The sequence below is a fragment of the Acidobacteriota bacterium genome (assembly GCA_009691245.1).
Lineage (GTDB): Bacteria > Acidobacteriota > Terriglobia > 2-12-FULL-54-10 > 2-12-FULL-54-10 > SHUM01.
In genome coordinates this window covers 1-57,671 of the sequence record SHUM01000003.1, presented here as the reverse complement: position 1 = coordinate 57,671, position 57,671 = coordinate 1, and the positions used below count along the sequence as shown (strand labels likewise).

The 57,671-nt window shown below is 59.9% G+C and carries 46 protein-coding genes and 2 pseudogenes (1 of these 48 running past the window's edge); 28 read left to right on the top strand and 20 right to left on the bottom strand.

The features are described 5' to 3' along the window. Both EXQ56_01585 and EXQ56_01580 read left to right on the top strand, forming a co-directional pair. A protein-coding gene (locus EXQ56_01585; protein MSO19148.1) for a hypothetical protein crosses the window boundary here: on the top strand, positions 1–1,488 show its 3' portion. The gene continues 945 nt to the left of window position 1, outside the view; 1,488 of the gene's 2,433 nt are visible here — the last part of the coding sequence; its start codon lies beyond the left edge, outside the window; it ends in the stop codon at positions 1,486–1,488. Between the two features lie 300 nt (positions 1,489–1,788). After that, positions 1,789–2,016: a hypothetical protein gene (locus EXQ56_01580; GenBank protein ID MSO19147.1), complete on the top strand. Its 228-nt coding sequence runs from the start codon at positions 1,789–1,791 to the stop codon at positions 2,014–2,016. Between the two features lie 240 nt (positions 2,017–2,256). Here the strand turns inward: EXQ56_01580 and EXQ56_01575 are convergent, their stop codons facing one another. Further along, positions 2,257–3,000 carry a 1-acyl-sn-glycerol-3-phosphate acyltransferase gene (locus EXQ56_01575; protein ID MSO19146.1) on the bottom strand — a complete coding sequence of 248 codons (744 nt, stop codon included), beginning with the start codon at positions 2,998–3,000 and terminating at the stop codon, positions 2,257–2,259. Positions 3,001–3,161: 161 nt separating this feature from the next. On the opposite strand from EXQ56_01575, the gene EXQ56_01570 reads away from it, so the two are divergent. Then, entirely contained in the window at positions 3,162–4,115 is a 954-nt protein-coding gene (locus EXQ56_01570) for a hypothetical protein (GenBank protein ID MSO19145.1), read from the top strand. A gap of 5 nt (positions 4,116–4,120) precedes the next feature. Beyond that, the gene (locus EXQ56_01565) at positions 4,121–5,188 is read left to right on the top strand and encodes an alcohol dehydrogenase (GenBank protein MSO19144.1); all 1,068 of its coding nucleotides are present in this window, start codon (positions 4,121–4,123) and stop codon (positions 5,186–5,188) included. Between the two features lie 104 nt (positions 5,189–5,292). On the opposite strand, the gene EXQ56_01560 is transcribed toward EXQ56_01565, so the two are convergent. From EXQ56_01560 to EXQ56_01550, 3 genes are all read right to left on the bottom strand, one after another. Next, on the bottom strand, positions 5,293–6,084 hold the full coding sequence (locus EXQ56_01560) for a class I SAM-dependent methyltransferase (protein MSO19143.1): 792 nt from the start codon (positions 6,082–6,084) through the stop codon (positions 5,293–5,295). Between the two features lie 112 nt (positions 6,085–6,196). Next, positions 6,197–9,478 (bottom strand): TonB-dependent receptor, encoded by a 3,282-nt coding sequence (locus EXQ56_01555; GenBank protein ID MSO19142.1) that lies wholly within the window; start codon positions 9,476–9,478, stop codon positions 6,197–6,199. Between the two features lie 77 nt (positions 9,479–9,555). Beyond that, on the bottom strand, positions 9,556–10,854 hold the full coding sequence (locus EXQ56_01550) for a hypothetical protein (protein ID MSO19141.1): 1,299 nt from the start codon (positions 10,852–10,854) through the stop codon (positions 9,556–9,558). 354 nt (positions 10,855–11,208) lie between these two features. Here EXQ56_01550 and EXQ56_01545 point away from each other — a divergent pair, with 354 nt between their 5' ends. Genes EXQ56_01545 through EXQ56_01535 form a run of 3 tightly spaced genes read left to right on the top strand, consistent with a single transcriptional unit; the run spans position 11,209 to position 13,600 of the window. Next, positions 11,209–12,177, top strand: coding sequence for a ChbG/HpnK family deacetylase (locus tag EXQ56_01545; GenBank protein MSO19140.1), 969 nt, complete (start codon positions 11,209–11,211; stop codon positions 12,175–12,177). A 23-nt stretch (positions 12,178–12,200) separates the two neighbouring features. Beyond that, a complete protein-coding gene (locus EXQ56_01540; GenBank protein MSO19139.1) occupies positions 12,201–13,184 on the top strand; it encodes a glycosyltransferase in 984 nt (327 codons plus the stop codon). A gap of 26 nt (positions 13,185–13,210) precedes the next feature. Continuing rightward, complete coding sequence (locus tag EXQ56_01535) at positions 13,211–13,600, top strand: hypothetical protein (protein MSO19138.1); 390 nt, start codon at positions 13,211–13,213, stop codon at positions 13,598–13,600. A 468-nt stretch (positions 13,601–14,068) separates the two neighbouring features. Here the strand turns inward: EXQ56_01535 and EXQ56_01530 are convergent, their stop codons facing one another. From EXQ56_01530 to EXQ56_01505, 6 genes are all read right to left on the bottom strand, one after another. Beyond that, the gene (locus tag EXQ56_01530; protein MSO19137.1) at positions 14,069–14,590 is read right to left on the bottom strand and encodes an adenine phosphoribosyltransferase; all 522 of its coding nucleotides are present in this window, start codon (positions 14,588–14,590) and stop codon (positions 14,069–14,071) included. An 83-nt stretch (positions 14,591–14,673) separates the two neighbouring features. After that, the gene (locus EXQ56_01525; protein ID MSO19136.1) at positions 14,674–14,952 is read right to left on the bottom strand and encodes an acylphosphatase; all 279 of its coding nucleotides are present in this window, start codon (positions 14,950–14,952) and stop codon (positions 14,674–14,676) included. A gap of 108 nt (positions 14,953–15,060) precedes the next feature. Beyond that, positions 15,061–16,455, bottom strand: coding sequence for a phosphoglucosamine mutase (gene glmM / locus EXQ56_01520; GenBank protein ID MSO19135.1), 1,395 nt, complete (start codon positions 16,453–16,455; stop codon positions 15,061–15,063). 135 nt (positions 16,456–16,590) lie between these two features. Next, complete coding sequence (locus tag EXQ56_01515) at positions 16,591–17,001, bottom strand: hypothetical protein (protein MSO19134.1); 411 nt, start codon at positions 16,999–17,001, stop codon at positions 16,591–16,593. A gap of 38 nt (positions 17,002–17,039) precedes the next feature. Beyond that, the gene (locus tag EXQ56_01510; protein MSO19133.1) at positions 17,040–17,936 is read right to left on the bottom strand and encodes a TIGR00159 family protein; all 897 of its coding nucleotides are present in this window, start codon (positions 17,934–17,936) and stop codon (positions 17,040–17,042) included. A 157-nt stretch (positions 17,937–18,093) separates the two neighbouring features. Further along, positions 18,094–18,909 (bottom strand): phosphatidylinositol kinase, encoded by an 816-nt coding sequence (locus tag EXQ56_01505; protein ID MSO19132.1) that lies wholly within the window; start codon positions 18,907–18,909, stop codon positions 18,094–18,096. Between the two features lie 293 nt (positions 18,910–19,202). Between EXQ56_01505 and EXQ56_01500 the strand changes: the two genes are divergently transcribed. From EXQ56_01500 to EXQ56_01485, 4 genes are all read left to right on the top strand, one after another. Continuing rightward, positions 19,203–19,778 carry a hypothetical protein gene (locus EXQ56_01500; protein MSO19131.1) on the top strand — a complete coding sequence of 192 codons (576 nt, stop codon included), beginning with the start codon at positions 19,203–19,205 and terminating at the stop codon, positions 19,776–19,778. Positions 19,779–20,002: 224 nt separating this feature from the next. Beyond that, positions 20,003–20,467, top strand: coding sequence for a hypothetical protein (locus EXQ56_01495; protein ID MSO19130.1), 465 nt, complete (start codon positions 20,003–20,005; stop codon positions 20,465–20,467). A 72-nt stretch (positions 20,468–20,539) separates the two neighbouring features. Further along, complete coding sequence (locus EXQ56_01490) at positions 20,540–20,740, top strand: hypothetical protein (protein MSO19129.1); 201 nt, start codon at positions 20,540–20,542, stop codon at positions 20,738–20,740. Beyond that, on the top strand, positions 20,718–20,930 hold the full coding sequence (locus tag EXQ56_01485) for a hypothetical protein (protein MSO19128.1): 213 nt from the start codon (positions 20,718–20,720) through the stop codon (positions 20,928–20,930). Before EXQ56_01490 ends, EXQ56_01485 begins: the two co-directional genes overlap by 23 nt. Before the next feature lie 104 nt (positions 20,931–21,034). On the opposite strand, the pseudogene EXQ56_01480 reads toward EXQ56_01485, so the two are convergent. The 3 genes and pseudogenes from EXQ56_01480 to gltB all read right to left on the bottom strand — a co-directional run bounded on the left by EXQ56_01480 (position 21,035) and on the right by gltB (position 27,620). Further along, positions 21,035–21,538: pseudogene (locus EXQ56_01480) on the bottom strand (DinB family protein). A gap of 48 nt (positions 21,539–21,586) precedes the next feature. After that, positions 21,587–23,038, bottom strand: coding sequence for a glutamate synthase subunit beta (locus EXQ56_01475; protein MSO19127.1), 1,452 nt, complete (start codon positions 23,036–23,038; stop codon positions 21,587–21,589). Beyond that, entirely contained in the window at positions 23,031–27,620 is a 4,590-nt protein-coding gene (gltB, locus tag EXQ56_01470) for a glutamate synthase large subunit (protein MSO19126.1), read from the bottom strand. Before gltB ends, EXQ56_01475 begins: the two co-directional genes overlap by 8 nt. A 52-nt stretch (positions 27,621–27,672) precedes the next feature. On the opposite strand from gltB, the gene EXQ56_01465 reads away from it, so the two are divergent. Then, positions 27,673–28,689, top strand: coding sequence for a LysR family transcriptional regulator (locus tag EXQ56_01465; GenBank protein ID MSO19125.1), 1,017 nt, complete (start codon positions 27,673–27,675; stop codon positions 28,687–28,689). A 92-nt stretch (positions 28,690–28,781) separates the two neighbouring features. On the opposite strand, the gene EXQ56_01460 is transcribed toward EXQ56_01465, so the two are convergent. After that, positions 28,782–29,834 carry a murein L,D-transpeptidase gene (locus tag EXQ56_01460; protein MSO19124.1) on the bottom strand — a complete coding sequence of 351 codons (1,053 nt, stop codon included), beginning with the start codon at positions 29,832–29,834 and terminating at the stop codon, positions 28,782–28,784. A 305-nt stretch (positions 29,835–30,139) separates the two neighbouring features. On the opposite strand from EXQ56_01460, the pseudogene EXQ56_01455 reads away from it, so the two are divergent. The 3 genes and pseudogenes from EXQ56_01455 to EXQ56_01445 all read left to right on the top strand — a co-directional run bounded on the left by EXQ56_01455 (position 30,140) and on the right by EXQ56_01445 (position 31,660). Then, positions 30,140–30,241: pseudogene (locus EXQ56_01455) on the top strand (methyltransferase/methylase). A 366-nt stretch (positions 30,242–30,607) separates the two neighbouring features. After that, on the top strand, positions 30,608–30,904 hold the full coding sequence (locus tag EXQ56_01450; GenBank protein MSO19123.1) for a hypothetical protein: 297 nt from the start codon (positions 30,608–30,610) through the stop codon (positions 30,902–30,904). Between the two features lie 282 nt (positions 30,905–31,186). After that, entirely contained in the window at positions 31,187–31,660 is a 474-nt protein-coding gene (locus EXQ56_01445; protein MSO19122.1) for a hypothetical protein, read from the top strand. 25 nt (positions 31,661–31,685) lie between these two features. Here EXQ56_01445 and uvrB read toward each other — a convergent pair whose 3' ends face one another. The 4 genes from uvrB to EXQ56_01425 form a co-directional block, all read right to left on the bottom strand. Beyond that, entirely contained in the window at positions 31,686–33,665 is a 1,980-nt protein-coding gene (gene uvrB / locus EXQ56_01440) for an excinuclease ABC subunit UvrB (protein MSO19121.1), read from the bottom strand. Between the two features lie 120 nt (positions 33,666–33,785). Beyond that, positions 33,786–34,526, bottom strand: coding sequence for a hypothetical protein (locus EXQ56_01435; protein ID MSO19120.1), 741 nt, complete (start codon positions 34,524–34,526; stop codon positions 33,786–33,788). A gap of 82 nt (positions 34,527–34,608) precedes the next feature. Beyond that, a complete protein-coding gene (locus EXQ56_01430) occupies positions 34,609–35,094 on the bottom strand; it encodes a hypothetical protein (GenBank protein MSO19119.1) in 486 nt (161 codons plus the stop codon). A gap of 398 nt (positions 35,095–35,492) precedes the next feature. Further along, positions 35,493–36,797, bottom strand: coding sequence for a 6-bladed beta-propeller (locus EXQ56_01425; protein MSO19118.1), 1,305 nt, complete (start codon positions 36,795–36,797; stop codon positions 35,493–35,495). A gap of 93 nt (positions 36,798–36,890) precedes the next feature. Here EXQ56_01425 and EXQ56_01420 point away from each other — a divergent pair, with 93 nt between their 5' ends. The 8 genes from EXQ56_01420 to EXQ56_01385 all read left to right on the top strand — a co-directional run bounded on the left by EXQ56_01420 (position 36,891) and on the right by EXQ56_01385 (position 47,074). Then, positions 36,891–37,340, top strand: a complete 450-nt coding sequence (locus EXQ56_01420) for a hypothetical protein (protein MSO19117.1) — start codon at positions 36,891–36,893, stop codon at positions 37,338–37,340. A 36-nt stretch (positions 37,341–37,376) separates the two neighbouring features. Next, entirely contained in the window at positions 37,377–38,057 is a 681-nt protein-coding gene (locus EXQ56_01415; protein ID MSO19116.1) for a hypothetical protein, read from the top strand. 154 nt (positions 38,058–38,211) lie between these two features. Then, complete coding sequence (locus EXQ56_01410; GenBank protein MSO19115.1) at positions 38,212–41,301, top strand: excinuclease ABC subunit A; 3,090 nt, start codon at positions 38,212–38,214, stop codon at positions 41,299–41,301. Positions 41,302–41,525: 224 nt separating this feature from the next. Next, positions 41,526–42,887, top strand: a complete 1,362-nt coding sequence (locus tag EXQ56_01405) for a tetratricopeptide repeat protein (protein ID MSO19114.1) — start codon at positions 41,526–41,528, stop codon at positions 42,885–42,887. Positions 42,888–43,141: 254 nt separating this feature from the next. Beyond that, positions 43,142–43,582: a hypothetical protein gene (locus EXQ56_01400; protein ID MSO19113.1), complete on the top strand. Its 441-nt coding sequence runs from the start codon at positions 43,142–43,144 to the stop codon at positions 43,580–43,582. Positions 43,583–43,623: 41 nt separating this feature from the next. Continuing rightward, the gene (locus EXQ56_01395; GenBank protein ID MSO19112.1) at positions 43,624–44,295 is read left to right on the top strand and encodes a hypothetical protein; all 672 of its coding nucleotides are present in this window, start codon (positions 43,624–43,626) and stop codon (positions 44,293–44,295) included. Positions 44,296–44,336: 41 nt separating this feature from the next. Further along, on the top strand, positions 44,337–45,023 hold the full coding sequence (locus EXQ56_01390) for a M48 family peptidase (protein ID MSO19111.1): 687 nt from the start codon (positions 44,337–44,339) through the stop codon (positions 45,021–45,023). 152 nt (positions 45,024–45,175) lie between these two features. After that, complete coding sequence (locus tag EXQ56_01385; protein MSO19110.1) at positions 45,176–47,074, top strand: CHASE2 domain-containing protein; 1,899 nt, start codon at positions 45,176–45,178, stop codon at positions 47,072–47,074. A 147-nt stretch (positions 47,075–47,221) separates the two neighbouring features. On the opposite strand, the gene EXQ56_01380 is transcribed toward EXQ56_01385, so the two are convergent. Continuing rightward, a complete protein-coding gene (locus tag EXQ56_01380) occupies positions 47,222–47,761 on the bottom strand; it encodes a CarD family transcriptional regulator (protein ID MSO19109.1) in 540 nt (179 codons plus the stop codon). Positions 47,762–48,034: 273 nt separating this feature from the next. Between EXQ56_01380 and EXQ56_01375 the strand changes: the two genes are divergently transcribed. The 5 genes from EXQ56_01375 (at position 48,035) to purD (ending at position 55,444) form a co-directional block, all read left to right on the top strand. Continuing rightward, the gene (locus EXQ56_01375; protein MSO19108.1) at positions 48,035–49,180 is read left to right on the top strand and encodes a D-alanine--D-alanine ligase; all 1,146 of its coding nucleotides are present in this window, start codon (positions 48,035–48,037) and stop codon (positions 49,178–49,180) included. A gap of 251 nt (positions 49,181–49,431) precedes the next feature. Next, positions 49,432–51,684, top strand: coding sequence for a hypothetical protein (locus EXQ56_01370; protein ID MSO19107.1), 2,253 nt, complete (start codon positions 49,432–49,434; stop codon positions 51,682–51,684). A 193-nt stretch (positions 51,685–51,877) separates the two neighbouring features. Next, complete coding sequence (locus EXQ56_01365) at positions 51,878–52,993, top strand: 6-phosphofructokinase (GenBank protein ID MSO19106.1); 1,116 nt, start codon at positions 51,878–51,880, stop codon at positions 52,991–52,993. 41 nt (positions 52,994–53,034) lie between these two features. Beyond that, positions 53,035–54,093 (top strand): SH3 domain-containing protein, encoded by a 1,059-nt coding sequence (locus tag EXQ56_01360; protein MSO19105.1) that lies wholly within the window; start codon positions 53,035–53,037, stop codon positions 54,091–54,093. Between the two features lie 67 nt (positions 54,094–54,160). Beyond that, on the top strand, positions 54,161–55,444 hold the full coding sequence (gene purD, locus EXQ56_01355) for a phosphoribosylamine--glycine ligase (GenBank protein MSO19104.1): 1,284 nt from the start codon (positions 54,161–54,163) through the stop codon (positions 55,442–55,444). 95 nt (positions 55,445–55,539) lie between these two features. Here the strand turns inward: purD and EXQ56_01350 are convergent, their stop codons facing one another. Next, entirely contained in the window at positions 55,540–56,325 is a 786-nt protein-coding gene (locus tag EXQ56_01350) for a DUF1573 domain-containing protein (protein MSO19103.1), read from the bottom strand. Between the last annotated feature and the right edge of the window lie 1,346 nt (positions 56,326–57,671).

The following is a 57,671-nucleotide window of genomic DNA, read 5'->3' as shown; positions in this document are numbered from 1 at the left end:
GCCTCGCGCGACACCAACGCCTCCGCCGCATCGTGGTTCGATCTTACGCCGCGGGTCCGGCTGTTCACGCGCTTTCTGATCGCCGATGGCTTCTCTTACCTAAACGAGGACCCCTCGCCGCTGGCCAATCTGCCCGAGCTGCCCGCCGGCACGCTGGTGCGCGAGGCGCGGGAATTTCCAGACCCGCAGGCGAATTTCTATCCGCAGATCAATGACCCTGACTACCACCAACGCGTGCGGTTCTATTCCGGCGCGGCGCGGCTGGAGTTTGAAGTGGGAGATTTCTGGCGGCAGTCCGTTGGCTTTCAGAGCCTGCGCGTGCGCCGCGGCTACGATGACGGCCCCGGCACCGACCCGCTGGCCGTAACGCTGGGCTACCCAGAGCCGGCTACTACGAATCGCCGCAGTTACAACGGCTCCTATGAGCAACTGTTCTGGCGCAACGCACTCTCTGCTTCCAGTGTCGACACCCTGCACTTTGGAGTGGAGTACGACCGCACCGCCATTGACCAGTTGGAGTTCGGGCAGACGACAGTGGCGGTTCAAAAAGCCTTGGCCTTGCAGGCGCGCAATCATGCGCGGCTGGCCGATGGACGTTTGCAATTTCAGATCGGAGGCCAGGCGCAGTTCTATGTCCTATCGAGTCCGGAGTTTCTCTCGCCCGGGGGCACCAGCAATCCGAGTCCATACACGGTCGTGGGGGAACTCGATGCGCCCAATGCCTACACGGCGGATGCTTCTCTGGCATATACGCTGCGAAGCATGGGAACCAAGCTCCGCGCTCACGCTGGCAACGGGTTCCGCTCGCCTTCGCTCTATGAACGATACGGCAGCGGCGGGCGCGGCTTCTACTACGGTAATCCGTTGCTGAAAGCGGAGCGGACGAATTTCATCGACGTGGGTGTTGACCAGCAGCTCTGGCGCGATCGACTGGAGTTGAGCGCGACATGGTTCTACACGCGGCTGCACACCATCATTGATTTTGGCGGCACGCCGGGCGATCCTTTCGGGCGCTCCTTCGGATACGTGAATACGCGCGGCGGCATCGCGCGCGGCGTGGAGTTCATGGTTCGCGCCCGACCGCATCGGATGGTCAGCTTCAACGCGGGATATACACTGGCCAACTCCGATCTGCCATTTGCTTCCGCCGCCGGAACGACGCGCGTGTTGGGCGTCTCCGAGCATCAGTTCAATTCAGGGGTGCTGCTCGAACCGATCCGCCGCGTTCACCTCCATCTGCAAACCTACGCGGTGGCCGATCATGACTTTCCGCTGTTTGGCTCGGCGTTCCCCTTTCCATTCGGTGTGTACCGCTTCGCGGGGTATGCGCGGGTAGATTTAACGGCGAGCACTGATTTGCTGGAGCGCGAGAGCCACACGCTGCGCTACGTCATCCGCGTGGACAATCTATTGAACGAAGAATACTACAACGCAGGATTCCTCGCGCCCAAGGCCACACTGCGGACAGGACTGCGCTGGGAGTTCTAGTTTCACGGTAACCGAGCGTAGCACCTCTACATCAGGACCACAACTTAGTCAGGCGCTGGAGGGATCGCGCACTCCTCCAGCGCCTGATTCTTAAGTCTTTTGCCTGGCAGGCAACCGTCTCTCAAAAGTAACAATCCAAACAATCAGCATTGGTATTATCGGGAACAGTATTAATCTTCGGTTTGCAGAAGCCGAAAGATGTTGGGAGTAGTACTCGGGAACTAGTGAAGAATGTGGCTTCCGCGCTATTCAATGCCGATCTGGCCGCTGCTATTGTGTAGGTGAAGGTGGAGGTGGCTTATGACAGTCTCAATCATGGAATACCGGGAGTTGATTGAAATGCGTGGAAACATTCGCCGCGTGGTGGATGCCATCGAAGTCTGCTGGTCCTGCCAGAATGTATCGGAGTGTGAGGCGGCGGTGGTCGACGACGAGCCTCCGGTGTGGATGTGCAGCGAGTGCGCGACGCGCGCCTCGGCACGCGAGATGTTCGCGCTAAAGGGAATTGCCTGGCCGGAAGCAGTATAAGGCTGCGGCTTGTCTTCAGCGACCGGGGAGTCTGCGCTGACAGTAAGCTCACGCTATTTTTGCATGGCCTGCTTTCACAAGATTTGTAGGAGATGGAAAGCAGCAGGACGAACCGTCCCCGAAGGGGATTAAGGTGAAGAGCCGGTGGCAACGCCCCCGGAAACCGTACCGCAAGAACACCGACCCTGTCGGGGTCGCAGCCTCTCCGCAATATCCTCACATCAGACAATATTATTCTGGTTAACCGCTGGCCTGTTGCGCGAGCTGTGCAACGGCGTCGTGCGTCTGTTGTGCGGCCACTTTGCGGTCTTCATAGGTGCGGGACTCAGCCGAGAACTGCACGGTCGCCTGCAAGCCGTGGCGCGAGAGGCACCTGAGCAGGTGCGGCAGGAACGAGTGGTCGCCCCAGTAGCAAACATCGTCCTCTGGCCGGCCATCGCTCAAGCGATAGCTGATGTGCGCGGGGGTAATGGGCACGCCGGACCTCACCACGCCATCGAACAGCGCGGGGCGAAAGGGGAGAACCCCGTGCCCATCGCTGCTGGTGCCCTCGGCGTAGAGAACTACAACCGCATCCTGCGCCAACGTCTCCAACATCTCATGGTTCACGCGCAGCGCGTCCACATTGCGCGCACGATCAATAAAGACGGTGCCGGCGATGGCGGCCATGATCCCGAACACCGGCCAGGAACGCACTTCGCGTTTGGAGACAAACACGCACGGCGAGATGCTGCTGTAGATGAGAATGTCGAGATAGCTCAAGTGATTCGAGACGATCAGTCCGCGCGACGGAAATTTTCCGGAGACCTGGACGGGAATTCCCAGCCGCCTTAGGCCGCGACCGCAGCACCGATGCAGCCACTGGGCTCGGGCCTGCGCCGTGAGCCGTCCAAAGAGCCTACGGGCTCCATAACGCACAATGTATTCGCAGGCTGTGCCGAGCACCAGCCCCAACCGCGACAGGCTTCTCGCATTAATCTCCATCGCCTGATTGTAGCCTGAACACCCCCGTTGGATCGCCCACACGATTCAAGGACCCGGAATTTTGCTGGGCCGTTTGATCCTGTTCTATACTGGTGGGAGTGTTTTGCGCTGAGACTTTCAGCCGCAGGGAATCCCCCATTCAGTTATGAAGGGAGAGCAGTATGAGCTTGAAGAAGATTTTTGGCCGTAATGAACGGATCGTGGTGCTGGCCTCCGACCATCGATATTTCGGCGTGGTGGCGGGACTGGAGCGCCCCGGCCAGGTGCTGCGGCCGCTGCTGCCTTACGTGGACGTGTTGATGACCGACCCAGCCGTGCTGCGCAACGACTTTGGCGGCAAGGTCAGCGCGCCGGTGATCCTGCGCGCCTCCGGCTGCACCAGCACCATGGACGTCTCCGTGCCCGGGTATCTTCAGGAGCCTGCGAAGTTCGCCTATCAGCAACGCACCGGCAGGGATTTCGACAGCACCTACGCCGAGTTAAGAACGAAGACGGACAGTGGCCAGGCCAGCGATGCGGAGTTTGAATGGTTCCGTTATCTCGATAGCTTCCTGCACGAGCCCGACACCATCGCCAACGAGCGGCTGATTCTCTCCGGCCAGAATGTGAAGGAAGAAGGCGCGGTGGCCGCCGCGGTCTCCGTGTATCTGCGCACGAAGTACCAGTCGAGCACGCTGAACAATCTGGCCACCATGTCGCGGCACGCGCGCAAGGCCGGCATCGCCGTGCTGGGCGTGGTCGCCGTGGGCAATGCGCTCGGCTATCTCGAGAAGGACTCCGACTTCCTCACGCGCGCCAGCGCCATTATGGTCGCGCACGGCGCCGACATGATCAAGACCTACAACTGCGGCGTGGGCTTCGAGCGTGTCATTGTGACCAGCGGCGTGCCCGTCATCGTCGCCGGCGGCAAGGCGCCCAAGGGAATTGACGAAACGCGCGACAGCCTGAACCTCGCCTATGACTCCATCCAGAAGGGCGCCAAGGGTATCGACTTCGGCCGCCGCGTCTGGCGGCACAAGCATCCCGTGGCGATGATTCAGGCGCTGCGTGCCGTGGTCCACAACGGCGCTACTCCGGACGAGGGCTACAAAATCTTCGAGCAAGTGCGAGGCTAGTTCAAATGGCGACGCCACCCACTCCTACATCTTCCGGCGCCAACGACAATCTTCCCGCACAGATGAAGGCGGGCTTCTACTACAGCCATCAGGACGTGCGTGTGGAAGATTGCTCCGTTCCGGCCATCGGCGCTTCGGAAATTCTGGCGGCAGTGCGCTCCTGTGGCATCTGCGGCAGTGACACCATGCGCTGGTACCGCGAGCCCGAAGCCATCAAGCGCGGTGCCATCAACACCGGCCATGAGATCGCCGGCGAGATTGTGCGCGTCGGTGAGCAGGTCTCCAGTTTCTCACCCGGTGATCGCGTAGTGATCACGCATCATTTTCCCTGCCTGAAATGCGTGCCCTGCCTGGATGGCAATGAGACCGCCTGCGAGACCATGCACCACAAGCACATCGAACCGGGCGGGTTCGCGCAGTATGTGCGCATTCTTGAATCCGGCATCACCAACGGCCTCTACCGGATTCCCGACTCGGTGAGTTTTGACGAAGCCTCTTTCGTTGAGCCGCTCGGCTGCGTGGTGCGCTCGGTGCGCAAAATCATGCCGGTGGCGGATCGTTCCGCGCTGGTAATCGGCAGCGGCCTAGCCGGCTTGCTACACATTAAGTTGCTGCGCGCGCTGGGCGCGGGGAAGATCATCGCCGTCGATATGAGCCAGGATCGTCTGCAAGCGGCGCTGCACAGCGGTGCCGATGAAGTCTGCCTGGCCAGCCAGAAGCTGCCCTCCGCTGATCGCGTGATTGTCTGCACGGGCGCGCCCGCCGCGGCCACTCAGGCGCTGGAGTGTATCAACCGGGGCGGGCAGATCATGTTCTTCGCCGCCGACGGCCCCGACAAGAAACTCGAAATTCCCTTCACCCGCTTCTGGATCGCGCAACCATCCGTACTGTTCAGCTACGGCGCCGCGCCGCGCGACATGGCCGAGGCGCTCGACTGGATCGCCACGCGCCGTGTTCAGGTAGAGGACCTCATCACCCACCGCTTCCCGTTGAGCGGCATCCGCAACGCCTTCGATCTGGCCTCCAACCCCAGAGAGAATTCCCTGAAGGTCATTCTGCAACCCCACTCGTAGCCAACGCATGTTCCCGAAACGAAGTAACGGAGCCTGTCCGCAGATTGCACAGATTTCGCAGAAGGGTTAACCCGCCATCTGTGTAATCTGCGGACAGGCTCGTATCAATTCCCCCGCCTTTCAATTCCAATATGCGCGCCCTTGTAGCGGAACACGCGCGCGCCTGGGATGGGCACGGCGCGCAGCATGGCCTCCAGTTCGTCGGCGGTGTATGCGGCTTGCACGCTCAAGTCGAACAGGCGGCGCATCAGCCCACTGTATTTCCGTCCATGCCGCCATAGGTGCCAGGCCTGAAGCGGATACGCCGGACGCCGTAGGTCGCGCAGTAGGATCGCCGCACCGGGAGCGGCCACGCGGCGTATCTCGCGCAACAGCGCCAGAGGATCACGCGCATGGTGCAGCATCGAGTTGCAGGTGACGATGGAGAACGTGCCGTCCGCGAAGGGCAGATTCTTCGCGTCGCCTTGGGCCAGTATCAGCCGATCCTCAACGCCAGCTTGCACGGCATTCGCGCGCGCGCAGCGCAGCATGTTGCCCGCGCCATCCAGACCAACCAACCGCAGGCCTGGAACCCGCTGAAGCGTCTTCACAGGAATCTGCGCCGGGCCGCAGCCAATATCCAACCCAAGATATTGTGATTTTCGCACTTGATCCCTCAGAGCCCCGACCGCCAGGGAGGGGGCACGGTTGCCGATCATCCCTGTGTCCCTGGCGTGCCCCCTCCCTGGCGGTCGGGGCTCTGATTCCGGCAGCAGCCTCATCAGATGTTCTACAAACGTGTTGTCGATGGCATCGAGGTGTGCCGAGGCGGCAGCGGAGTTGTAGACCTCCACCTCGTCCGAGCAGTCCATCTCCTCAGGCTCGGGGATGCGCGGAAGGTGCCACGGTGAATTCATATAAGTCGGGAAATCGGATCAGAGTCGCGACCGTTAGGGAGCGGTGGTTGCTTTCGTTACGGGGAGCAACCCGCGCTCCCTAACGGTCGCGGCTCTGTTTTCGAAACTAAACCTAAAAGCTGTAGCGCAACGAAAACTGAATCTGTCGCGAGTCATTCACCGTGCGGAAGATCTGTCCCGCATTCCCGGCGGGCGCGCCGGTGGCATCGGGAAACACGATGGCGCCGCCGGAGACCTGCGCGCCGGTGGGGCTGCTGGGCGTCGCGAAGTTGGGCCTGTTCAGAATGTTGAACAGGTCGGCGCGGAACTCAAGCTGCTGCCGCTCGTGCAGCGCAAAGTTTCTGCTCAGCGAAAGATCGGCATTGAAAAATCCCGGGCCGGTGAGCGCGTTGCGCGCGGCGTTGCCGTAGAAGCCCTGCGGCTGTAGAACGAACGCGCACGGATCGAAGTACAGATCGGGAGTGCCCAGTTTGCGTCCGCCGAAAAGCTCCTGTCCATCAATGCGACAAGCCCTGGAGACTCCGCTGGTCGCCCCTGCAACAGTCGCGCGAGCGGCCCAGTTCGGACGGTCGGCGAGAGCGACATCGGTCTGGAGATTCTGCGAGCGATTGATGCCGTCCACCACCGTGAACGGATACCCAGAAGAGAGCGAGCCGATGGCCGCAATGCGCCACCCGTGCAGCACGCGCCCGGGCGCGCCCGGCGCGAACGAGGGCAGCGCGAGGATGGCGTGTACGGCAAGGCGGTGGCGAACATCGAAAGCCGAGACGGCTTTGTCGAGGTATATGTCGTCGGGGTCTTGCGTGTTCGACGGTTGACTCGGAAACGAGGTGAACGACGAGTTGTTGGTGCTGAGCGACTTGCTCCATGTGTAGGAACCCTGCACGGTTGCTCCATCGGAGATGCGGCGCTCGGCGGTGAATTGCAGCGAGTCATACCACGAGCGTCCGTCGGAGGAGCGACCGCGGATCGGCCCGAAATTCAGGTTGCGGCGTACGGTGGAGCCGGACGGGCAGGCGGCGTTGGAGCCACCGGCGGCGGCGAGAAAGTTGAAGCACTTGCGCCCGTCGGCGAGGACGACCGGCGTGCCGGGGTTCGATTCGAGCGAGCGCAGGATGTGCAGGCTGCGATTGCCGGCGTAGGCGGCGCGCGTCACCCAGCCGTCGGCGAACTGCTGCTGCCACTCGATGTTCCACTGCATGGTATAAGGCTGGCTGAGATTGAAGTCGAGCGCCTGCCCCGTGGTCGAGAGCGCGGGCGCGCGGCCCGTGGCCAGCGGATTGGGAAATGGCGGCCCGCCCGCCAGCAGCACGGTGTTCACAAACGGCGGCACCAGGCGCGAGTTGGCCCACATGTTCACCACCAGCGGATTATAGAAAATTCCGAAGCCGCCGCGCAGCGCCGAGCGCTCATCACTTCGATTACCTCGAGTCGGACTCCATGCAAATCCAAAGCGCGGCGAGAAGGAGCGCGCGATGGTGTTGAACAGCGACCCGCCGAGCGTGACGGTGGCGTCCAGCGGCGAGCGCAAGTTGGCGATCTGGCCGAGGACATCGCCGGGCGAAGTAGTGAACTCATAGCGCAGGCCGAGGTTCAAGGTGAAGCGCGGCGTCAGCTCGAAATCTTCCTGCGCGAATGCACTGATCGTAGTCCAGCGCCACCCAGCGGGCGAAGCGGGGCCAGCGGCACTGGTTCCGCCCAGCACGCCAAGCCACGAAGCGGGTGTGCCGGCGAGAAACTGCGTGAGTCCGGCAAAGGTGTACTGACCGTTGAAGAACGTCCCGCGCAGTTCGTTGTCCTGATAGCGCTGTACGGTAACGCCGTACTTCTGTGCGTGGCGGCCCTGGCGGATAGAAAACTGTGCGGCAGATTCAAAAAGATTCTGCGCGGCGCGCGGCACGAACGTCTGCGTGCCGAGATTGGAGATGCCCGTTACGTTGATCAGGCCAAAGTTGCGGCCTGCCACTGGCGTGATGGTCAGCCCGCCGGGCGGCGGCGGCAGCTCGATGGCGCCGAAAGTACGATTGAAGGCGAAGTGAAAATCGCCCAGCGCATTCGCCGAGAAGGGCACGGTGAGGCCCACCAGCGCGTTGGTGATGCGATGCGGCAAGCTCTGCGGAAATCCCGGCACGGGAGTGGAAGCAAAGGGCGGCTCGACCAGGCTGTCTTGCGTGGAAAACTTCGTGTGGGAGTTCCATTCGCGGCGCAGGCGATGATCGATGCGCACCAACCCGAAATCCTCCCGCGCGGGTTGCACGACGCTCGAAGAGAAGCTGGCGGTGCGACCGTCTGGATTTAGCGGGCCGTTGGGCAGCGGATAGAGATTGAGAAAGGGAATGACGTTACCCGCCGCGCTCGCACGCACCCCCGCCGCAGGAACAGTGGCCACGCTGGTGATGGCCTTGCGCTCGCGCAGTCCCTCGTAGCTCAAGAAGAAAAACGTTCGGTCGCGGCGCAGCGGGCCGCCGAGCGATGCGCCGAATTGATTGCGCTGGAAGGCGGGGATGGGCTGCGCGGAAAGGTCGAAGAAATTCTTCGCGTCGAGCCTGCTGTTGCGCAGAAATTCGAACACCGTGCCGCGCAGCGCGTTGGTGCCCGAGCGCGTGGCCACGTGGATGACGCCGCCGGAGTTCTTGCCGAACTCGGCTTTGTAGTTGTGCAACAGGACCTGAAACTCCTGCACCGAGTCGAGTCCGAGCAGCAGGCCGCTTGATCCACTGGGGTTCCGCCCTGAGGCCAAGTCGTTCAACTCCGAGCCATCGACGAGGAACAATGTGGATTGATCGAGCTGTCCATTCACTACAAACGTGGCCCAGCGTCCGCCGAAAGGCGAGTTCGCACCGTTCGAGTTGGCGGCCACGCCGGGCTGCAGTAGCGCGAGCTGTCCGAAGTCGCGGCCGTTCAGCGGCAGCGCGGCCAACTGCTCGCGACTGACCAGTCCCGCCAACACGCCGCTGGTGGTCTCGACCAGCGGGGCCGTCGCGACCACTTCAATACTTTGCTGGATGCCCGCGACGGGCAGCGCAATCTCCAGCATGATGGTTTGCCCGAGCGACAGATTGAGCCTCACCTCTTTCACCGCCGTGAAATTCGGCGCGGACGCCTGAAGCTCGTAGTTGCCTACCGGGGCTGCGAATTGAAACACGCCGGAGGGGTCGCTGTGGCCGGTGTAGTCGAGACCTTTATCGGTGTCGCGCAACAGGAGCACCGCGGAAGCAATGGCCCCGCCACTCGAATCACGCACCTGCCCGCGGATGGTCCCGCCGACTGATTGCGCGTGTACGGCCACCTGCGGGGTAAGCAGGACTAGCAAAGCGGATAGCAATGTGGAATGGGAACGAGAAAACGTTCTGGCGCGCAGGCGCGGTGACTTTCCAGATGGTGGCCAGATCATGAAGCTCACCTTCAATCGCAAACTGACTCGGTGCAACTGAAGCCTATTGTATCCGCAACGGTGAGCCGCAAACCGGCTTACTTATTTTTTGCTTCGTTGTTCTTGTTGGCCGGATTGGCTTTGTAGAGCGCGTAGCACGGGCTGTTGCGCACCAGATTGTAATGGTCGGGGTCTTCGCCAACCGCTTTGTGATAGGCCATGCGGTATTTGTCCGCTTCAGCCTTGTTGCCGGCCTGCTGGTAGATGCGACTGAGCGACATCAGGCCATCCACGGCCACCGTCTCGCGCTCGATCTGCGTGAAGACCTCGCCGTGCGTGCGGTACCAATCCTGCGCTTCCAGGATGTAGCTGGCGGCATCAGGACGCTTGAGCTGCGCCGCGACGGCACCCAGGTTCATCAGCGCCTTGCCGCGCACGCGATCTTCCCCGGACTGCTTGGCGACAGCGAGCGCGGCGCTGAGCGTCTCCCAAGAACTGGCGAAATTCTTCTGCTCCATCTGCGCGTTGCCGATCACCATCATGGCGTTCGATTGCCAAGTGCCACGGCCCATCTTCTTGAAGCTGGTCAGCGCGTCGTTGGCGTAGGTAAAGGCCTTCTCGGGCTCGACGGTCCATACGTAGGTGTTGCCGAGGTTCAGCCGCACCATGCCACGGTACAGCTCGCCGGGCAGCTTGTCGGCATACTCCATGCCCTCCTTGTAGGCAGCGATGGCGCGGTCGGTCTCCAGCATGCGGATGAGCGTGGAACCGATGTTGATCTTGGCCGAGGCCATCACGCGCAGTTCATTGATCTCCTTGGCGATGGCGAAGCCGGCCTCCAGCTTGTCGAGTGATTGCTGATAGTGCTTGCGCGCCTCGTCCCAGTTGAACTCCTCGCCGCAGAGGTCCTCGCCATCGTGCGTCAGGAATGCGCCTTCATAGCGCAGGCGGCGCGCCTCGAAGCGCTTGAAGATGTTCTGATCGCCGGTAACTTTACGATACAGGTCGAACAGTTTGGCGTAACGAAGATTCTCCGAGACAAACTGGTCAAGCACCCGCTTGTGAATGTCGTGGCCGCTGGTCGCCCCGAAACGACCGAGTTCGTCGAAGCGCGTGTCGCGCTGCTCGATCAACTCCTCCAGGCGCTTCTTGATGACCGGCGGATTGTCCTTCAGGTAACGCTCGGCGTCAGCCACCTGACCATGATCCAGCTTGTCCATCAAGATGATCAGCGGAACCGGGTCCTCGGAGGGAACGGCCTGAGCGCGGGCAAATGGAGTTTGCCAGATAGTCAGAGGGAGCAGGACCAGCAGACGGGAAGCCACCGCGAGCAGGAGTGGACGGACAGAAATCGCCAATTGGCAATAGCCGATTTTCTCATCATTTTTATTGGTCATATAGTTAGTCCAATTCCTCCAACCGAGCCTTTACACTGGGTGTTACAGCCCGCCTGGACTTCCGATGTGCGCCACGCAGATCGCCCTATCACCTTGAAATCACTAGAGATCAAGTGTACTCGAACAACGGAACCATTGGCCAGTTCCGTGGCGACCTTATCCGTTCGCCGGAAAATGCCAGTCAATATGGATTCTCTCCTCATCACTCGTCAGCAAGGGCCTTTCCTGTCAATTACATGGATGCATCCTTGCCGCATTGGTTGGCTGCGGTTGCTCTGGAACCTCACCAAACTGGATATATAATGATAGGGCGGCGGCGCCCCGGACCTGCGGGAATTGGTGAATTTTCCAGAGATGAAGCAGTTAATCGTCAACGCGGATGATTTTGGCTACACCCGGGGAGTCAACCGGGCCATTGTCGAAGCTTGTCATCAAAATGGGCAGGGCGGGCGCGGAATTGTTACCGCCACTTCCTTAATGGCGAACGCTCCGGCGTTTGATGACGCCGTGGAACTAGCTCGCCAATCGCCGTGGCTGGATGTTGGTTGTCATCTGAATCTTGTGGATGGCCAGCCGGTCTCACCCGCAGCGTCGCTACCCAGTCTGGTGGATGCGGGCGGACGATTGCTGGGCTCGAAACGATTGGGCTGGCGTCTAATCACGCGAGCGGTAAGCGGCACGGAGATTGAGCGTGAGTGCGCGGCGCAGGTGGAGCGGCTGCTGGCCGCGGGGATTCAGCCCAGCCACCTGGACACGCATCAACACACGCAACTGCACCCGACGGTGGCGGCGGCCGTCGCGCGAACGGCCCTGCGCTATGGCATTGGATGGCTGCGCCGCCCGTTTGAAAATGTTTCACCGCCCGCGCAATTTGGAAACGGCACGCGGCGTATCCTGGCGGCGGTTCTCCGTATGCTGGCCGGTTCATTTGACCGCGCAGTGTCCGACATGAGAGCCACCAACGGTCTGCGCTGCCCGGATCACTTCAGCGGGTTTGTCCTGACTGGAGCGTTGACGATCCATTCTCTGCATGCCACGCTAGTGCGGCTTCCGGAGGGCACTACGGAACTGATATGCCACCCTGGATACGCTGACGCCGCGCTGGCCGGTTCCCCTACAATCCTGCAGGCGGAGCGACAGCGCGAGTTGGAGGCGCTCTGCGATCCCGCCGTGCATGACACACTCCGCGAATATGGCATCCAACTGGTCAGCTATCGTGAGCTGCCCGTGCTGGCACATCAGGCCGCCGGCAGCTCGGTTCTGGGGATGTCCTCAAACTCGGCCAACTCAGTTGGACACGCCAAGCTCGGACGGGCAAAGTGAGAGGGGAGGGATCAGATTCAGGCATGAAAAAAGAGAAGTCTCCGCTCTACTCCGTCGTGATTCCCATCCACAACGAAGAGGACAGCCTCATCCCGCTGTTCTCCAAGATTGTAGAGACCATGGAAGCCCACGGTTGGGAATTTGAGATCGTCTTCGTCGATGACGCGAGCTCCGACGGCTCACCCGCGCTGCTGGAACAGATCGCCTCGCTTGATTCGCGCGTGGTGATCGTGCAGTTGCGCCGTAACTTCGGCCAGACGCCGGCGCTGGCCGCCGGATTCGACTACGCGCGCGGCGACATCATCATCTCCATGGACGGCGACTATCAACACGATCCCACTGACCTACCCGCGTTCATTACCAAGATTCATGAGGGCTACGACATTGTCAGCGGATGGCGCAAGGAGCGCGTGGACGATTACGTCACGCGACGGCTGCCCTCCAGGATGGCCAACTGGGCCATGCGCAAACTCTCTGGAGTGGAGCTGCATGATTTCGGGACGACGTTCAAGGCCTACCGCAGGGACACGATTCGCGCCGTTAATCTCTACGGCGAGCTGCATCGATTCATTCCAGCACTGGCCAGTTTGCAGGGCGCGCGGATGACGGAGATTCCCATTCACAATATCGAGCGGCCCGCGGGGAAGTCCCATTACGGGCTGGATCGGACCTTTCGTGTCCTGTTTGATCTGCTGACAGTGCGCTTTCTGCTGCGGTATATTACGCGCCCGCTGCACTTCTTCGGCATGATCGGGCTGGCCTGCTTCACGGTGGGTGGCGGTGTGTTCAGCTTTCTGCTGGCGCGTAAGCTGATGGGTCATGCCATCTTCATCGAACACGGGCCGCTGCTGATCGTGGGGGCAATGGCCGTGATCGCTGGCATTCAACTCATCTCAACTGGCTTGATCGGGGAGCTGCTGACGCGCATTTACTTCGAAGGGCAACAACGCCGCATATACTCGGTCGCCCGAGTGATTGGCCGCTCACGCAAAGCGGGCATCGCCTAAAGACTGCCTCGACCCCCCAGACCTCCATGGATACCACACCAGACCCCAAGCCAGAAGCCAAGCCCAAGCGACTGAAGATCTACTCGGCGCAGTCGGGCTATGTCTATGAATACTACTTCCTGGAATCGCGGCAGCGCCGTAAACTTTTTGGCGGACCCGATTACGCCTACCTCTACCACGTAACCACCAACCGCAAAAATTTCTCCGTGGTGGAAGTGGTGGTGGAGGACAAGGCGTTGCGCGCATGGAAGAAGATCAACGGGCGCGAGCTGGCTGAGATGGAGCGCTACGCCGCCGCCAAAATGGGGTTGTTTCACACTCTGGATGAATGCCCCGAACCAAGCCAGTTGCGAGGCGGCGCAGTGAACGAATCCAACATCGCAGCGTTACTTGAGCCGCTCGGCCTCACGGATTAATCCCACCATGCCGCCACAGAGGCACGGTGGCACAGCGAGGCTAAGGGATGCGCTGGAACCCCTGATTTCTCAGTGTCTCCGTGCCTCTTCGGCAGTATTGTTTTTGCGATGGATTGGGGAAGTTGAGGAGAAATAAAAAAGGGGGCGATTTGCATCGCCCCCCCCAAACTTGCAGCTACAGCCGAGTTATTTCTTTTTCTTGGCGGCTGGCTTCTTTTTTGCTGGTGCTTTCTTGGTCGGCATTGTCGTAATTCTCCTTTTTCGTTTTCTATCTCCTCGCAACATAGTGAAATCGTTGCTTGATGTCTTATGTATAAGGACTGACAAAATAATTGTCAAGAGAAAAAGTGATATTCCGGTCACTTAGTCGCTTCACGCTTCTGAATAACTCTGCGCCTCTCACCGCTTCGGCACTGGAATTTGCATCCAGCACGACAGATTTTTCAGTCGCAAGCGTCTCAACGAATCCTAATCAGCGTATTGCAGCAGCGAGAAAACATCCACGCCATCCAATTTCTTGCGGCCATTCAGGAAGGTAAGCTCGATCACCACTCCGAGGCCAACGATCTCCGCCCCAAGATCGCCAGCCAAACGCACACACGCGTTCGCGGTGCCGCCGGTGGCCAGCAGATCATCGACGATCAACACACGCTGGCCTGGTTGAATCGCATCGCGGTGCATTTCCAGCGAGTCGGTGCCGTACTCCAGATCGTAGGTGATGCGCACCGTCTCGGCCGGCAGCTTCTTGGGTTTCCTCACGGGAACGAATCCCGCGCCGAGCCGGTATGCGAGCGCAGGGCCAAAAATAAATCCGCGCGCTTCAATGCCCAGCACCAGATCGAGCCTGGCTCCGGCGTACTGCGCGGCCATGGCATCGATCAAAGAGTGGAAGCCGTCGCGATCCTTTAACAGCGTGGTGATGTCGTAAAAAAGAATCCCGGGCTTGGGCCAGTCGGGAACCTGCCGAATGAGTTTCTTCAGATTGTCCATATAGTTTGAGTCGTCATCCTTTCGATCCGTTCAATAAATTTACCGCCATAATGGCGCCCTGTTCGATTCGCGGCTGAGCGATCTCAACGTGTCGCCTCAATGCTGAAGCCGCGACGGGAGATCGACCGCGCAGTAGCCTGCTCACTCACCTGCTCTACGCGGCTGCCTGGCGGGCCTTGGAAGAGAGCGGCGCGCAGTTGCTCCATTTTTTCAAGGGAGCATTCCGCGAGGACTTCCACCGCGCCGTCCTGACAGTTGCGCACCCAGCCATGCACGCCAATCTCACGAGCGACGCGCTCCACGAAGAAACGGAACCCCACGCCCTGCACTCTTCCCGTAATGCGAAACTGTCGAGCTTCCATGTCCCCCGCGATGCTCTTCAATGAATTCCACATTGTAGGGGAAGGCCATGTCGACGTACAAGCCAAGCGGAGGGCCAAGCGGAGGAAAATGGCACATGTCACCGGCAATCAAGCATGGGCGCGGTGTTTGCCTGCATTGGGCGCCGCTTTGAGAGAACCCGCCAAGGCCTGTTCCAACGCGGCAATGTGCTCGTCCACCAATTCGACGGTCTCGGCCTCCACCATGATGCGCAGCAGCAGCTCGGTGCCGGAGTAGCGCACCACGATGCGGCCCCCCGCGCCGAGATGCTCCTCGCTGGCGCGAAGCTGCTTCTGGAAGCCCACCAGCATCTCGAGCGGTATGCGCTCACGCACGGCCATGTTGCGGATCTTTTGCGGATAGACGTGCAGGTCTTTTACCAGGTCGGCCAGAGGCCGATTCTCCGCCGCCATGATGGTAACCATCTCGAGCGCTGTGAGCAGGCCATCGCCGGTCGTGGCGTTGTCGCTGAAGATGATGTGGCCGGATTGCTCGCCGCCCAGGTTGGCGCCGCAGCGGGTCATCTCCTCGAGAACATATTTATCGCCGACCGCCGTGCGCCGCAGCGCCAGGCCCTCTTTCTCCAGAGCGCGCTCCAGGCCCAGGTTGGTCATCACCGTGCCGATGACGGCGCTGCCGCGCAGCGTGCCGGTGCGCTGCATGTAACGGGCGGCAGCGATCAGAACGCCGTCGCCGTTCACCACGTGGCCACCGCCGTCCACGAACAGGGCGCGATCCGCATCGCCGTCGAAGGCCACGCCAAAATCCGCATGCGCTTGTTTAACGCAACTGCGCAGCAGCTCAAGGTGCATCGAGCCGCAGCCGAGGTTAATGTTGCGCCCATCGGGACGGTCGCCGATATAAACCCACTCATAGGGGATCGCGGAGAACACTTCGCGGGCCAGCGCCGTGGCAGCACCGTTGGCACAGTCGATGACGGCGCGACGACCCGGCAGCGGTTTCACGCTACGGGCAATCTCCAGAAGATGATTGAGGTAGGGCTGAAGCAGAGTACGATCCGTTGGCAGTATCGCCAAAGTTGGCTCTACGGGAACGCGCCGGATACCCTTGAGTTCACCGTGAATCTCCGCCTCGAGCGCCAGCTCAACTGCGTCGGGCAGCTTATACCCATCGCTGCCGAAAATCTTAATACCGTTGTCCTGAAATGGATTGTGTGAAGCCGAGACCATGACCGCCGCGGAATACTTCCCAGCCACCGCCAGATACGCGAGGCCCGGAGTGGGCACAATGCCCGGCGAGGCGACCGCTACGCCCACCTCACCGAGCGCGGCGGACAGGGTGGCGACGATCCACGAGCCGGACTCCCGCGTGTCTTGTCCGATTAGCACGCGGCAGTCCTGCCCCTGCTTCTTCTTTAAGTGCCGCCCTAGGCAGCGCCCTACGCAAGCAATCGTGGTCGGGTCCAGCGGCAAGTCGCCCGCAACGCCGCGAATTCCATCCGTTCCAAATAGCGTTTTCTCCATCGGGTCTGCTTGTTTTTCCTCTCCACAGCTCTGCTGACGGCGGAATTCGGGGCGCGGCTGTTACTTCACTCTTGTTGCTTTACTCTCTACTCACCGAAACCTGGCTAGATTCCGGAACCCCACACCTGCGTGAATTCACCTGGACGGCACAGCCGCCTCCGCAGCGGTCAAGGAAATTCTGGTCTCGGCGGGACGGACTTGCAGCACTTCGATCGCCGCAGGGACCTCCACCGACTGGGGAGATAGCGCCATGACCTGCTGATTTCCCGAGGAGCTTAAGGCCAAATCCAGTTGCAGGTGAATTTCTTCGGGACGAGTGCGGCGCAGGATCGGGCGCGGCCCGCGCAATAGCAACTGAACCTCCGTCGGATCGGCGGACAAAATCATTCCGGCCGGCACATTGCGAAACTCGATTGGCACATTCATCAAAATCTCTGTCGTGGTGTTGCTTGCCAGCATGGCCCAGACAGCGAAGGCCAGCGACAGTGCCAACGCCTTCAAGGGCAGGTTCTTCGTCAGAATTGTCTTGAGCCAGTCCATCATCACTCCCGCGCGGCTATCCACGCAGCTCTTTACTCTGCCAATTACTCAGAATGCCGGGCGTTTTCTCGTGCGCTCGGCTCCGGCACCAGCGTCGCAGTCGCTGTCCGCGCCGCCGAAGATAGCGCGGCAGAGATGGCGGGGTTGGCAGGCTGGCCGAAGGCCTCCATCAGCCGCTGGCCAAGCACCTCGAGCGTGATGTCCATTTCGATGGCGCCGCGCATGGCCAGCGAGATGAAGCCGGTCTGCTCGGAGATGACGATGGCCATCGCGTCGGTCTCCTCGGTGATGCCAATCGCCGCGCGATGGCGCGTGCCCAATTGCAGATCCAGTCGAGAACCCAGCGCCGGGTTCACCGTCAGCGGCAGAAAACAGGCGGCGGCCAGCACGCGGTCCCGGCGAATGATCACCGCGCCGTCATGCAGTGGCGCGCGCGGCTGAAAGATGGTCGCCAGCAGATCCTGCGTCAGCCGGGCCTGCAACGGGACACCGCTTTCGGCGTAGTTGCGCAGCGAGGTTTCGCGCTCGACCACAATCAACGCACCGATCTTCTGCGCGGCCAGGCGATTGACTGCCATTAGGATGTCCTCAAACAGATGCCTCGCCTCAAACGGCGACATGCGGCGAGAGCCGAATGGATTGCGGCTCAAGCGCGACAGGCCGCGGCGAATCTCCGCTTGGAACAACACGATCAGCGCAAAGCTGAGATAAGGGAACAGCGTTCCGATCAGCTCGGGGGCCACCGTGAGCCCGGCCCATCTCCCGCCGAAGTAGGCGACGCCGAGCAGGGCCATCCAAACCAGGAACTGCGCCGCCACCGCCTGCCGGATGAACTGTAACGCCCCGTAGATGAGCGCGGCGAGAATAAAAAGTTCGCCCACCGCCAACGGAGTCAGCGGAGGCAGAGATTCGATCATTCGGCGGACAGCATCAAGGTTCATGGTAAGTCAGCCGTCGGAATAAACAGGATCGCACCGCTCCGGCTGCGCTTTCCATTGTAGCGCAGCGGACCATACGGCATGGACGGCAGGGGATGTCCCGAACGGTCCGCCTGCATCTCGTCATCTCCCTTGGCTCAGGAGAACCCCTGCGCTGGAGTCAGGCCTTCGCAGGATGCGACGGCCAGTTCGGAAATGAGCCTTGCGCCGCGCGCATGCATTCCTCCATCAAATTCCGAATTTGCCCGCGGCGTTCGGCCAAGGTGGTCATCAGACGGCTCAACTCATCGGTCTGGCCCTCGTACCACTCCACCGGAACGGTGGCGGCCGCCTCGTCCAAAAAGTCATCGGGAAAATTCCGCAAGCGGCTCAGCCATGGTTCAATCGCCGACGATCCACTGATTCCAGCGTAGGCAGCCACGTTGGGAAACAGGCCGCGGCGCGGCGAGTCGGGGAAGTTCCATTGATTACCGTTGAAGCAGTAGCCCTGATCGATCATCGTCGCGTGAAACGCTGGTGCGGCTTCATTGGCCTGCGAGTTTGTCTGGTGGAAGACTACTTGGCGCGTGTCGCAGTTGCAGGTCCATTGATCGAACACCAGCATGCCGGCAAACGCATCCAGGTTGGCCACCAGCGGCATCTGCTCAGCGGGAAGGTAGTCGAAGGCTGGAGAGCGCAAGGGATCGCAGGGAAACCGGGAGGCAAAGGCAAATCCACTCTGGCAGCGTTCCTGGATGCTGCCGTTTTGAATGTACAGGTCCGGCGTGTGCGCAATCAGCCATTCGCTGACCAACACAATGTCCGGCTCCGAGACGGGCAAGCCCAGCGACATGGCCAGATGGCTGGCCAGCATCTCATTGGCCAGGATGCGCGGGCCTTGCGGATTGTTGCGGAACTTGACCACGTAATATTGCTCATCGCTGCAACGCATCAGATGCGATTGCGCCCCACCACGCATGCGTCGAAGATGTTCCACCGCCCGCAAAGCCATCCGTGTGCGACGCACGCCTCCAAAACTGAGTCTGACGGTACTCTATCGAGCTTTGCTATTGGGGACAACAGGAATTTGCACCTGGAAAGATTGGCCTGTCCGTTCTGCTGGCAATCATCCTCGGAGGGTGGCTTAGGGATTCAACCCTGGGGTTCGCCATATGGATTCGACTTGACACCATCCACGGTCTGAGATAAAACCCAATTTTTGAGAGCTTTTGCCAGCGGACAGCAACATCCAAGTCCCAGAGCGAATCGGCGGGCCAATCAGGGGGAACCATGAGCGCGGATGAAATGAACTTCGGAATGAATGATGAGGACATGTTTGATGAGCTCGATGAAATGTCGGGCGAGTTTGACAAGGAACTCGATGAGTTCGCCTCCGGCTTCGAGGAAGACGATGATGATTCCGCTGATGAAGGGATGGTCGTCGAGGGGATCATCATCACCGAGACCAGCCTGTCGCCAGCACTAGCGACGGTGATTGAAGCCACCGCAGCGCCAGCCACCCCTCGCAAAAAAGCAGCTTCCTCAGCTGCCCCAGCCTCGAAGAAATCCGCAGGCAAGCCGAAGAAGACCGCGGCAACGAAGCCGAGTCCGAAAAAAGCGCTGGTCCGCAAGAAACCAACGGCCAGGAAGATGGCCAAAGCACCCGCTAGACCAATTGCCAAACGGGCCGCCAAACCGGTGCGCAAAAAGACCGCGCGGGTAGTTCGCGCAAAATCACCGGTGCGCAAGAAAGCCGTGAAGCCGGTGGCGGCTAAACGTGGCAAAGCCGCAAGGAAAAAGGCCCCCGCTCGCAGGAAATCGCCGGCCAGGAAGCCCCCAGGCAGAGCGAAGAAATCACGCCGCTAAATACTTTCCAGAGTTTCAACAACTCACCTGCACCGCCGAGGATGGTACTAGAGGCGGGTGCCGAACCAGTAACTTCGTGTGCCTGCGACGCCCTGTTGAATCATAATTATTTTCACAATGGGTCGTGTTTGGCCGATTATCAATGTAGGGCCGTCAGCGCTGATTGGCGGCGCTGGGGTCCAAGTTCGGGAAAGCGATGATTCGCTCCGCGGGAGCAGCGAGCAATGGTCGACTATCAGTTTGTAACGGAAGAACTCGCGGTCGGCGGATTCATCCGCAACGTGGAGAACATGCGCGAACTGGCCGAGGCTGGCTTCACGCACGTGATCAACATGATGCACGAGTTTGACGATCACACCATCAACGACGGCACCGGTATCGTTGTGCTCCAGAACGGGACTACGGACGATTTTCTTCCCAAGCCATCGTCGCTCTTCTGGACCGTGGTGGATTTTACTTTGCTCGCGCTGGAAAATCCCAACGCGAAGATTTACGTGCATTGCGCGGCGGGCGTTCACCGCAGCCCGCTCATGGTGCTGGCCATCATGCGGGCGCTGGGCTACGAGCGCAAGCAGGCCATCAACATGATCACCGAGGCCCGCCCGCAAGCCAACTTCCCGCCCGTCTACGTCATGAGCGTGGAAGACTTCATGCGCGAGTTCCGCGCCGCCAGCCAGCCCGCGCGCTAAGCAACCGGTGGCACACCCCTATATCTAGATTTCCCCGTCTGTGGTGATAGAACTATCGAAGAGGTCGCAGGCATGAGCGTTAGAGCGGAATATATCGACGGAATCTTTCGGCCGCTGGAGAAAGTCGCCGACGCAGCTCCCGGGAAGAAGCATCGTATCTTTTCCGAAGAAGAACTGTTAAGCCTAACAAAGCATTCCGGCTGGCTGAAGGCAACGGAAAAGAGCTTCCAGTTCTGGAATAACGAAGAAGATGCCGTCTACGACAAGCTATAGGCGCGACGACATTGTCCTGGTTTCCTTTCCCTTCACCGACCTTACCGCAACCAAAAACAGGCCTGCCCTCGTTATTTCACCCGATTCTGCCAATCAACTCACCGAGGATTTGATCCTGGCTGCAATCGCCGCGCTGAGCCTCGCCAAGATGGACGCGGTACTCAGCCAGATGCGGAAGATTTTCTTGTAGCCGCCTTCATCGCACAGAAGATCACCATCCTGCGCATCTCCACGCCCGGCGGGGGTGCCTGGGGATAGATCGCTGAAGCTACGAGCGATTAATGCGCCGAAACACTAGGAGGAGGATTGCTGTCGATCCGATTTCCTGCCGGCGATTAGCTGTAGCTGGCGGAGGTGATTGATATCGTGGCCGGCCATCGTTTCGACGATCGCTTGGAAGGTCATGTCGCCGCGCTCGGGATGGTTCACGGGTTTCGCGAAGGCCGCCGGGCTCAGCGAACGGATCAGCCGGAAGTTCCACTACCGCAATGCGGAAAAGACGGAGAGCGCTTCCGGAGCTTCATATGCTGCGTAAGCGCTCGCCCATCTGTCCTGATCGAACGGCTGCATGACGTGGAAATTCTCCGCCAGAGTCTGTCGGAGCCGAAAGGCAAAGGCCACTTCGCAATCTGCCAGGTGGCACAAGATTTCCCGCGCCGTCCACTTGCCGGGAGCGACTGATTGCTGCATCCCGTCCTCGCCAAGCAATGCTGAGAGTTGTTCGAGACGCTGGGGCGTGGTCGCCACTACGTGCAGCGGATCGCTGTCTCCCAACTGCGTTGCGTACGGGTTCGTCATTTCCATCCCATGCAATTATAGTTCGACGGGCAATCGCGGCGGAGCAGCCTAGGCAAGAGGCGCGGGTAAATCAGAGCGGCCCATGAGGAAGGTATCCACGCCGCGGGCGGCGGAGCGGCCTTCGGCGATGGCCCAGACGATCAGCGATTGGCCGCGCTGCATGTCGCCGGCGGTGAATACGCCAGGGACGTTGGTCATCCAGTTGGCGTCGCGCGCCACGTTGCCGCGCTCGGTGAGCTTTACGCCGAACTGATCGAGCATGCCTTTCTTCTCGGGGCCGAGGAAGCCCATGGCCAGCAGCACCAGATCGGCTTCGATCTCCATCTCGGTGCCGGGAATGTCGACAAAGCCGAGGCGGCCCTGCGCGTCGGGAGCCATCTTCACCTGCACGGTGTGCAGCTTCTTCACCACGCCATCAACGCCGGAAAAGTTCTTGGTCGAAATGGAATACTCGCGAATGCCGCCCTCGTCATGCGCCGAGGAGGTGCGGAAGATGTTCGGCCACAGCGGCCAGGGGTTGTTGAGCACATCACGCGCGTCGGGAGGCTTAGGCAGCAGTTCGAGTTGGTGGACGGACTTACATCCCTGTCGATGCACCGTGCCCAGGCAGTCCGCGCCAGTGTCGCCGCCGCCGATGATCACCACGCGCTTGCCCTCGGCGGAGATGAACTGAGCGTCGGGAATGGTGTCGCCTTCGCACTTCTTATTCTGCAAGGGCAGAAAGTCCATCGCGTAATAGATGCCCTTGAGCTCGCGTCCGGGAATGGGCAGGTCGCGCGGAGCGGTGGCGCCGCCGGCCAGCACGATGGCGTCAAAGTCCTTCTGCAATTCCTTAACCGGAACATTCACGCCGATGTTGGCGCTGGTGCGGAAGATAACTCCAGCCTGCTCCATCAGCGCGAGCCGCCGGTTCAGGACGTTTTTCTCCATCTTGAATTCAGGGATGCCATAACGCATCAAGCCGCCGACGCGGTCGGCGCGCTCGAAGACGGTTACCAGATGGCCGGCCTTGTTGAGCTGGTCCGCCGTCGCCAACCCCGCCGGGCCGGAGCCCACCACAGCGACCTTCTTGCCCGTGCGCACGGTGGGCGTGAACGGCTTGACGAAGCCACTCTCGAAGGCACGCTCGATGATGGAGACTTCCACCTGCTTGATCGTAACCGGCTGATTGTTGATGCCCAGCACGCAGGAGCCTTCGCACGGCGCGGGGCAGAGGCGTCCCGTGAACTCGGGGAAATTATTCGTCGAGTGCAGCCGCGTGATCGCCTCCGACCAACGGTCGCGATAGACCAGGTCGTTCCAATCTGGGATCAGATTGCCCAGCGGACAGCCCATGTGGCAGAAGGGAATGCCGCAGTCCATGCAGCGCGCGGCCTGCTTCTTAAGCTTGGCATCTTCGGCGGGCAGCGTCACTTCGCGGTAGTCGTGGAGGCGCTCCTCGACTGGCCGATATTTGAATTTCTCGCGGTCGTACTCGATAAATCCAGTTACCTTACCCATGCGCCCCCTCCATCACCGCCACTTCCCACGGGGTTCCCTGCTCCTTGGCGCGCTTGATGGCCTGCAGCGCGCGCTTGTAATCCTGTGGCATCACCTTTACGAACTTCTTTTGCAACAGATCCCAGTTGATGAGTACGCGCTCGGCCATGCGGCTGCCGGTGTAGCGCAGGTGGCGAGAGAGCAGGTCCTTCACTTCCTCGACATCCTCTTCCGCTGTCAGAGGCTCCAGCTCGACCATCTCGCGATTGCAGCGTATCTTGAAATCGCCAGCCTCATCGAGCACATAGGCGATGCCACCGGACATGCCCGCCGCGAAATTGCGGCCGGTCTTGCCGATGACCACCACACGTCCGCCGGTCATGTATTCGCAGCCGTGGTCGCCCACGCCCTCCACCACCGCCGATGCTCCGCTGTTGCGCACCGCGAAGCGTTCACCGGCCATGCCGCGCAGATAAATCTCGCCGCTGGTCGCGCCGTAGAGAACCACGTTGCCAACAATGATGTTTTCCTCCGGCACGAAGGTCGCCAGCCGGGGCGGGTAGACGATGATCTTGCCGCCCGACAGGCCCTTGCCTACATAGTCGTTGGCATCGCCCTCCAGCTTGAAGGTGATCCCAGCGGGCAGGAACGCCCCGAAGCTCTGTCCCGCCGAGCCGGTGAAGTGAATTTGGATGGTGTCCTCGGGCAAGGCTGCCGCGCCGTGGCGCTTGGTTACGTGATACCCAAGAATCGTGCCCACCGTGCGGTTCACGTTGCGAATGGGCAAGTCCAGCTTCACGGGCTTCTTCTCTTCAATCGCCGCCGTGCAGGCAGGAACAATGGTGGTAACATCGAGCGATTTCTCCAGACCATGATCTTGCTTGGTGATACAGCGGATGGCCACGTCCGGGCCCATCTGCGGCTGATAGAGGATGCTGGAATAATCGAGGCCGCGCGCCTTCCAGTGGTCCACGGCTTTGTTCAGGTTGAGCCGGTCCACGCGCCCGACCATCTCATCAATGGTGCGGAAGCCGAGCTGGGCCATGTACTCGCGCACTTCCTGCGCGATGAAGCGGAAAAACTCGATCACAAACTCGGGCTTGCCTGCAAACTTCTTGCGCAACTCGGGGTCCTGCGTGGCCACACCCACCGGACAGGTATTCAGATGGCAGACGCGCATCATCACGCAGCCCATTACCACCAGCGGCGCGGTCGCGAACCCAAACTCCTCCGCGCCGAGCAGCGCGGCAATCACCACGTCACGACCCGTCTTCAACTGGCCATCGGCCTGCACGACGATGCGGTCGCGCAGCTTGTTCATCACCAGCACCTGCTGCGTCTCCGCGAGGCCCAACTCCCAGGGTGCGCCGCCATACTTGAGACTGGTCAGCGGCGATGCGCCCGTGCCGCCGTCGTGGCCTGAGATGAGCACCACATCGGAGTGCGCCTTGGCCACACCCGCGGCAACCGTGCCCACGCCCACTTCGGCCACCAGCTTCACGTGGACACGAGCCTCGGGGTTCGAGTTCTTCAGATCGTGGATGAGTTGCGCCAAGTCCTCGATCGAATAAATGTCATGGTGCGGCGGCGGCGAAATCAGCCCTACGCCGGGCGTCGAGTAACGCACTTTCGCGATCCACGGATAGACCTTGCCGCCGGGAAGCTGGCCGCCCTCTCCGGGCTTGGCGCCCTGCGCCATTTTGATCTGTAGGTCAGTGGCGGAAACCAGATATTCACTGGTTACGCCGAAGCGGCCCGAGGCCACCTGCTTGATCGCGCTTTTACGCGAATCACCATTCGGGTCCAGCTTGTAGCGCGCAGAGTCTTCCCCGCCCTCGCCGGTGTTCGACTTCGCGCCGATACGGTTCATGGCAATGGCCAGCGTCTCGTGCGCCTCTCCGCTGATGGAGCCATAGGACATCGCGCCGGTCGCAAAGCGTTTCAGAATCGCTTCAATCGATTCGACTTCATCAATGGGAATCGGCGTGGCCGCCCACTTCATCTCCATCAGGCCGCGCAGAGTGGCGAGATGCGTCGCCTGACTATCCACCGCCGTCGAGTATTCCTTGAACACCTTCCACTGGCCCGTGCGCGTCGCGTGCTGGAGCTTGAAGACCGTGTCGGGATTGAACAAGTGATATTCGCCGTCGCGCCGCCACTGATACTCGCCTCCCGCGTCCAGCTCGTTTTCGAGCACGGGGCGATCCGGGTACGCCCGCTGGTGGCGCAGCAGCGCCTCGAGCGCGACCAGTTCGATCCCGATGCCCTCCACGCGCGATGAGGTGCCCGCGAAATATTGATCGATCAACTCCTGCTTCAATCCCACTGCTTCGTAAATCTGCGCGCCGCAGTAGGAGGCCACCGTGGAGATGCCCATCTTGGACATCACCTTGAGCACACCCTTGGTGAGAGCCTTGATGTAGTTATGCACCGCGTCGTCGTGAGTGATGGGATGGCTCTCGTCTTTTCCCACCAACTGGCCGTCGCGGATCATTCCGTCGAGCGTTTCAAAAGCCAGATACGGATTCACCGCGCTCGCGCCGAAGCCGATCAGCAGCGCGGCATGATGCACCTCGCGCACCTCGCCGGTTTCAATCACCAACCCTGCCAGCGTGCGCGTGCCTTCGCGCACCAGATGGTGATGCACGCCGCTGGTGGCCAGCAGCGCCGGGATCGGGGCTGTGTCTTTATCCACTCCGCGATCAGAGAGGATGATAATGTTGTATTCGTTCTGGATCGCAGCGCCCACGCGAAGACACAGCAAGTCCATGGCCTTCTTTAGGCCCGCTTCGCCATCGACCACAGGAAATAGCATGGGGATGGTGATGCACTTCAGAGCGGGCAAATTGATGTTGCGCAGCTTGGCTAGTTCCGCGTTGTCGAGAATGGGCGTCGCCAGCTTCACCTGCCGGCAGCTTTCCGGGACCGGGTCGAGGATGTTGCCCTCCGGCCCGATGGTGATCGACATCTGTGTTACCAACTCTTCCCGAATCGCGTCCAGCGGCGGATTGGTAACCTGCGCAAACAACTGCTTGAAATAATCAAAGAGCAGCCGCGGCTTGTTCGAGAGAACGGCCAGCGCCGTGTCCGTGCCCATCGACCCGACGGGCTCGGCTTTGTTCTCCGCCATCGGCCCCATGATGATGCGCAGGTCTTCGAGCGTATAGCCAAAGGCCTGCTGGCGACGCAGCAAGGTGTCGTGATCCGGCAGCGGCAGCTCCGGAGCCGCGGGCAGATCGCTCAGCGCGACGAGATTTTTCTTGAGCCACTCGCCATAGGGATGCTCGGTGGCATAGCGGCGCTTGATTTCTTCGTCGTCCACGATGCGGCCTTCCGCCGTGTCCACCAGGAACATGCGGCCCGGATGCAGGCGCTCCTTGATGAGGATGTTCTCCGGCGGAATGTCCAGAACGCCGACTTCCGACGCCATCACCACCATGCCATCCTTGGTAACCCAATAGCGCGAGGGGCGCAGCCCATTGCGGTCGAGCACGGCACCGATCACCGTGCCATCGGTGAAGGCAATGGAGGCAGGACCGTCCCACGGTTCCATCAGACAGTCGTGATATTCGTAAAACGCTTTCTTCTCCGCGCTCATCGTCTCGTGGCCGGACCACGGCTCGGGGATCATCATCATCACTGCGTGCGGCAGAGGCCGACCCGCCATGGTCAAGAATTCGAGCACATTATCGAAAATGGCCGAATCGCTCCCACCTTCAATGGCGATGGGGAGAATTTTCTTGATCTCGGGCAGATAGGGCGAGGCGCACAGAGCCTCGCGCGCCATCATGAGGTTGATGTTGCCACGCAGCGTGTTGATCTCGCCGTTGTGCGCGATGTAGCGGTACGGATGCGCCAGCGGCCAGGATGGAAAAGTATTGGTCGAGAAGCGTTGATGCACCAAAGCCAGCGCCGACTCCATGTCAGGCGCGCAGACATCCGGGAACATCGGCTCGATCTGGTCGGCCGAGAGCATGCCCTTGTAGATGATGGTCTGCGACGACAGGCTGGGCGCGTAAAATAGTTTGCGCTCAGGGATCGCGGAGTTCCAAATCTCATGTTCGACCCGCTTGCGGATCACATAGAGCTTGCGCTCGAATACAGCCTGCTCACGAACCTTCTTGTTGCGTCCAATGAAGATCTGCCGGATAAACGGCGCGGAGGCCTTGGCCGATGGGCCGATAGGTGAATCGTCGGTGGGCACGTCGCGCCAGCCGAGCAGCTTCTGACCCTCTTCCTTGATGATGCGTTCAAAGGCCTTCTGGCATTCGGTGCGCTGCTTCTTGTCGCGCGGCAGGAATATGAGGCCGGAGCCGTATTCGCCCGGTGCGGGAAGCGCAATGCCCATCTCGCCCGCGACCCGGGTGAGAAATTTGTGAGGAAGCTGTATCAGGATGCCGGCGCCGTCGCCGGTGTTCACTTCGCAGCCGCAGGCGCCGCGATGCAGCAGGTTCTTCAGCACCGTCATCGCTTGCGTGACAATGGTGCGCGAAGGCCTCCCCTTGATGTCCACAACAAAGCCCACTCCGCAAGCATCATGTTCATGCTCGGGGCGATACAGTCCCTGGGCTGGCGGGACGCCATAACTAGGCCAGCCGTTCATAGGCCTTCCTCCATGAATAGCGGTCAGGTGTTAACGACAGATTGTCTGCGTAATGCCGGGGAATACCTCGGACTACCTGGGAATTAATAGTACAAGAAGTTTGTTCATAATCCAAGCCGAAAATAAATATTCTTTACATTATATTTTCTTATATTGTATAATGGCCTTTATGAATTTTGGTTCCATGCAATTATACTGTGATATCATACGCTTACGAAGCTTTTCGCGGGGGGCTGACGAGCACAATATCTCCCAATCAGCCGCCAGCCAGACAATTCAGCAGATTGAAACCGACATGCGCGTGCGGCTGATTGACCGCAGCATGAGACCGTTTGGAGTAACCGCCGAGGGGCAGAAATTCTACGACACCTGCCGCAGCATCCTGCAAACCTACGAAGAAATGCGCGCCGAGATCACCGCCAGCCTGCACGAACTCTCCGGCACCGTGCGCGTGGCGGCCATCTACTCAATCGGCTTGCAAGGCATGAGCGGACCGATGCAGCGCTTTCAATCGCAGTACCCGCAGGTGCGCGTGCGGCTGGAGTGCCTGCATCCGCATCAGGTGGTGGAGGCGGTGCTGAACGACGAAGCCGACCTCGGTTTGCTCTCCTATCCACCCGCCAAGCGGGCACTCTCCGTGGTGCATCTGCATGACGAGCCGATGGTCTTCGTCTGCCATCCCGGCCATCGTCTGGCAAAAAAGAAAAAAGTCGCGCCGCAAGATTTGCTGAACGAGCCATTCATCGCCTTCGAGGCTTCCCTCGCCATCCGCAAAGCCATTGACCGTGCGCTGCGTAAGTATGAAGTCCGCCCGCAGGTGGTCATGGAGTTCGACAATGTGGAGACCATCAAGCAGGCCATCATCAACGGCACCGGCGTGGGCCTGCTGCCGGGACCAAGCGTCACCAAGGAAGCGGGCATCGGCACGCTGGCCGTCGTGCCCTTCGACATCCCCGATCTGAGCCGCCCCATCGGCGCCATCCATCGCCGCAATAAGCCGCTCTCGCCCGCCGTGGCCCGCTTCATCGAACTGCTGCGCGAGGACACCACGTCGAGTTCTGTATCGTAATTCGATCAACGACTCAGTCGATTGTGTCCAGCATCGCGGCTCTTCAATATTCCCCCACTCGCTGTCATTCGAATAGAAACCGGAACCCAACTCTAGTTGGCAGCAGTCGGTTCAGGCTTTGCCGTGATGGGCGGGGTTATAGAAGCGATAGGCGGGGTGGCCGGCAATGGTGGCAATGTTACCGGCTGGGCCAGCCACTGCGGCACGCGCCACGGATAATACGAGTTGAAGTCGTACTGGCCCACTAGTAACACCGGCGTGCCGTACTCCATCACAGTCACTCCCGTGGGATCGAGCTGCCACTGCTCGCCCCAGCCGTAAAGCCACATGGCATCGCGCTCCAGCATCCGTATGCAGGAGTGACTCGCCGGGTAGCCCGGCATCTCCAGCGCGTGCAGCGCGCGGCCTTCGACGTTCTGGAAGTTGAAATACCACTTCATGTACCACGTCGGATCTTCCGTGCTGGTGCGCCCCTTCGATTTCCAGTTGAGGTGATGGAACCCCTCCGGCGTGGGCATCTTGTCAGACCCCGAACTGATCGGCCCCCAGCGCACCAGCTTGCCGTATTCATATCCGCCGAACATCTGCCCGGGCAGATGCACCACGATGGCCTTGGGAGTCTGCGCGGCGCTGGGCCACTCGCGCGGCAGCGGTGCGTAGTCGAGCTCGTCATCGTTAGAGATCGTTGAGCCGAACGCCTCCGGCACCACGAGCTGCCTCATGCGCGGCAGGTGCGCCAGGTCGGCGCGATTCAGCTTCTCGATCAGCGCCATCTGCTCCGACGTGAAGCGCTTGCGCAGCTCGGCCATCTCGATGCGCCCCGGCTCAATCGTGTAGTTGACTGCCTGCCCGGCGACGCGCACCGTCTCCTTCATGTTGGGCACATACGGCGTCGCGCCATTTTGTGCAGCCAACCGCAACGGCGCCACCACGAGAGCCACGAGGGACGGGACGGTCAGGATGAACAGCAGTAATCTTCTTAGCATGATCTTGGTCGAGTGGGCGCCGCGAGCACTCCAGCGGGGGAAAAAGTATTGTACAGCGGACGGCCCAACCGCGCTCATCGAGCGCCACCATCGGCGCACAATTTCGAGTCCAGATCGGGCGCTCCAAACTCTCCGAATTCTCCGCGTTGACCAAATCATCTACTGTTCAGGAGTTCTCGGCGGCCTCGGCAGATGCGGTCGCGAAACCCGCCCACGGGGCGCCGACCCCGCTTGCACAGACAATATCAGCCAGCTTTATGTGCTCGGCAAATGCGGTGGCCGCGTTTCTCACGGCCGGCTCAGCGTTCGCAGCGGAAAATCTCCCTCCCGAACAGTCCAGGGACTGAGCTTCCTTCACCGGCCAGCCTGGCCATCTCCGCACGGTACTTTCTCAACCTTAGCAATTTCCACGCAACCGCCTTGCGAGGCCTCTCGACCATGAAAGGCACACGCCCCCAGCGCGCTCCGACGCCGAATTCCGCGCCTGATGCACCAAGACAGACTTCCAGCGCTTCGAAGTCATCCATATGGCCGGCCCCAGCAGCGCCGCGGTCGCGTATAAGTAGGGCACTCGCTGGAGCCCGCATCCTCTCCAGCCAGCCTTACCTGCCCCAGACACTTGTTCACGTCAGGGCACGACTTTAGTCGTGCCGCCATAGCATGCAAGAGAAACAGTTCTGCCTCTCTGCCGAAGGCTCAACCGCAGCCGCAGGCGCAGCGAGATAATGTTGTGTTGGACCTTCCGGCGCTAACATGGCCCCAGCAGGACGGCGCAATTCATCCTTCCCGCTCCGGCTGCGCCTGCGCTTGGGCCTTCGGCAGAGTGGTAAAAAAGTTGATAAACCCGTTTCTACAGCACGACTAAAGTCGTGCCCTGACGGCGATCATCTTGTAAGTGGTTTCGTGTAGGATGAATGAAATAGAAGTGGGCTATGAAGAAGGCATCAACGAAGAGCAAGCCAATTAAGGTCAGCGCGCGCACCCGGCAGCTTTACAAGCAGCGTGACCGGCGGCTGGACGGCGGCCTGAGCAGCGACGACGTCCCGCAACTTTCCCCTGCAGTCTGGGCCAAAGGCACGATTGGCAAGTACTACCGCCCGTTGAAAACGCAAATCTCGGTCCGCGTTGACCGCGACGTGCTGGACTGGCTGAAGTCCCAGGGCCCCGGCCACCTAACCCGCATCAACGCCATCCTCCGCCGCCAGATGGAGAGCAAGCCCTCGCGCTGACAAGTAGAAGAGGTAAGAACCGGCTACCAGCCACCCATCCACCCACCCACCTCCCGCCCGACATCACTTCGGCGATGGGGCGGTACTTGTTCTAGTCGGAGGGAAGGTCAGGGACACTTACTAAAGGAATCGTACGGAATATGATAGACGGGCTAAAACACGAGCGATCTTATGCTGTCACTGGATCTCTATAAGCCTGACTCGCCCGAGAGAAAGGCTATACGGAAGCGGGCTTGGGCCCAATTCGTTCGGGATGGAGTTTGGGTATACTCCGGCGAGTACTTGTTGATGCTGGGAACGCTTCTGGTCATAGCAGGGCTAGTCCACTGGTATAACGGTCGTTTGCTTGATGAATTTCTCCACTCGCCAGACTGCTCGGACAAGATTGAATCGAATCCGAATTTCAGCCCCTGCACAAATAAGACCCTACGACTGACAAATCGTCAAATTGTGGACTCCAAGAACAGCACCAGTTGGTACTTTGATTTCATTGATGAGTCAGGCGAGTCGTACACTTCGATCAGTGTGCCACGCGAACTCTACGGCTTGATCCGTCTGGGAGAATTGACTGAGGGTAAAGTCTGGCACGGCTATGTAGTAAGTCTTGTTGTGGATGGCAATCGCTACATGACCGCCTTTCACCCAGGATATTCGGATCCAACTTTGCAATTCTTGTTCAAGCTGAGTGTGGTTCTTTGTGCAATTGCCGTCGTTCATTCCACTTACCGATGGCTCAAATTCCGCACATCCCCGTAAGAATGGTTTTGTCTATTCACTTTGCCTACGCCAGGACTTCGCGTTGTTTTACTTCGCGGATTTTGTCACGCAATATTGCAGCGCGCTCGAACTCGAATTTCTTGGCGGCTTCGCGCATCTCGTGGTCGAGGCGGGCGAGGTATTCGGCGCGCTGGACGGGGTTGGCGAACTCGCCGGGGTCTTCGAGCGACGGCGTCCAGTAGTCGGCTTCGGCGATGGCGACGAGGTTGCTGTCGATGGCCTTGATGATGCTCTCCGGCGTGATGCCGTTGGCTTCGTTGTAGGCGAGCTGCATCTCGCGGCGGCGCGTGGTCTCCGAGATGGCTTTCTTCATCGAGTCGGTCATCACGTCGGCGTAGAGGATGGAGCGGCCGTTGAGGTGGCGCGCGGCGCGGCCCATGGTTTGAATCAACGCGCCCGCCGAGCGCAGGAAGCCTTCCTTGTCGGCGTCGAGTATGGCGACGAGCGAGACTTCCGGCAGGTCGAGTCCTTCGCGCAATAAGTTTATTCCGATGAGCACGTCGAACTCGCCGAGGCGCAACTCGCGCAGCAGCTTCACGCGGTCCAGCGTCTCGATCTCCGAGTGCAGATAGCGGCAGCGCACGCCGACCTCGGCATAGTAACTCGCCAGATCTTCCGACATGCGCTTGGTCAGCGTGGTAACCAGCACGCGCTCCTTGCGCTCGGCGCGGTCGCGGATTTCGTGCAGCAGGTTGTCAATCTGCCCGCGCACGGGGCGCACCTCGATCTGCGGATCGACTAAGCCGGTGGGCCTGATGATCTGCTCGACGATCACGCCGCCGGTCTTGGTCAACTCATAGGGGCCCGGCGTGGCCGAGACGTAGATCACCTGATTGATGCGCTGCTCGAACTCGGCGAAATTCAGCGGACGATTGTCGAGGGCGCTGGGCAGGCGGAAGCCATAGTTGACGAGGTTCTTCTTGCGCGACTGGTCGCCAGTGTACATGCCGCGTGACTGCGGCACGGTCTGGTGGCTCTCGTCGATGAACATCATCGAATCGCGCGGTAGATAATCGAGCAGCGTGGGCGGGGCTTCGCCCGGCGCGCGTCCGGTGAAGTGGCGCGAGTAATTCTCAATGCCGTGGCAGTAGCCCACCTGCTTCATCATCTCGATGTCGAACCACGTGCGCTGCTTCAGCCGATTCGCCTCGAGCTTCTTGCCCTGCGCCTCCAACTCGGGGAGCCACTCCTGCAACTCTACCTTGATGCGCTCGATGGCCGTCTCGCGCGTCGAGTCCGACATCACATAGTGCGTCTTGGGATAGATGGGCAGACGCGTGTAAGTCTGCTTCACCTGCCCGAACAGCGGGTCAATGCGCGAGAGTTTCTCAATCTCGTCGCCGAACATGTCAATGCGGTAAGCAAAGTCGTCGTAGGTGGGGTAGAGTTCGATCACATCGCCGCGCACGCGGAACGCGCCGCGCTTGAAGTCGGCGTCGTTGCGCTCGTACTGCAACTCGACCAGCCGCTTTAAGAGCGACTGGCGCGTGATGCGCTGACCTTTTTCGAGGAACAGCAACATGCCGTAATACGCCTCGGGCGAGCCCAGGCCGTAGATGCACGACACCGACGCCACGATGATGCAGTCGCGCCGCTCGAACAGAGACCGCGTGGCCGACAGGCGCAGCTTGTCCAGCTCGTCGTTGATGGTCGCTTCCTTCTCGATGTAAGTGTTGCTGGCCGCGATGTAGGCTTCGGGCTGGTAGTAGTCGTAGTAACTGACGAAATACTCGACGGCGTTTTCGGGAAAGAACGACTTGAACTCCTGATAGAGCTGCGCGGCAAGCGTCTTGTTGTGCGCCATCACCAGCGCGGGCCGGTTGATCGCTTCGATCACCTTGGCCATGGTGTAGGTCTTGCCCGAGCCGGTAACGCCAAGCAGAACCTGATGCTGCTCGCCCGCGCGAATCCCCGCGACAAGCTGCTCGATCGCCGCCGGCTGATCCCCGCGCGGCTCATAATTGCTGACAAGTTTGAACGCCATAGTGTGCTCTGCGGGGCTTAAGTGACGAAGCCCCATCCTCAATTCTAGCAGAGCATGCATTCTTGCAACTGCGTATGCGCCGGAAGTCCCAGGAGCCACGATGCTCAACTCGGATCTGCGCTAATCAAGCGCTGGATCCCAGATTCCCTCTCTCCAACCGGGCCATGCTGCCTTTATCGAATCAAGGAGCCATCCGCCGACGGTGACGGAGTGCTCATGAGAAGCCCAGATAATCCAGTCAAACTCACCAGATGTCCAGTAGCGATCCCAGTCGTACTGCAGATCGAGAAGGTTCGTTTCAATTTCGTAATAAGGTTCGATATCCTGCACATCAATAAGCTGCCACACTCGACGGATTCCGTGAGATGCCAACAGCGCCCGCAGACTTTCTATCGAAATAGTACATTCGAATGCCTGTGCTTTGAATATCGCAAGGCCCTTCTGCAGATACTCAGATGTCGGACCATCGAACTTCCAAATGGAATCTAGCCGATCCCACAGCTGCTTGGATTTCCCACTCGAAAGTGCCCGCTTGTAGGGCATGGGCTCAACTCTCCCGAGTTGGTCAATTGTCAAATTGGCGATGTAAGCGCAGAACAGCTCTCGTTCTTGGGAAATTGCGGCTGACTCAATTGGCCCGCAGGGTTCTCTGGTGAACATAGTTGACCCGCTCTTGTCCGCCGCTAGTAATTGCTGTCGCGTTTGATCTAAAGATTCAAGGAGGTCGGGATTCATCTGCTCCGTTTCAAACCGTATTGCGTCCAGCACATTGTAGCGAGGAAATATTGAAAGCGCTTCAGCTGTATAGTTATATCCGTCGGATTCCCTTCCATCATTAGGCAGGCGCTGGTACCTGGTCATCCACACGCGTGACTGTTCCTCGCAGTATCGGCGGGCGGCTGCGTAGAGTGCTTGTGCGTGATTCATCCTTGGGCCATAAACATTACGCTGCCCGCCTGCCCGCAGAAGCTCTTGGATGCACAGACAACTCCACTTCGCAGTCCAGCACTTGTAGCAGGGCGAGCATATGGTCGATGGATTTGCGGTAGTTGGTCTGGTCGAGCAGGCGGCAGAGTTGCGAGGCGGAGGTGCCGAGGCGGAGGGTGATCTCGCGCTTGGCGAGACCGCTCGATGCGACGCGCTTCTGCGCTTCCAGCGAAAGCCGGTACAGCATCATATCGCGCATGTAATTGGGGTCGCGGTTGTAATCCAGAAATTGGTCTGCGAGCACGGAGTCTTCGCGGCCGGATCTCAGCGTGTAGGTGAAACCCTCGCGGGCCAATTTTGCATCAACATAGAGATTCACGATTGGATCATCCGCAGTGGGCTTCACATCTAGTTTGGCGTAGGGAAACGACCACCCCCTGCCGCGAGCGGTGATGATGAAGACTTTCTTCCGGTTGTTGTAACTAACGCTCTTGATCTTCATGTCCAGTTACAGCTGCCCCTCCACGATCAGCGATGCAATGATCTTGCGCAGTTTTCGTGAGGCTCTGCCATTCAACGGCTTGCCATTTTCCAGATCCCACTTCAGGATGAGCCTTTCGTCGCGGAACACAGGCACGTGGCGTGGCGAGTGGTAGCCTGTCCCCGTCTTGAACGCGTAGCCGCCCTGCCGAAGCTTGCCTATCTAAATGTTACCGCCCGTGGTGACGTTTTTCACTTGGAGGACTGTACCTGTTGTACTGTCATTCCGAGCGCAGTGATGAATCTGCTTTCCGCGTTGACCGGGCGGGTCCGCTTGCTTGCGCGCGCGGCTCTGATGAACAGCAGATTCCTCGTCGCGACGCTCCTCGGAATGACAACTTAGTAAGGCAACCCCTTCAGCTACTTCGCCGGCACTTCGAAGCGCTGGCCTACCAGCTCTTCCAGTTTGGCGCCGGGCTTGGGCTTGAACTTCTGGATGCGGCCAATGTGGACGTCGGCGATGTAGAAGTTGTTAGCTTCGTCCACGCTGAACTGGTGCGGGCCCCAGATGCCGCCGGGCCAACTGCCGAAGGTGCCCCAGTGGAACAGCATCTTGCCGTTCAGGTCGTACTTGAGAATCTTGTTGGTGTAGCCGTCGCCCACCCACAGGTGCTGGTCCTTGGACATGTAAATGTAATAAGGGAAGCGCAGGTTGTTCCACTCTTCCAGATACTTGCCGTTCTTGTCGAATATCTGCACGCGTGAGTTGGCGCGGTCGCCGACGTACACGCGCTCGTTGTTATCCACCGCGATGCCATGCACGGTGTTGAACTCACTCGGCCCCTTGCCGGGCTTGCCCCATTCGAGCAGATACTGCCCGTCCTTATTGAACTTCACGACGCGGGTGTTGACGTAGCCGTCGCTGACGAAGAAGTCGCCGTTGGGCAGCCAGGCGATGTCGGTGGGGCGGCCAAAGTGCGTCTTGTCACTGCCTGGAACGCGGAACTCACCCAGTGTCATTAACAACTTCTTGCCGTCGTTGGTGAACTTATAGATGGAGTGCGCGCCGTCATCGATCAGCCACACGTTGCGCTCGGCGTCGTAGGGATTCATCACCACGCGGTGCGGGCGGACGAAGAGCTTGTTGTGCTGCTCCCAGCTCTCGACCATCTTGCCGTTGCGGTCAAACACCATCAGCACGTGGTCCCAGCGCGGGAACATCTTGGGATCCTCGGAGGAGAGCGAGTAGCCCGAGGCGTTGCGCTCCGGCAGGATGGTGCCGGTGGGCTTGGCCGTCACCAAGCAGCCGCGCGCGTAGACGAACACGCGGTCCTGGCTCTGCGCCCACACGCCGCCCACCGAGCCGATCTGAAAGCCGTCGCCGCAAACGTTCTGCGGCCAGGCCGTGTCCACGTCATAGGGGCCGGTCTCATACTCGCCGCCCTTCTGCGTGTAGCCGGTAATGGCGATGGCGACGGAAAATATCAAAGTGCAATAGAGCATCCGCAAACGCGCGGCGCTGTTGGTGCTAGGCATAAATGATCCTCCTGTAATAAGTCCCAATGTGCCGGGGTAGGAAAGAGAATACAGGTTCCGTTGGGCGACTTCAAGCGAGTGGGCCAACTCGTTACGCCCGTCATACAAGGCTGTCATCTTGAGCGCAGCGAAAGACCGCAACAGAGCCGCGACCGAGAGGGAGCGGTTCCATGAATGCTGATATGCCATCCAACTACCGCTCCCTCTCGGTCGCGGCTCTGTTGCGCAACGCCCGCGCCACGTCGGGTTGCGGGCGGTAGCCGCGCCAAGCGAGAATGGGACATGACGCCAAGACCAGCCGATGCAACCAATCTCCGTCCCGTCCTCTTGCTCATACTGGTCACCGAGATGGTCGGCATCGGCGCGGAATTACTGCTGTCCGGGCACACCGAAGACCTCTGGCAGTGGGTGCCGCTGGTGTTGATGGCTGCTGCGTCGCTGGCTTTCTGCTGGGTCGCGCTTTATCCACGCGCCGCGCCGGTCCGCACGATTCAGGAGCTGATGGCGCTGTTCATACTGAGCGGATTCATCGGCACCTTGCTGCACTATCGCGCCAAAGCGGAATTTCAGATGGAAGTAAACCCATCACTTCAGGGCGCGGCGCTGTTCTGGGGGGCGATGAAGAGTCAGGCTCCGCCAGCGCTGGCCCCCGGGGTTATGATTCAGATGGGCCTGTTGGGCATAGCCTGGGCGTATGGCCATCCGGCGCTGCGCAAGCCGCCCGAAAAATAGTTGTTGGCAATTTTGCAATTAAATCGAGGGGGTTATATGACTTATTCAGCCTATACAAAATTCCCTGTAACGAGACGCGCCGCGATGCTGCTGGCGATCGCCGGCCTGGTCGCTGGCCTCGTCGTCGGCATGGCCGTTCGCGGGCAGTCGCAACTCGGCAATCAAACTGGATTGCTGGAAGCCAACACCGCCACCGAGCCGCAGTTGGCTGCGCTGCCGCACATGAATGCCGCGCTCGCCAAGACGGTGCTGGCCGCCCGCCCGTTTCTCAGCGTAACGGAGCTGAATGCGCTGTTGAGCAAGTCGCTCAGCAAAGAGCAGCTCGCCGAGCTGTACGCCAAATTGTTTGTCCACATCAATCTCAACTCCGCCAGCGCCGCGGAGATGCAGTTGATCACAAACATGGGAGCGCGCATGATGCGCGAGTTCAAGGAATACCGCCCCTACAAGACGCTGGACCAGTTCCGCAAGGAGATGGGCAAGTACGCCAGCGCGGCGGAAGTCGCGCGGCTGGAGCGCTACGTCTTCATCCACCTGAACCTGAACATCGCCGCTGCCGCCGACCTGAGCACCATCCCTGGCCTCGGCGCGCGCATGTTGCGCGAGTTCAAGGAGTATCGCCCGTACAAAACTATCGAGCAATTTCGCAAGGAAATGGGCAAGTACGTGAATGAAAAAGAAGTCGCGCGGCTGGAGCGCTACATCTCCATCAACTAATCGGCAACCAGCCGCTCCCTGCCATCGAGCCCCACGTCGGTAGAGTGGAACGCGGCGGCAATAGGCGGTATAATACAGGGTTCGGCAGTCTGTATCAGACTTATCTATGGCCACCGCCATACATCGCGCTGTTCCCGCGCCTCGATCCACTGAGGTGGAGAGCATCCGTGTGCGCGGCTGCCGCGTCCACAACCTCAAGAATATTGACGTTGATATTCCGCTCAATCATCTGACGGTCATCACCGGCGTGAGCGGCTCGGGCAAGTCGTCGCTGGCGTTTGACACGCTCTATGCCGAGGGGCAGCGCCGGTATGTCGAGTCGATGTCAGCCTATGCGCGGCAGTTCCTGGAGCGCATGGAGAAGCCAGACGCCGACGAGATTGACGGCATCGCGCCCTCCATCGCCATCCGCCAGAAGAACACCACGCGCAATCCGCGCTCCACCGTGGGCACCTCCACCGAAATTTACGATTATCTGCGCCTGCTCTACGCGCGCGTCGGGCAGACGTATTGCGCGCAGTGCGGCGCCGAAGTGAAGAAGGACACGGTGGACGAAGTCGCCGCGCGCTTGCTGCGGCTCGCCCACGACGCCAGCTCCAGCGGCGGCCCCGAAAGCGGCCTGCGCGCATACATTTTGTTTCCTCTGGTCCGCGCAGACGCTGGCGGAGCACCACCCGCAGCCGCTTCCGAAAAATCGCCAGCAGCGGTGAAGGCCGCGAAGAAGACCGCCGCCAGCCGCAAGAAAGCAGCAGCCGCAAGCATCGATACGGTCCTCACCGCAACGCCGCTTTCGCTCTCGGATCAAGTGAAGGCCCGCCTGTTCGATCTGCGCAAACTGGGTTACACGCGGCTCTATCAGGATGGCAACCTCTTCGAATTTTCCACGCCCGAAGCTCTGCTGGATGTCGATTTTCGCCGGCCCGTGTGGATGCTGGCCGACCGTATGGTGATTGACGCGCAATCGCGGCAGCGCCTGGTGGATAGTCTGGAGCTGTGTTACCGCGAAGGCGGCGAGGCCATCGTCGAATTTACTGACGCCGCCGGGCATCCTTCGTTGGCCGCGCTGCCTGCGCGGCTCACCTTCAACGAACTCTTCGAGTGCAAGCCCTGCAAACTTTCCTACGAAGTGCCCGAGCCGCGCCTGTTCTCCTTCAATAGTCCCTACGGCGCATGCCCGCGCTGCCAGGGCTTCGGCAACACCATCGACTTTGATGAGGAACTGGTCATCCCCGACAAGACGCGCTCGCTGGAAGACGGCGCCATCGAGCCCTGGACCAAGCCGCGCTACCGGGTCTTCTTCACCGAGTTCCGCAAAGAAGCGCGCGAGCGCGGCGTGCGCATGGATGTTCCCTACTACAAACTCACCGCCGAAGAAAAAGAGTTCGTGTGGGATGGCCGCGTCGAGGGCAAGCGCGGACGCCGCGCGCTGGTGGGTATCAACGGCTTCTTCGCGTATCTGGAAACCAAGAAATACAAGCTGCACGTGCGCGTCTTCCTGAGCCGCTTCCGTGGCTACGCGCTGTGTCCGGAGTGCCAGGGCGGACGCCTGCGCCGCGAAGCGTTTGCCGTAAAGGTGGGCGGCGAGGACATCCGCGGCGTCTGCCGCATGAGCATCCAGCGCCTGCGCCGCTTCTTCGACGAGCTGCTGCTCGGCGGCGTGCAGGAGGCCATCGCGGGCAAGATTCTCACCGAGATTCGCCAGCGCGTGGAATATCTGGAGAACGTGGGCCTCGAGTATTTGACTCTGGACCGGCTGACCTCCACGCTCTCCGGCGGCGAGGCCCAGCGCATTCAACTGGCCGCTTCGCTCGGCTCGCATCTGGTCGGTACGCTTTATGTATTGGACGAGCCGTCGGTGGGCCTGCACAGCCGGGACACCGCGCGGCTGATTCGCATTTTGGAGGCGCTGCGCGATCAAGGCAACACCATCGTCGTCGTCGAACATGACCCGACCATGATGGAGGCCGCCGACCGCATCCTGGACCTCGGCCCCGCCGCGGGCGAGAACGGCGGACGTGTGCAGTTCGCGGGACGCTACCACGAACTGCTGGCCAGCAATTCGACGCTCACGGGCCGCTATCTGCGCGGCGACCTGCGCATCAGCCTGCCTTCAAAACGTCGCAAGCCTTCACCCAAAAAACAGATCAAAATTCACGGAGCGTTCAGTCACAATCTGAAGGAAGTGGATGTTGCAATCCCACTGGGACTGCTAGTGGCGGTAACCGGCGTCTCCGGCTCGGGCAAGTCGTCGCTCATCTACGATGTGCTGTTCGACGCGTTGCGCGATCGCGGCGCGGACGACTCCGGCAAGGCGGAGAAGAAGGAAGGCGGCGGGCCGCTATTCGACGCACCGGCCGGCGACGACAGCGAAGAAGTAGCCATGGGTCGCAAGCTTGCCTGCCGCCGCGTGGACGGCGCCGAGTCCATTCAGAAAGTAGTGATGGTCGATCAATCGCCCATCGGCCGCACGCCGCGCTCGAATCCCGTTACGTACATGAAAGCCTTCGATCCCATCCGCTCGCTGTTCGCCGACCAGCCTGAGTCGCGCAAGCGCGGCTACCTGCCGGGCCACTTCTCATTCAACATCCCCGGTGGGCGCTGCGAGACCTGTCAGGGCAGCGGCATCGTTACGGTTGAGATGCAGTTCCTGGCCGACGTCGAGCTGGTCTGCGAGGATTGCAGCGGCACGCGCTTCAAGCCCGGCGTGCTGGAGATCAATTACCGCGGCAGGAACATTCATGAAATCCTGCGCCTCACCGTGAAGGAGGCGCTGAGTTTTTTCAGCATGGCCATCACGGTCGCCAACCGCCTGCGCATTCTCGATGAGGTAGGCCTCGGTTATCTGCGCCTCGGCCAGTCGGCGACGACGCTCTCGGGCGGCGAAGCGCAGCGCATCAAGCTGGCTTCTCATCTGGCCGCTAAAGAATCGGAAGGCACTCTGTTTTTATTCGACGAGCCCACCACGGGCCTGCACTTCGACGACATCGCGAAGCTCCTGGCCGCCTTCCGCAAGCTGATAGATCAAGGCGGCAGCATCGTGGTCATCGAGCATAACCTGGACGTCATCAAGACCGCCGACTGGGTGATCGACCTCGGCCCCGAGGGCGGCGACCGCGGCGGAGAGGTGGTCTGCGCCGGCACGCCCGAGCAGGTCGCCGAATGTCCCGCGTCTCACACCGGGCTCTTCCTGCGCCAGATACTGGACCGCCATCAGCAATGGGGCGAGTCCGCCTCCGATGATTAAGCTGTCAGGGGTGTATCATGGCCCGACCGCCAGGAAGGGGGCACGCACAACGGTCACTGCTAATCGGCGAACGTGCCCCCTCCCTGGCGGTCGGGGCTCTGATACAGTGTCCGTCAAAAAAAAGGTTAGAGAAAAGTTCCGTTGTCAGTTGATCCTTGCCCATTCATTTGAAGTAGCATGGAGGTGGCAACAGGCGGATATTTCAAGCCTTGGTGCATACCACAATGCTAAAGTTCGCACGAGTATCTAAAGTCATCCTCGGCTCCTGGCTTTTGCTGGTCGTTGCGCCGAGTGTCCTGCGGGCGCAGTATCCCGCGCCGCGCACGGCATCGCCCGCATTCAGTGAAACCGCGCCACCGGCGACGGCATCCCCGGAAGCTCTGCTGCAACAGGCCGGCGCGGCGCTCGATAAAGATGATTACCAATCGGCCGTAGCGTTGCTTGAAGCGTATCTTGCGCAGTCGCCCTCGGATGTTCCCGCGCGCTTCAATCTCGCTTACTCCTACAGCATGACCAATCGCGCCGTGGAGGCCATCGAACAATATCGCAAAGTCCTGGCCGCGCAGCCGGACTTGCTTTCCGCCCGCATGAATCTGGGCATGCTGTTGCGCCAGGATGGAAAAAACGAAGAAGCCATCGAGCATCTGCGCCGCGTGGTTGCCGCGCAGCCGGACCACTGGACCGCGCTGACCGAACTGGGCCATGCGCTGGGAAATCTGGGCCGCGTGCCGGAAGCGCGCACGGCGTATGAAGCGGCGCTGAAGCTGCGTCCGGAGAACCACACGACGCGCATGGACCTGGCCGCGCTGCTCGCGCAAAGCGATCCGGCGGCGGCCGAGGCGCAGTTGCGCATCGTGGCGCGCGAGATGCCGGAGGAGCAGGAAGCGCGTCTCACGCTCGCCCGTCTGCTCGAAGACCGCAGCGCGCCCGCCACAACGGTTCGCGATGAGGCGCTGCAACTTTACGAAGACTTTCTGAAAGCCCAGCCCGCGCGCAAGGAGTTGCGTCTGCATCTGGCCGAACTCTATCTGGCCGAAAAGCGCGCCACCGAGGCTATCACGCATCTGGAAGCCGTGCGGACCGAGGCTGCGCGCGCGCCAGGGGCCAATCAGTTGCTGCTCGAAGCCTATCTCGCAACGAACCAGAAGGGCCGCGCCGAGCCTCTGCTGATCGAGATGATCGCTGCCCAGCCGAACCAGGCGAACCTGCATCTGGCGCTCGGCAGCTTGCGCAACGAGGTGAAGCGCTACGCCGAGGCCGCGCAGTCGTTCGCGCGCGGCGTGGAGCTGGACCCCAAATCCTCGCTGGGCTGGACGAACCTCGCTTCCGCACTCTATCTGCTCAAGGACTATCCCCGCACCGTCGCCGCGCTGGATCAGGTGGCCAAGCTGGGCGCGGATACGGCGGGCACCTACTTTCTGCGCGCGCTGTCGCTCGATCAGCTCCGGGCGCAGCAGGGCGCGCTGGATAATTATCAAAAGTTTCTTGCGCTCGCCGACGGCAAGAATCCCGACCAGCAGTTTCAGGCGAAAGAACGATCTCGGGTCCTGACGCGCGAGTTGCAACGCAAGGGTGGCCGCAAGTAGTACGTTGTTTGGTTGTCATTCCGAGCGGAGCGAGGAACCTGCTTTTGTTTTCAGCCGCGCGGGACAAAAACAGATTCCTCGCTCCGCTCGGAATGACAACCAACCGGCTTTTTCCGCGGACTGTTAGGGATCAACTGCCTTTGAAGTTATAATCGCATTCAGATACACCAGCGCGGGAGTGCATCGGCATGAATACGGGCGTCCAGCGGCATCTCCGATTCAGTCCAGATACTTCACGCGCAACCGCGCGCGCAATGGCAGCCCTGTTGCTGGTGTGTATTGCCTTGGGGGGCCAATCCGCCGAACCAAAGAGCCTCGCAGAGTTGGAGCAAGCGCTCTCTCAGCAGAAGGACTCGCGCAAGCGGGCGCGCCTCACGCTGGAAATGCTCGACCACCATTTGTTGAAGATTCGCACCTTCGTCGCCACCGGCACCATGATGGAAGAGAGTAATTCTATTTTGTTATCGTACACGGCGGCCCTTGCGCGGCTCAGCGCCGCCAACAGCGAAGCCGCGCATACAGGCACTGCCAGGAATATCGAAGTCGGCTTGCGACGACATTCGCGCGAACTGGAACAGATTCAAATCAACGTTTCATCTGACGAACGTCCGCTGATTGAAGCGGTCATGAAGCAGGTTCTGCAATTACGCGAAGCGGTTTTGTATAGCGTCATGCACCCACCAAGCAAGAAGTAACCCGTAAGGAGCGTCCCTTGGTGAGCCGGAAGTTTTCCATAATGCGATGCGCGCTGCTGGCGCTGATTTTCCTGGCGGTCGCAGTCCACGCGACGGCGCAGGAGGATTTCCTCACGCGCGAAGAAGTGGATGCGGCGCGCGACGCGCAGGAGCCGGAGAAGCGTATCCCGCTCTATCTGGAGATCGCCGACATGCGGCTGGGCGCGATGCGCGCGGCGCTGGGTTCGGCAAAATCCAGTGCGGGTCGCGCGGTGCAGAAAAGTCTGGAGCAGTACACGAAGATACTCGAAGCCATTGAGACCACGATGGCGGATGCCCGTGAACGCCGCGCGCCGTTTCCCAAAGCGATGGAGCTGCTGAAGACGCGTTTGCCCGAGTCGCGGCAATTTCTGGAATCGCTCGACAATGACGCTTCGCCCATCTACGCCAACTATCAGTTCACTCTGGAAGAATCGATCGCCGTTACCGAAGAACTGCTCGAAGACGTGGCCAAGGGAATGTTCCCGGAAGTGGACGAGCGCACCGCGCCCACGGAGTTCCCCGCCGCGCCGCCGCGCCCGGATAACCCACGCGAAAGGCCGCGTCCAGCAGCGGGCAAGGACGGCGAAGAGGGTCCGCCTCGTAAGCGGCCAGCGCCGCCCGCCTCAACTTCAGGCGCCGCCCCCGCCCCGTCACCAGAAGAAGGCCCGCCGCGCAAGAGTGATCGACAGTAGCCCCGCGCGCCCGCATTACGCGGTATTCTAATCTCTTCAAGATGACTTCAGCAGGCATGGAAATTTTCGAGCGCGTTCATCTGGCGGTGCGGCCACGCACGCCGCTGCCGGAGATCGCCTTGTCGTTTCGCCCCTACGCGGACATCAACAACGTCATCCGCATGCGCGCGGGCCGCATGGAAGTCAGCCTCTCCGATCTGCTCGAAGGTTCGCCGCCGCCGGTGCTGGAGTCCATCGCCTACATCCTGATCTCGAAGCTCTATCGCAAACCCATTCCGCCACAGTTCCAGGCACGCTACCGCCAGTTCCTCAACCGCAGCAGCGTGCGCCATCAGGCGCAGATCATCCGCCGTGTGCGCGGACGCAAGCATGTGGGCGTGGCGGCGGGCTCACACTTTCATCTGGATGAAATGTTCGAGGACTTGAACCAGCGCTACTTCGGCGGGCTGATGGCCCGGCCCTCGCTGGGCTGGAGCCGCACGGCGTCACGCGTGCTGCTGGGACACTTTGACTCCGCGCATAACGCCATCATCGTGAGTCGCATCTTTGACCGTCCACAGACGCCGTTGTGGCTGGTGGAGTACATCCTCTATCACGAGATGCTACACCTGAAATATCCCGTGCTGCATCGCGGCACGCGACGCTGCGTGCATTCCTCCGAGTTCCGTGCCGAGGAGCAGCGCTTCCCGCAATACGCGGAGGCCAAGGAGTTGCTGAAGCAGCTCTAGTGGCGTGACAGAGCCGCGACCGGGAGGGAGCGGTTCTCATTGGACCTGCGAGACTCTATATTGCAACCGCTCCCTTCCGGTCGCGGCTCTGTTCGGACTCTAGCCTCTCCGCCTTCTGCTAATATGAGCAGGGTGCGCGAGCGCCCTCACCCATGAAGATTTCTCCGCGCAAACCGCTGGTCGCCTCTCTGCTGCTGGGCGTGGTGTGCGCGACGATCTCGCTGCTGCTGGGGTGGAGTTCGTTCGCCCGCCGCGTCAACTTGAATTTTTACGATCTCTATTTTCGTCAGCGCGGACCAACCACCATAGACGCCAATGGTGAAGCCTCTTCCAGCGACATCGTGATTGTGGCCATTGACGACGCGACGCTGGCCCGGCACGGCGCATTGCCGCTGCATCGCGCGCTGCTGGCCGAGGGCATCAGCCGCATCACCACCGCCGGACCTCGTTTGCTGGGCATCGACATCCTGCTGGTCGATCAGGGAGCCGATACGAATGATGCCGCGCTGGAGGCCGCGCTGCGCGCAGCGCGCGACGGGGGCACGCCGGTGGTGTTGTCGAGCGCGCTGGAGGCGGGTTCGGGCTGGCTGCATCCGCTATCGCGTCTGGCGGCGCAGGCGGCGAGGATCGGCCACGTTCACGCCGATCCCGATGGCGATGGCGTCAGCCGTCAGGTGTTGCTTTCAAAATACTCCGGTCGCGAGCGCCTATGGGCCTTCGCGCTGGAGTGTGTGCGTGGCATGGCCAGCCCAGACAGCGGCCAGTCGGCCCTGATCACCGAGACTCCCGACGACCTCGAAATTGCTCACCTTGCGCCGACAGCCAGCACCGAGGTCATGCACATTCCCGCGCCGGATACCACGCAGCGAACGCTGTGGATCAACTACGCCGGGCCGGACGGGACATTTCCGCGCGTGAGTTTTGCGAAGTTGCTGGATGATCCCGCCGCATCCGCCGAACTTGGCGGCAAGATCGTCCTGTTGGGCGTTACCGCGCAGGGCACCGGCGACCGGCTATTCACGCCGTACTACTCCGCCTCGGGAATGCCCGGCATCGAGATTCACGCTAACATTCTGCACACGCTGATCGGGAAAAAGTTCCTCACTCCCATCGGCGATGCGGGCGTGGCGCTGGCCATGCTGCTGATCGCTGCGTTTACGCTGCTCGCGCTGGCGCGCGCGCACGGGCCGGCGCAGTGGCTGGCGCTGCTGGCCATCGGCGCGACCGTCGTGATCGTTCCCTATGTGTTGTTCTTGGCCGGGCAGATATGGCCTGCGTTCAGCCTGTTGCTGTGCTTTGGCGTGTCGATTATGGCGGGAGAGGCGTACGAGTTGCTCGTCGGGCGGCGGCGCTATCTCGACTCCGAGAATAAGCGGATGCTGGCGCGCCAGCAATTCGAGATGGCCACGCACGAGATGCGCACGCCGCTGGCGTCCATACAAGCATCGAGCGAGTTGCTGGCGCGCTACGCGCTGGAGCCCGCGCGCCGTGAGCAGATGCTGCGCCTGCTGCACGAAGAGTCGCAGCGTCTGGCGCGCCTGGTCGAGCGCTTCTTGAGTGTCGAACGGCTCTCCGCAGGAGAGTTGGAATTGCGCCGCGCGCCGGTCGAGTTGACGCCGCTGCTGACGACGATCAGTGAGCGCATCCGCCCGCTAGCCGAGCGCAAGGGCCTGGAATTTCGAGTGACTGCTGGTAACGGCCCACTCACTTTCGAGGCCGACGCTGAGTTACTGGAGTTCGCCGTCTCGAACCTGCTGACCAACGCCGTGAAGTACTCGCCGAGCGGCTGTTGGGTGCTGCTGGAATGGCGCCATAACAAGAATGGCGTGGAGATCATCGTCGCCGACAACGGACCCGGCATCGCCCAGCCGGATCAGCGGCGCTTGTTCGACCGCTTCTTCCGCACGGCGCAGGCGGAGCACTCAACCGCGCCGGGCTTCGGCCTGGGCCTGGCCATCGCGCGGGAAATCATCACCCACCACGGTGGCACAGTCGAGGTGGAGTCCGCCCCCAGCGCCGGCACGCGCTTCATCATTCAACTTCCAGCCTGAGTAACCAGCCACGTTTAAGATGGAGTAACGGAGCCGCCATGGAACATCCCGGCTCTGTTTTATTCCGCAAGAACCGCAAAGTTTGTCAGAGTGGGCAGGGCCGAAGATTTGAACGATTCGGCGGGCTGCCCAGCGGTGGTAGCGGAGTTAGTTGGGGAGCAGTTTGAGCTGCGCCTCGGCAAGCGCCTTAGTGAGGGTAGCTTCGGCAATGGCCTCGCTAATCCCGCTGACCACGGCCAGCTCGCTGATGAGGAGGTAGCGGGCGCGCTCTAGCATCTTGCGCTCGCGGAAGGAGAGATCCTTCGCGCGATTGATCAGCAGCAGGCACTTGAGGACCTCGGCCACGCGGAATAGGCAGCCGCTGCGCATCTTGTTGGTGTTTTCCTTGAAGCGGCACTTCCAGTCCGGCGCGGGCTGGCAGTCGCCGGCGGAGAGATAGCGAAGCACTTGGTTCACATCCTGGCGGCGGACCACACGGCGCAGGCCCACGCTGCCGACATTGATGAAGGGTACCATCACACGCAAGCTGCTCGAGTAGATGCGCAGCAAGTAGGCTTTTGGGGCGGTTTCCAGCGCGTGGCCGACGAGCACTGCGGCAGCGGCGGGGGGAGGCATGTTGTGAATTTGCTCGACAATTCCCACGCCATGCGTGGGGTATACGACCTTCTCGCCGATACGGAAGTTCATGGTGACTGCCTCTGCGTTCCGGGATATCTTGCAGGCCTGCCTGTGCAGCCAAGTCTGGGAAGTAAAGGCTAGACTAGCGAACCATATAAGCTACTGTCAATAGACCTGTACGCACTGGAAAGCCTGCGGGCGCGGCGATCACCGTGGCAGCATTGAAGGGCAGGCACCGTCGGGTTTGGACGAAGGAAAATAACTCGTGGATAATGGGAGACTGCGGCAGGGGTTCGTTAGCAACGCTTAGTTCCTATCCACCATTGACGCACTCAAAATAGCATGGCCAACAAAAAAAGATTGGGCATCCTCTTCGGCGGCCGCTCGGCTGAACACGAGATATCGATTCAGTCGGCGCGGAACATCATTGCCGCAGCGGACCCGGAAAAATACGATGTCGTCCCCATCGCCATCACCAAGCAAGGGCGCTGGTGCGTGGGCGCGTTGCCGCCGGAACCCAATGGACATGGGGCGATTGATTCCATACCCGTGGGCGCCGTGGAAGTAATTCCATCGGCCTGTCCGGATGGCATAGGACTTCTGGTGCCACTTGCCAGCCAGAACGCAACAACGTTTCCCGGTGCCCTCGACGTGGTCTTCCCGGTCCTGCATGGTACATACGGCGAGGATGGCACGGTGCAGGGATTGCTGGAGCTGGCGGAGATTCCTTACGTGGGCTCGGGAGTGCTCGGCTCGGCGGTGGGGATGGACAAGGTTGTCATGAAGCGCCTATTCCAACAGGCCAAGTTGCCGGTGGTTCCCTATGTGGTAACGAATCGGCGCGATATCCATGTCCGTCTGGATGATCTCTGCAAAGAAATTGAGGCGGAGTTTCGTTATCCGGTATTCGTGAAGCCCGCTAATATGGGCTCGTCGGTGGGTGTGAGCAAAGCAAGCAATCGCGACGAGTTGGTACCGGCGCTACGGCTGGCCGGCGATTTCGATCTGAAGGTTCTGGTGGAGCGCGGCATGAACGCAAGAGAGATCGAATGCTCCGTGCTAGGCAATGAAGATCCCATCTCATCCGTGCCTGGCGAAATTGTTCCTGGCAATGAGTTCTACGACTATGCCGCAAAGTATCTCGATGACAACTCGCAATTGCTGATTCCGGCACCACTGAAACCTGCGCAGGCGGAGCGGGCGCAAAAACTGGCTGTGGAGGCTTTCCAGGCCTTGGATTGTGCGGGCATGGCGCGCGTAGACTTCTTCCTCGAGAAAAAGACAGGCAAGTTCTATGTAAATGAAATCAATACCATACCTGGATTCACCAGAATCAGCATGTATCCGCAACTGTGGGCGGCGAGCGGGCTATCCTGCTCTAAGCTAATCGATCGACTGGTGGAGCTGGCCATCAAGCGGCACCGCGAAAAAGCCCGGACCCGTTACAGCTTGAACCCCCAGCAAAGAACTAATGACTCCTCCCATTGACAGCAATGTGGCTCGATTTAGTCCTATACTTACTAGGGCTACATCCTGAACAAATGGCCCACAATCCCATTGACACGCACACTAGATATCGCGATACTTTGCTTAGAGTAGAGCCACGTACGGCCCTCCCCGGCGTCCCGCTACAATTAGGTCGTTTGCTATACATGGCGACTAGGGATCGGAAAGAGATTGCCTGAAAATGAATCGGAGTCAGGCAACTTTGCTCTGAAACGCCAGCAGAGGAGTAACCGTTGAAGAAAACTCGTGTGAATGATCACAGACATGCGGCAGTGGCGATTTCCCTTGCCCTCTGTTTGATGGCGCTTGTGCTTCCAGGATGGCGCGCCGACCTACACGCCATTGACTTAAATTCTCTTCCTAATTGCGCCCAGCCCAATTCGTTCCAACTGACCGCCCGCATCGGCGACGCACCGAGTACGCACTCGCTATTCATAGGGAACAGCTCGGTTACAGGCTGTAGCATTGATGTTCCCGAACCCTTTACGGCAACCATTGCATACTTGAATGGCGGCAATAACTGGCTCAGAGTTACTCCATCCACGGGGACATTCCAGCAAGGGCAGCGCAATTTCCTTCGCGTCACATTCACGCCTGCTTTGCTTCCCGGAGTTGGCACCTATCAAGGATTTGTGAACATACGCATTCCATCCGTTGTTGGGATACTTTCCATCCCGGTCAATGCCTCGCTGGCGGCCCCCAGCCCCCGCCTATCGTTGAGTTGGTCTTCCATCGTGTTTCAGACCGTCGAGCGCACGGGAATTCCGCCAGGGCATCCCATTTCCATTTTCAATTCAGGCACGGGAACGCTCGATTGGACGGTGAATGCGGCTTCGATACCCGCATGGCTGAATATCACGCCCCGCAGTGGCTCATTGTCTGCCAGCAATACATCGGGCACGGAGATTACCGTGGCCCTTAATACCGCTGCGCTTGACAACGGTGTTTATTCGGCACTGATCCCTTTCCGTTCATCCACGGCCAGAAACTCCCCGCAATATCTTTCGGTAACCTACCATGTGGTGCGTCCCACGGCTGGAGCGGTTCCCCGAATCACCAATTACGGCATGACGTTCACGGCTCCCGTGGGCAGCACCAACAATTTGCAGAAATCGATCTCCCTCAGCAACACGGGAGGTGGATCGATCACTACGCAGTTCACCACCACCACCACCACCGGAAATTGGGTCAACGTATTGCCAACCAGCGTTGTTGCCACCAGCGCTGCGCCGACCACCATCCAGGTAACTGTGAACCCGACCGGATTGCGGGCGGGCACTTATCGCGGCACGATTACCGCGAGCTTCCCGGGTAGATCTCCTCAGACGGTTGACGTCGCGTTGATCATTACCGAATTGGACCCCACCGGTTACGAGCCGCAACCACCGTGCAATCCCAATTCCACATACTGCCTTCGTGGGTCATCCGTGACCGACGAGCAAACCGGCGGCGCGTCCCTTGCAGGATGCACGCCTATCAGGATGTCCCTCATCGGCAGCACTGTAGGCAACGGCTCAAACTCCCCTGTTTCCTTCCCGCAGGCGCTCCTGGCGCAATTGGTGGATAGTTGCGGGGATCCCGTAACAAATGGGACCGTGGTAGCCACCGCCGGGGGCGTTTCCATTCCAATGTCGAATGCCGGAGGCGGTTTCTACAACGGCACTTGGACTCCGCAACAAGCCGCTGCAACCGTGAACATCACGTTTGCCGGCTTCCACCCGAACTTCAGTTCCGTGCAGCAGATATTTGCGGTGTCGTCCATAACCGCTTCCGGCGGGACCGTCCTGCCCGTGTTGTTCAACGACGGCGTGGTGGAAGGCGCGGGATTCGCACAACGCCGTCCACTGGTGCCCGGAGGGATTGTTTCCTTGTTCGGATCAGCCCTGGCACCCACAACGGCAGCCGCCTCGACCATACCACTGGAGACGGAGCTTTCTCAAACCTCGGTGCTCATCGGCGGCGTCCCGGCACCGCTATATTTCGTCAGCGAAGGCCAGATCAATGCACAGGTACCTTTCGAGTCGCGGCCTGGCGACACCGTATCCATCGTCGTCAATGCTGGAGGACGCCTGACCACTCCGCAGAATTACCAGATCGCTGCGGCTCAACCCGGCATATTCGTCGATTCAAACGGCGCCGCGGTACTGGATAATCAGTTCCGCCGGGTCACTGTGGCAAACCCGGCGCGTTTGGGTCGAATCATTCAGATCTTCGCGGGCGGGCTGGGCGACACGATCCCGCCGGTCGGTTCCGGCGACGCGCTGCAAACAGGAAGCGATATCACGGTACCAGTCTCTGTCAGCATTGGCGGCATTGATGCCCAGGTCCTGTACGATGGTCTCGCTCCGACCTTTGTCGGACTCTATCAAATAAACGTATTGGTTCCTAGAGAAATCCAAACCGGCAATGCCGTCCCGCTGCTGCTTCGGCAGAATGGAGTGCCCAGCAACCCCACGCAAAACATTACCATCCCGGTCGCGCCCTAGACCGCGGTGTAGCTCAGTACTTGATTCAAGGTTCCATTCCTCGCTACCGCTTTAATGTTCCACGGACGAAAAATCATCTTTGGGCAGCCCGCTGCCTCCTATCCACCCGCAACTTTGCAAAGGCTTTCCGCATATAATGGGTAGTCTCTATTCAGCAGGGTTCGCCTCATCATGATCGGCCAGGAGAACAGCGATGTCTGCCCAAGACGTGTCCTCATCGGCTCCCGTAAGGTCCATCGGCATATTGACAGGCGGCGGTGACTGTCCCGGACTGAACGCCGTTATCCGGGCCGTGGTCAAATCGGCGACAATCAAGCACCATTGGCGTGTAGTGGGAATTCAAGATGGCTTCGATGGCCTGATCTTCCCCAACAAGCTCTGTGAATTGACTCGCAAAGAGATCTCCGGAATTCTTCCACGGGGCGGCACCATACTGGGAACCTCCAACCGCGGCAATCCATTTGCCTATCCCATTACGGAAAACGGCATTTCCGTAGAGAAGGATGTCTCGCCGCAAATCATCGAGAACTTTCACAAGCTCAAGCTCGATGGATTGATCGTCGTCGGTGGCGACGGTACGATGAAGATCGCCCTCGAGTTGTACCGCCGGGGGATTCCAGTCGTTGGCGTTCCCAAGACCATCGACAATGACCTGTCGTCAACGGAGATTACTTTTGGCTTTGACACCGCGGTGCGCACCGCCACCGAAGCCATCGACAAACTGCACAGTACGGCGGAAAGCCATCATCGCGTGATGCTGGTCGAGGTCATGGGCCGCGATGCCGGCTGGATCGCGCTACATTCCGGCATTGCCGCTGGCGCGCACATCATCTTGCTGGCCGAGATTCCATTTTCGCTGGCGGCCATCTGCCGGAAGATTCACGAGCGCGAAGAGATTGGCCGCCGCTTCAGCATCGTCGTTGTCGCCGAAGGGTGCCGCATGATCGATGGCCAGCCTCTTAGCGAATCCCTGAAGCAGCACCGCCTGACCCCTCGCAGCGGCGAGGCCGCCAACACCATTGGTTCGCTGATCGGGAAGGAGACTGGGCGGGAGACGCGCGTAACCGTGCTGGGACACATTCAGCGCGGCGGCTCTCCCACTCCATTTGACCGTGTGCTCAGCTCACGGCTTGGCACCGAGGCTGTGGAGGTCATCGCGCGCGGTGAATTCGGCAACATGGTTTGTCTGCACTGTAATTCGGTGAAGTCCGCACCCATGGCTGATGCCGTCGGTGAACTGAAAATTGTCCAACCAAACAGCGAGCTGGTTCGTACGGCGCGGGCATTGGACATTTCATTCGGGGACTAGGCGGCGATTAGAGCTAACTTTCAAATGAGCAACGCATCCGAATGACCCTTCACTTGATTCTTCCTCCTCCCCGTCGTTATCCCATCGCGGCAGATATTCGTCCGGTGAGATTGCGTGTGATCGTAAGGTTGGTATTGGCGAGCCTGTTGATCGTGCTGCAGTCGTGTCAAAGCTATTTGATGTTGCAATCCCAGGAAGTTGCTTATACCAGCGAAGCCCAGGGGGAGCTGCTCGATCAACTGGGACCTGAGTCCAGGGTGATCGCGAGGATCCGCAGCGGACAGCGCGTGGAGATCCTCGAACGGATCAATCGCTGGACCCGCGTTCGTGTCCTGACTACCGAAACTAAAGAGCGGGGCGCGAACAACGCAGCTCCGCCACTCGAAGGCTGGATGCATCAGCGGCAAATAGTTTCCGCCGCCGTCTTCGAGCTATTCCAGAAATTGGCAGCGGGTTCCCGCGAACTACCCTTGCAGGGCAAGGCGCTGGTCCGCAGGCTGGCCAATATGCGATTCAGGCCAGGTCGGACCACGCAGGTTTTCTATCAGCTCGCCGCGGATGAAAAGGTTGAAGTTCTGCGCCATGACGTTGCCACGCGCGAGCCCACCGCCGACGATATTCGGCGCGGCCTCTCCAATCCCATCCCGGAGGATTGGTTGCTGGTACGGGCATCGGATAACCGCACGGGCTGGGTGCTGGAAACGTTCATTGAGTTGGTTCCCCCGCTGGAAGTCGCGCGATATCGCGAGAGCCAGCGAATTCGCGCCTGGTTCGAGATCTACAAGGAGCACGTTGGCGATCAGATACACCCGTGGTACCTGTGGGCAACGGTGCCCAAGTCTGTAGGCTTGGTGCACGATTTCGAGGAGATCCGCGTCCTGGTTTGGAATCCTGCGGCCTCCCGCTACGAAACCTCGTACCGCGAGCGGAACCTTAAAGGGTTCATGCCCATTCACGTTTCCATGGAGACGCACCCGGAAGGTGTTTCGCCATCGTTTAACTTTGAGCATGAAAATAGCCAGGGACAGCGCATCGTCAGACGCTATTATATGATCGGCCGACAGGTCCGCCTGGAACGCGCTGCGTCTGATCGCCCTTGATTACAACAGGTGCGCTTGGTACTTGAAGTTTTTTTGATCCATTGATAAATATTCGGAGGATGATCGCTTGAGAGTCTTGGTTATTGGCGGTGGCGGGCGCGAACACGCGCTGGTCTGGAAACTTGCGCAAAGCTCTTTGCTGGAGCGTGTGTTCTGCGCGCCCGGTAACGGTGGCATTAGCAGAGATGCGGTCTGTCTGCCGTTGCGCGAAATGACTACAACGGCTGTCTTGCAGTTGGTCCGAGAAAATCAGGTCGACCTGGTTGTGGTCGGACCAGAAGCCCCCCTGGTAGCTGGATTGGTGGATGATTTGCAATCTCAGGGAGTGTTGGTTGCCGGTCCTGCCAAAGCGGCTGCGCAATTGGAGGGCAGCAAGATTCACGCCAAGCAGTTCATGCAACGCCACGGCATTCCCACCGCTGACTTCGTAGTGTGCTCCGATCCACACACCGCCCAGCAATACGCCAATCGTTGGGGAGGCCCCGCCGTAGTTAAAGCAGATGGTCTGGCGGCGGGCAAGGGCGTAGTGGTCGCATCCAACCGCGCTGAGACAGAGGCCGCATTGAACTCGGTGCTAAGCGGCGATCTGGTGGGCGCGGCGGGTATGCAGGTGGTATTGGAACAGTGCCTGATTGGCGAAGAGGTTTCCTTCCTCGTCCTCACCGATGGCGATTCTGTTTTGCCTATGGCCCCTACTCAAGACCACAAACGCGTGGGAAACGGCGACACCGGGCCGAACACAGGGGGCATGGGCGCCTATTGCGACGACAGTATTATCTCGGGGACACTGCTGCAGCGCGTGATGAAGCAAATTGTTCATCCCACGCTCGCGGGCCTGCGCGCGGAAGGTACTCCATTTCGCGGCGTCCTGTACTGTGGTTTGATGATCACCGCGGAAGGTCCAAAGTTGCTTGAATACAACGTCCGCTTTGGGGACCCCGAGACCCAGGCGTTGCTCTGCCGTCTGGATACCGATCTCGCTCAGGTTCTTCATGAGATCGCCCTGGGGAAGCTGCTCACTCCGTCGCTTTCATGGAAGCCTGGTGCGAGCGTTTGTGTGGTGGCTTGCGCCGGAGGCTATCCCGGGAGCTACCCGACAGGCAATTTAATTACTGGGCTGGATGCGGCGGAGGCGGCCGGCGTGAAGGTCTTCCATTCCGGCACGGCGATGGACGGGGGGCGATTGGTAACCACCGGCGGGCGCGTTCTGGGCATCACCGCCTCAGGCGCTGATCTGGCCATGGCCGCACGTGCCGCATACTCAGCGGCGGAGAAGATTCAATTTGACGGAATGCACTACCGGTCAGATATCGGGAAAAATGGTCTCGCAAGACGCCGCCCTCTCGATTGAACAGGATTTTCCGCGGGCGCACGGGTAGCCACGGCGCAAAAATAGTAGCCGTGGCTACCCGTGCAAATGCGCAATAACGCAGATATAGAATTGATTTAGTTCTTCGGCGTGACGCTGGCCTTTAGCAGCAGATTGATTCGTTGATTGCCCGGTTCCGTGATGATTGCCACAGTTTGCCCAAAGGCATAGGCGTATTTGGTGGAATCAAATTCCAGTTCAATCTCGCTAGCCTCGCCGGCCTTATAAGCTTTCTTCTGCGTCTTCATTGTTACGCAGGCGCAATCAGCCTGAACATCCTCTATGGTCACCGAATGATCGGATGAATTAGTGAATGCGAACTTGGCGATCTTTTTTTCTCCCTGCTTAATCGGCGTCAAATCCACGACCGGCTGCGTAAATTGTAAATCTAACTTGAGAAGATCTCCAGGCTTGGGGGCACAGTTCCTGAACATCGCGCAGTCAGAATGTTCCATTGGGGCGGGTATTATAATCCGCCAGCCATCGCTTTCCAGTCTCCAATTAGTTTTCCGCGGAAGCTGAAATGGAACGGGGACGGCCGCGGCGGAGACCGCAAGAAGAATATTTACCGTCGCCGATTTTCCATCTGGATTAAATTCGATGGAGTCTACTGTCGCGTTTAAAAACTCACCGTTTGGCATAACCCTGAACCGTTCCAGAGTATCGGCGGTTACCAATCGCTCTGCATCAGCGGTTCTGTCGACTCTCATCAGGGAGTAAAACTCGGCCACTCGCTTTTTCAGGGCAATTTCAGCGGCTGCGGGTTCCTGCGCCGGAGACATTTTTGCGAACGGTCCTGTACAAATGATCCCCACTGCTAACGCAATCATTATTGCGGGTTGTAGCATAACCCTGACTTTCATAGACCTCTCCTTGTAGTACCAATGATTAGATTGACTATGTTACTCCCGGCGTTGCCTGATACGCAAAAAGAGAGACGGCCCGTAAGGGCCGTCTCTCTTTTGCTGAAACATCATTCAGAGGAATGATGTGTTGGTTTAAAGTTAGTTGCCAAGGCTCTCGGAAGTGCCTGCGGCAGGCGGACGACTGCCGGGCTGGATCACGTTGGCCAGATAACCCTGAGCCAACTTGGGACCAGTCACCACACCGCGGCCATCAGAGATGAACGCGAAGGCGTGAGCAGCTTCAAAGTTGCAGACGGTCAGAACATAACCGGTGAAGTTGGTGAAGCCCGTGGTGGCGCTCATCAAAAATGCCAGCGTCGAACCAGCATTGATGGTGGACGTGGTGAACGAGACAGGCGTGCCGCCAGCGGACGGATAACCCGTCAGCGTGCAGGTGCCGTTCTGTGAAGACGCACCCAAAGCGGTGCCAGCTCCAAAGGCCGCATCATCATTGGACGTGTTGGCAATTGCTACGCCGGTTTCCACATCAGCGACGGTGGCCACCCAAGTCAACAGGAGACGAGTGGTGCAATCCGAGACGGTCGCCACGGTGGTGGGACCAATCTGGTTAGCTGCAAAGCGAACGATGGTGGTAGCAACGGTGCTGACCGGCCCAAGCGATACCGCAGCTTGGATATTCACCGGGGCACCGATGGACGCAATGGCCAACGGGTTGGCTGTGCTAGTGCTGGTGGGCTTGGTTTGGAAAACAAACGTGCCCCGTTCCACCAACGACGCATCCGCCGTCGTTATGTTGAAGACAAACACGATCGGTGTGCCAGCCGCAGTCTGATCAACTGTAGCGGGTGTGGCCAGCGTGACGCTAAAGCCAGCGGTGAGGCCGGTGGTGCCAGAGAAGGCGGCCGTCAGGCCTACGGGAACGTTTGAAAGCGTGATAGAAATTTGGCTACCGTTGACGGGTGTCATAACTGGCGCGAATAGGGTTTCCGTCGCAAGCGACGTCAAGGCGCCAGGGAACGTTTCAGTTATGCGTAGAGAGAAAGCGTTCGGGACGTGAAACGCCGCCACAGTCGGGGCGCCAGGGAGCGCGCCTGGTGCTGCGATAGCATCGTTGGGGAAAGCGCAGGACCGAAGCTGAGTAACCGGAGTGAGGGTGGCGGTGCTGTGGTTGAAACTGACCGTGAGACTGGCATTCAGCACGCCCACCTGACGCTGCGGATCAGTAAACGTGATCGGGCGAGCGGAGGGATTCTGGCTGATGCCGGACATCGTTACCGACACGCTGCCCACGCCGAGGGCGGCGTTAGCGTTGACGCGAATGCGGGAGATGTTGATCTGATCAC

What these genes read in the sequence shown, in the direction of transcription:
- EXQ56_01435 (MSO19120.1), bottom strand. Translation starts at nt 34,526, where the DNA reads ATGACCAGGTACCAGCGCCTGCCTAATGATGGAAGGGAATCCGACGGA.
- EXQ56_01565 (MSO19144.1), top strand. Translation starts at nt 4,121, where the DNA reads ATGGCGACGCCACCCACTCCTACATCTTCCGGCGCCAACGACAATCTT.
- EXQ56_01525 (MSO19136.1), bottom strand. Translation starts at nt 14,952, where the DNA reads ATGGAAGCTCGACAGTTTCGCATTACGGGAAGAGTGCAGGGCGTGGGG.
- EXQ56_01570 (MSO19145.1), top strand. Translation starts at nt 3,162, where the DNA reads ATGAGCTTGAAGAAGATTTTTGGCCGTAATGAACGGATCGTGGTGCTG.
- EXQ56_01375 (MSO19108.1), top strand. Translation starts at nt 48,035, where the DNA reads ATGGCCAACAAAAAAAGATTGGGCATCCTCTTCGGCGGCCGCTCGGCT.
- EXQ56_01575 (MSO19146.1), bottom strand. Translation starts at nt 3,000, where the DNA reads ATGGAGATTAATGCGAGAAGCCTGTCGCGGTTGGGGCTGGTGCTCGGC.
- EXQ56_01460 (MSO19124.1), bottom strand. Translation starts at nt 29,834, where the DNA reads ATGATTTGGTCAACGCGGAGAATTCGGAGAGTTTGGAGCGCCCGATCT.
- EXQ56_01550 (MSO19141.1), bottom strand. Translation starts at nt 10,854, where the DNA reads ATGACCAATAAAAATGATGAGAAAATCGGCTATTGCCAATTGGCGATT.
- EXQ56_01360 (MSO19105.1), top strand. Translation starts at nt 53,035, where the DNA reads ATGACCCTTCACTTGATTCTTCCTCCTCCCCGTCGTTATCCCATCGCG.
- EXQ56_01400 (MSO19113.1), top strand. Translation starts at nt 43,142, where the DNA reads ATGGCAGCCCTGTTGCTGGTGTGTATTGCCTTGGGGGGCCAATCCGCC.
- EXQ56_01495 (MSO19130.1), top strand. Translation starts at nt 20,003, where the DNA reads ATGGTCGACTATCAGTTTGTAACGGAAGAACTCGCGGTCGGCGGATTC.
- EXQ56_01560 (MSO19143.1), bottom strand. Translation starts at nt 6,084, where the DNA reads ATGAATTCACCGTGGCACCTTCCGCGCATCCCCGAGCCTGAGGAGATG.
- EXQ56_01465 (MSO19125.1), top strand. Translation starts at nt 27,673, where the DNA reads ATGCCGGGGAATACCTCGGACTACCTGGGAATTAATAGTACAAGAAGT.
- EXQ56_01475 (MSO19127.1), bottom strand. Translation starts at nt 23,038, where the DNA reads ATGGGTAAGGTAACTGGATTTATCGAGTACGACCGCGAGAAATTCAAA.
- uvrB (MSO19121.1), bottom strand. Translation starts at nt 33,665, where the DNA reads ATGGCGTTCAAACTTGTCAGCAATTATGAGCCGCGCGGGGATCAGCCG.
- EXQ56_01365 (MSO19106.1), top strand. Translation starts at nt 51,878, where the DNA reads ATGTCTGCCCAAGACGTGTCCTCATCGGCTCCCGTAAGGTCCATCGGC.
- EXQ56_01540 (MSO19139.1), top strand. Translation starts at nt 12,201, where the DNA reads ATGAAAAAAGAGAAGTCTCCGCTCTACTCCGTCGTGATTCCCATCCAC.
- EXQ56_01390 (MSO19111.1), top strand. Translation starts at nt 44,337, where the DNA reads ATGACTTCAGCAGGCATGGAAATTTTCGAGCGCGTTCATCTGGCGGTG.
- glmM (MSO19135.1), bottom strand. Translation starts at nt 16,455, where the DNA reads ATGGAGAAAACGCTATTTGGAACGGATGGAATTCGCGGCGTTGCGGGC.
- EXQ56_01350 (MSO19103.1), bottom strand. Translation starts at nt 56,325, where the DNA reads ATGAAAGTCAGGGTTATGCTACAACCCGCAATAATGATTGCGTTAGCA.
- EXQ56_01450 (MSO19123.1), top strand. Translation starts at nt 30,608, where the DNA reads ATGAAGAAGGCATCAACGAAGAGCAAGCCAATTAAGGTCAGCGCGCGC.
- EXQ56_01430 (MSO19119.1), bottom strand. Translation starts at nt 35,094, where the DNA reads ATGAAGATCAAGAGCGTTAGTTACAACAACCGGAAGAAAGTCTTCATC.
- EXQ56_01535 (MSO19138.1), top strand. Translation starts at nt 13,211, where the DNA reads ATGGATACCACACCAGACCCCAAGCCAGAAGCCAAGCCCAAGCGACTG.
- EXQ56_01395 (MSO19112.1), top strand. Translation starts at nt 43,624, where the DNA reads ATGCGATGCGCGCTGCTGGCGCTGATTTTCCTGGCGGTCGCAGTCCAC.
- EXQ56_01530 (MSO19137.1), bottom strand. Translation starts at nt 14,590, where the DNA reads ATGGACAATCTGAAGAAACTCATTCGGCAGGTTCCCGACTGGCCCAAG.
- EXQ56_01385 (MSO19110.1), top strand. Translation starts at nt 45,176, where the DNA reads ATGAAGATTTCTCCGCGCAAACCGCTGGTCGCCTCTCTGCTGCTGGGC.
- EXQ56_01425 (MSO19118.1), bottom strand. Translation starts at nt 36,797, where the DNA reads ATGGCATATCAGCATTCATGGAACCGCTCCCTCTCGGTCGCGGCTCTG.
- EXQ56_01545 (MSO19140.1), top strand. Translation starts at nt 11,209, where the DNA reads ATGAAGCAGTTAATCGTCAACGCGGATGATTTTGGCTACACCCGGGGA.
- EXQ56_01500 (MSO19131.1), top strand. Translation starts at nt 19,203, where the DNA reads ATGAGCGCGGATGAAATGAACTTCGGAATGAATGATGAGGACATGTTT.
- EXQ56_01490 (MSO19129.1), top strand. Translation starts at nt 20,540, where the DNA reads ATGAGCGTTAGAGCGGAATATATCGACGGAATCTTTCGGCCGCTGGAG.
- EXQ56_01380 (MSO19109.1), bottom strand. Translation starts at nt 47,761, where the DNA reads ATGAACTTCCGTATCGGCGAGAAGGTCGTATACCCCACGCATGGCGTG.
- EXQ56_01405 (MSO19114.1), top strand. Translation starts at nt 41,526, where the DNA reads ATGCTAAAGTTCGCACGAGTATCTAAAGTCATCCTCGGCTCCTGGCTT.
- EXQ56_01510 (MSO19133.1), bottom strand. Translation starts at nt 17,936, where the DNA reads ATGAACCTTGATGCTGTCCGCCGAATGATCGAATCTCTGCCTCCGCTG.
- EXQ56_01485 (MSO19128.1), top strand. Translation starts at nt 20,718, where the DNA reads ATGCCGTCTACGACAAGCTATAGGCGCGACGACATTGTCCTGGTTTCC.
- EXQ56_01555 (MSO19142.1), bottom strand. Translation starts at nt 9,478, where the DNA reads ATGATCTGGCCACCATCTGGAAAGTCACCGCGCCTGCGCGCCAGAACG.
- EXQ56_01580 (MSO19147.1), top strand. Translation starts at nt 1,789, where the DNA reads ATGACAGTCTCAATCATGGAATACCGGGAGTTGATTGAAATGCGTGGA.
- EXQ56_01415 (MSO19116.1), top strand. Translation starts at nt 37,377, where the DNA reads ATGACTTATTCAGCCTATACAAAATTCCCTGTAACGAGACGCGCCGCG.
- gltB (MSO19126.1), bottom strand. Translation starts at nt 27,620, where the DNA reads ATGAACGGCTGGCCTAGTTATGGCGTCCCGCCAGCCCAGGGACTGTAT.
- EXQ56_01420 (MSO19117.1), top strand. Translation starts at nt 36,891, where the DNA reads ATGACGCCAAGACCAGCCGATGCAACCAATCTCCGTCCCGTCCTCTTG.